General features: G+C 67.0%; 55 protein-coding genes and 1 pseudogene (2 of these 56 cut by a window edge). 36 read left to right on the top strand and 20 right to left on the bottom strand.

Annotation, left to right across the window (positions count from 1 at the left end):
- Positions 1–493, top strand: the 3' portion of a protein-coding gene (gene rfbA, locus ACGFK1_RS20755) for a glucose-1-phosphate thymidylyltransferase RfbA (RefSeq protein WP_393433377.1). Its footprint begins 371 nt before the window's first position; 493 of the gene's 864 nt are visible here — the last part of the coding sequence; its start codon lies beyond the left edge, outside the window; its stop codon occupies positions 491–493.
- Here rfbA and ACGFK1_RS20760 read toward each other — a convergent pair.
- The 6 genes from ACGFK1_RS20760 to ACGFK1_RS20785 all read right to left on the bottom strand — a co-directional run bounded on the left by ACGFK1_RS20760 (position 447) and on the right by ACGFK1_RS20785 (position 12,281).
- On the bottom strand, positions 447–1,706 hold the full coding sequence (locus ACGFK1_RS20760; RefSeq protein ID WP_393433380.1) for a YibE/F family protein: 1,260 nt from the start codon (positions 1,704–1,706) through the stop codon (positions 447–449). The genes rfbA and ACGFK1_RS20760 overlap by 47 nt on opposite strands.
- A gap of 115 nt (positions 1,707–1,821) precedes the next feature.
- Positions 1,822–3,096, bottom strand: a complete 1,275-nt coding sequence (locus tag ACGFK1_RS20765; RefSeq protein WP_393433383.1) for a pyridoxal phosphate-dependent aminotransferase — start codon at positions 3,094–3,096, stop codon at positions 1,822–1,824.
- Positions 3,097–3,134: 38 nt separating this feature from the next.
- Positions 3,135–5,969 (bottom strand): (Fe-S)-binding protein, encoded by a 2,835-nt coding sequence (locus ACGFK1_RS20770; RefSeq protein ID WP_393433386.1) that lies wholly within the window; start codon positions 5,967–5,969, stop codon positions 3,135–3,137.
- A 126-nt stretch (positions 5,970–6,095) separates the two neighbouring features.
- Entirely contained in the window at positions 6,096–7,883 is a 1,788-nt protein-coding gene (locus tag ACGFK1_RS20775; protein ID WP_393433389.1) for an Hsp70 family protein, read from the bottom strand.
- Positions 7,884–7,988: 105 nt separating this feature from the next.
- Complete coding sequence (gene iniR / locus ACGFK1_RS20780; protein ID WP_393433392.1) at positions 7,989–10,508, bottom strand: isoniazid response ATPase/transcriptional regulator IniR; 2,520 nt, start codon at positions 10,506–10,508, stop codon at positions 7,989–7,991.
- Between the two features lie 3 nt (positions 10,509–10,511).
- Entirely contained in the window at positions 10,512–12,281 is a 1,770-nt protein-coding gene (locus ACGFK1_RS20785; protein ID WP_393433395.1) for an Hsp70 family protein, read from the bottom strand.
- 199 nt (positions 12,282–12,480) lie between these two features.
- On the opposite strand from ACGFK1_RS20785, the gene ACGFK1_RS20790 reads away from it, so the two are divergent.
- The 4 genes from ACGFK1_RS20790 (at position 12,481) to ACGFK1_RS20805 (ending at position 17,852) form a co-directional block, all read left to right on the top strand.
- The gene (locus ACGFK1_RS20790) at positions 12,481–13,080 is read left to right on the top strand and encodes an Rv0340 family IniB-related protein (protein WP_393433398.1); all 600 of its coding nucleotides are present in this window, start codon (positions 12,481–12,483) and stop codon (positions 13,078–13,080) included.
- Positions 13,081–13,340: 260 nt separating this feature from the next.
- Positions 13,341–14,345, top strand: coding sequence for an IniB N-terminal domain-containing protein (locus ACGFK1_RS20795; protein ID WP_393433401.1), 1,005 nt, complete (start codon positions 13,341–13,343; stop codon positions 14,343–14,345).
- A 92-nt stretch (positions 14,346–14,437) separates the two neighbouring features.
- A complete protein-coding gene (locus ACGFK1_RS20800; protein ID WP_393433404.1) occupies positions 14,438–16,297 on the top strand; it encodes a dynamin family protein in 1,860 nt (619 codons plus the stop codon).
- A 70-nt stretch (positions 16,298–16,367) separates the two neighbouring features.
- The gene (locus ACGFK1_RS20805; RefSeq protein ID WP_393433407.1) at positions 16,368–17,852 is read left to right on the top strand and encodes a dynamin family protein; all 1,485 of its coding nucleotides are present in this window, start codon (positions 16,368–16,370) and stop codon (positions 17,850–17,852) included.
- Here the strand turns inward: ACGFK1_RS20805 and ACGFK1_RS20810 are convergent.
- The 3 genes from ACGFK1_RS20810 to ACGFK1_RS20820 are packed head-to-tail and all read right to left on the bottom strand — an operon-like array spanning position 17,849 to position 19,772.
- Entirely contained in the window at positions 17,849–18,319 is a 471-nt protein-coding gene (locus ACGFK1_RS20810) for a hypothetical protein (RefSeq protein WP_393433410.1), read from the bottom strand. The genes ACGFK1_RS20805 and ACGFK1_RS20810 overlap by 4 nt on opposite strands.
- Positions 18,320–18,336: 17 nt before the next feature.
- Positions 18,337–18,795 (bottom strand): hypothetical protein, encoded by a 459-nt coding sequence (locus ACGFK1_RS20815; protein WP_393433413.1) that lies wholly within the window; start codon positions 18,793–18,795, stop codon positions 18,337–18,339.
- Positions 18,796–18,830: 35 nt separating this feature from the next.
- Positions 18,831–19,772, bottom strand: a complete 942-nt coding sequence (locus ACGFK1_RS20820; RefSeq protein ID WP_393434086.1) for an LLM class F420-dependent oxidoreductase — start codon at positions 19,770–19,772, stop codon at positions 18,831–18,833.
- Between the two features lie 54 nt (positions 19,773–19,826).
- On the opposite strand from ACGFK1_RS20820, the gene ACGFK1_RS20825 reads away from it, so the two are divergent.
- Genes ACGFK1_RS20825 through ACGFK1_RS20840 form a run of 4 tightly spaced genes read left to right on the top strand, consistent with a single transcriptional unit; the run spans position 19,827 to position 21,708 of the window.
- On the top strand, positions 19,827–20,126 hold the full coding sequence (locus ACGFK1_RS20825; protein ID WP_393433416.1) for a hypothetical protein: 300 nt from the start codon (positions 19,827–19,829) through the stop codon (positions 20,124–20,126).
- A gap of 43 nt (positions 20,127–20,169) precedes the next feature.
- Complete coding sequence (gene tpx / locus ACGFK1_RS20830) at positions 20,170–20,673, top strand: thiol peroxidase (RefSeq protein ID WP_393433418.1); 504 nt, start codon at positions 20,170–20,172, stop codon at positions 20,671–20,673.
- 4 nt (positions 20,674–20,677) lie between these two features.
- On the top strand, positions 20,678–21,424 hold the full coding sequence (locus ACGFK1_RS20835; protein WP_393433421.1) for a dienelactone hydrolase family protein: 747 nt from the start codon (positions 20,678–20,680) through the stop codon (positions 21,422–21,424).
- A gap of 5 nt (positions 21,425–21,429) precedes the next feature.
- A complete protein-coding gene (locus ACGFK1_RS20840) occupies positions 21,430–21,708 on the top strand; it encodes a DUF6295 family protein (RefSeq protein ID WP_393433424.1) in 279 nt (92 codons plus the stop codon).
- A 1-nt stretch (position 21,709) separates the two neighbouring features.
- On the opposite strand, the gene ACGFK1_RS20845 is transcribed toward ACGFK1_RS20840, so the two are convergent.
- Genes ACGFK1_RS20845 through ACGFK1_RS20855 form a run of 3 tightly spaced genes read right to left on the bottom strand, consistent with a single transcriptional unit; the run spans position 21,710 to position 23,580 of the window.
- Positions 21,710–22,330, bottom strand: coding sequence for a TIGR03085 family metal-binding protein (locus ACGFK1_RS20845; protein ID WP_393433427.1), 621 nt, complete (start codon positions 22,328–22,330; stop codon positions 21,710–21,712).
- Between the two features lie 9 nt (positions 22,331–22,339).
- The gene (locus ACGFK1_RS20850; protein ID WP_393433430.1) at positions 22,340–22,867 is read right to left on the bottom strand and encodes a hypothetical protein; all 528 of its coding nucleotides are present in this window, start codon (positions 22,865–22,867) and stop codon (positions 22,340–22,342) included.
- Positions 22,864–23,580, bottom strand: coding sequence for an MBL fold metallo-hydrolase (locus tag ACGFK1_RS20855; RefSeq protein ID WP_393433433.1), 717 nt, complete (start codon positions 23,578–23,580; stop codon positions 22,864–22,866). Before ACGFK1_RS20855 ends, ACGFK1_RS20850 begins: the two co-directional genes overlap by 4 nt.
- 73 nt (positions 23,581–23,653) lie before the next feature.
- Between ACGFK1_RS20855 and ACGFK1_RS20860 the strand changes: the two genes are divergently transcribed.
- The 6 genes from ACGFK1_RS20860 (at position 23,654) to ACGFK1_RS20885 (ending at position 27,839) form a co-directional block, all read left to right on the top strand.
- Positions 23,654–23,959, top strand: coding sequence for an adenylate/guanylate cyclase domain-containing protein (locus ACGFK1_RS20860; protein ID WP_393433436.1), 306 nt, complete (start codon positions 23,654–23,656; stop codon positions 23,957–23,959).
- The gene (locus tag ACGFK1_RS20865; protein WP_393433439.1) at positions 23,956–24,300 is read left to right on the top strand and encodes a hypothetical protein; all 345 of its coding nucleotides are present in this window, start codon (positions 23,956–23,958) and stop codon (positions 24,298–24,300) included. Before ACGFK1_RS20860 ends, ACGFK1_RS20865 begins: the two co-directional genes overlap by 4 nt.
- Positions 24,300–24,701: a hypothetical protein gene (locus ACGFK1_RS20870; RefSeq protein WP_393433441.1), complete on the top strand. Its 402-nt coding sequence runs from the start codon at positions 24,300–24,302 to the stop codon at positions 24,699–24,701. Before ACGFK1_RS20865 ends, ACGFK1_RS20870 begins: the two co-directional genes overlap by 1 nt.
- On the top strand, positions 24,702–25,937 hold the full coding sequence (locus ACGFK1_RS20875) for a glycosyltransferase (RefSeq protein WP_393433444.1): 1,236 nt from the start codon (positions 24,702–24,704) through the stop codon (positions 25,935–25,937).
- Positions 25,938–26,077: 140 nt separating this feature from the next.
- Positions 26,078–26,329 (top strand): hypothetical protein, encoded by a 252-nt coding sequence (locus ACGFK1_RS20880; protein WP_393433447.1) that lies wholly within the window; start codon positions 26,078–26,080, stop codon positions 26,327–26,329.
- A gap of 19 nt (positions 26,330–26,348) precedes the next feature.
- Positions 26,349–27,839 carry an amino acid permease gene (locus ACGFK1_RS20885; RefSeq protein WP_393433450.1) on the top strand — a complete coding sequence of 497 codons (1,491 nt, stop codon included), beginning with the start codon at positions 26,349–26,351 and terminating at the stop codon, positions 27,837–27,839.
- 21 nt (positions 27,840–27,860) lie between these two features.
- Here the strand turns inward: ACGFK1_RS20885 and ACGFK1_RS20890 are convergent, their stop codons facing one another.
- Positions 27,861–28,508, bottom strand: coding sequence for a hypothetical protein (locus tag ACGFK1_RS20890; protein WP_393433453.1), 648 nt, complete (start codon positions 28,506–28,508; stop codon positions 27,861–27,863).
- Positions 28,509–28,862: 354 nt separating this feature from the next.
- Between ACGFK1_RS20890 and dnaK the strand changes: the two genes are divergently transcribed.
- From dnaK to ACGFK1_RS20910, 4 genes are read left to right on the top strand one after another with little or no spacing between them, the layout of a single operon-like run.
- Positions 28,863–30,725: a molecular chaperone DnaK gene (dnaK, locus tag ACGFK1_RS20895; protein WP_393433456.1), complete on the top strand. Its 1,863-nt coding sequence runs from the start codon at positions 28,863–28,865 to the stop codon at positions 30,723–30,725.
- Positions 30,722–31,339: a nucleotide exchange factor GrpE gene (grpE, locus tag ACGFK1_RS20900; RefSeq protein WP_393433459.1), complete on the top strand. Its 618-nt coding sequence runs from the start codon at positions 30,722–30,724 to the stop codon at positions 31,337–31,339. Before dnaK ends, grpE begins: the two co-directional genes overlap by 4 nt.
- 23 nt (positions 31,340–31,362) lie before the next feature.
- Positions 31,363–32,532: a molecular chaperone DnaJ gene (gene dnaJ / locus ACGFK1_RS20905; protein ID WP_393433462.1), complete on the top strand. Its 1,170-nt coding sequence runs from the start codon at positions 31,363–31,365 to the stop codon at positions 32,530–32,532.
- Positions 32,532–32,909 (top strand): heat shock protein transcriptional repressor HspR, encoded by a 378-nt coding sequence (locus ACGFK1_RS20910; RefSeq protein WP_393433465.1) that lies wholly within the window; start codon positions 32,532–32,534, stop codon positions 32,907–32,909. Before dnaJ ends, ACGFK1_RS20910 begins: the two co-directional genes overlap by 1 nt.
- Here ACGFK1_RS20910 and ACGFK1_RS20915 read toward each other — a convergent pair.
- From ACGFK1_RS20915 to ACGFK1_RS20925, 3 genes and pseudogenes are all read right to left on the bottom strand, one after another.
- Entirely contained in the window at positions 32,906–33,808 is a 903-nt protein-coding gene (locus ACGFK1_RS20915; protein WP_393433468.1) for an aldose 1-epimerase, read from the bottom strand. The two genes, ACGFK1_RS20910 and ACGFK1_RS20915, sit on opposite strands and share 4 nt — an antisense overlap.
- A gap of 20 nt (positions 33,809–33,828) precedes the next feature.
- Complete coding sequence (locus ACGFK1_RS20920) at positions 33,829–34,995, bottom strand: FAD-binding oxidoreductase (protein WP_393433471.1); 1,167 nt, start codon at positions 34,993–34,995, stop codon at positions 33,829–33,831.
- An 11-nt stretch (positions 34,996–35,006) separates the two neighbouring features.
- Positions 35,007–36,025 (bottom strand): annotated as a pseudogene (locus ACGFK1_RS20925) (ABC transporter permease).
- A 98-nt stretch (positions 36,026–36,123) separates the two neighbouring features.
- On the opposite strand from ACGFK1_RS20925, the gene ACGFK1_RS20930 reads away from it, so the two are divergent.
- Positions 36,124–36,762 carry a TetR family transcriptional regulator gene (locus ACGFK1_RS20930; RefSeq protein WP_393433474.1) on the top strand — a complete coding sequence of 213 codons (639 nt, stop codon included), beginning with the start codon at positions 36,124–36,126 and terminating at the stop codon, positions 36,760–36,762.
- Here ACGFK1_RS20930 and ACGFK1_RS20935 read toward each other — a convergent pair.
- The gene (locus ACGFK1_RS20935; RefSeq protein WP_393433477.1) at positions 36,757–37,404 is read right to left on the bottom strand and encodes a GAP family protein; all 648 of its coding nucleotides are present in this window, start codon (positions 37,402–37,404) and stop codon (positions 36,757–36,759) included. The two genes, ACGFK1_RS20930 and ACGFK1_RS20935, sit on opposite strands and share 6 nt — an antisense overlap.
- An 18-nt stretch (positions 37,405–37,422) precedes the next feature.
- Positions 37,423–37,818 (bottom strand): transcriptional regulator, encoded by a 396-nt coding sequence (locus ACGFK1_RS20940; protein WP_393433480.1) that lies wholly within the window; start codon positions 37,816–37,818, stop codon positions 37,423–37,425.
- A 141-nt stretch (positions 37,819–37,959) separates the two neighbouring features.
- Between ACGFK1_RS20940 and clpB the strand changes: the two genes are divergently transcribed.
- From clpB to nhaA, 8 genes are all read left to right on the top strand, one after another.
- Positions 37,960–40,506, top strand: coding sequence for an ATP-dependent chaperone ClpB (gene clpB / locus ACGFK1_RS20945; protein ID WP_393433484.1), 2,547 nt, complete (start codon positions 37,960–37,962; stop codon positions 40,504–40,506).
- Positions 40,507–40,574: 68 nt separating this feature from the next.
- Positions 40,575–41,921 (top strand): alpha/beta hydrolase domain-containing protein, encoded by a 1,347-nt coding sequence (locus ACGFK1_RS20950; protein WP_393433487.1) that lies wholly within the window; start codon positions 40,575–40,577, stop codon positions 41,919–41,921.
- Between the two features lie 88 nt (positions 41,922–42,009).
- Positions 42,010–42,846, top strand: coding sequence for a trehalose monomycolate transport factor TtfA (gene ttfA / locus ACGFK1_RS20955; protein ID WP_393433490.1), 837 nt, complete (start codon positions 42,010–42,012; stop codon positions 42,844–42,846).
- Positions 42,847–42,860: 14 nt separating this feature from the next.
- Positions 42,861–43,637, top strand: coding sequence for an SDR family NAD(P)-dependent oxidoreductase (locus ACGFK1_RS20960; RefSeq protein WP_393433493.1), 777 nt, complete (start codon positions 42,861–42,863; stop codon positions 43,635–43,637).
- An 11-nt stretch (positions 43,638–43,648) separates the two neighbouring features.
- The gene (locus tag ACGFK1_RS20965) at positions 43,649–44,548 is read left to right on the top strand and encodes a hypothetical protein (protein WP_393433496.1); all 900 of its coding nucleotides are present in this window, start codon (positions 43,649–43,651) and stop codon (positions 44,546–44,548) included.
- Positions 44,545–45,186, top strand: a complete 642-nt coding sequence (locus ACGFK1_RS20970) for a TrmH family RNA methyltransferase (protein ID WP_393433498.1) — start codon at positions 44,545–44,547, stop codon at positions 45,184–45,186. The genes ACGFK1_RS20965 and ACGFK1_RS20970 overlap by 4 nt, the downstream gene beginning before the upstream one ends.
- Positions 45,187–45,201: 15 nt before the next feature.
- Positions 45,202–46,329 (top strand): glycoside hydrolase family 76 protein, encoded by a 1,128-nt coding sequence (locus ACGFK1_RS20975; protein ID WP_393433501.1) that lies wholly within the window; start codon positions 45,202–45,204, stop codon positions 46,327–46,329.
- Positions 46,326–48,164 carry a Na+/H+ antiporter NhaA gene (gene nhaA, locus ACGFK1_RS20980; protein ID WP_393433504.1) on the top strand — a complete coding sequence of 613 codons (1,839 nt, stop codon included), beginning with the start codon at positions 46,326–46,328 and terminating at the stop codon, positions 48,162–48,164. Before ACGFK1_RS20975 ends, nhaA begins: the two co-directional genes overlap by 4 nt.
- On the opposite strand, the gene ACGFK1_RS20985 is transcribed toward nhaA, so the two are convergent.
- Positions 48,161–49,129 (bottom strand): LysR family transcriptional regulator, encoded by a 969-nt coding sequence (locus ACGFK1_RS20985; RefSeq protein WP_393433507.1) that lies wholly within the window; start codon positions 49,127–49,129, stop codon positions 48,161–48,163. The genes nhaA and ACGFK1_RS20985 overlap by 4 nt on opposite strands.
- A 75-nt stretch (positions 49,130–49,204) precedes the next feature.
- On the opposite strand from ACGFK1_RS20985, the gene ACGFK1_RS20990 reads away from it, so the two are divergent.
- The 8 genes from ACGFK1_RS20990 to ACGFK1_RS21025 are packed head-to-tail and all read left to right on the top strand — an operon-like array spanning position 49,205 to position 57,142.
- The gene (locus ACGFK1_RS20990) at positions 49,205–50,185 is read left to right on the top strand and encodes an FAD binding domain-containing protein (RefSeq protein ID WP_393433510.1); all 981 of its coding nucleotides are present in this window, start codon (positions 49,205–49,207) and stop codon (positions 50,183–50,185) included.
- A 2-nt stretch (positions 50,186–50,187) separates the two neighbouring features.
- Complete coding sequence (locus ACGFK1_RS20995) at positions 50,188–50,664, top strand: (2Fe-2S)-binding protein (RefSeq protein ID WP_393433513.1); 477 nt, start codon at positions 50,188–50,190, stop codon at positions 50,662–50,664.
- Entirely contained in the window at positions 50,661–53,051 is a 2,391-nt protein-coding gene (locus ACGFK1_RS21000; protein WP_393433516.1) for an aerobic carbon-monoxide dehydrogenase large subunit, read from the top strand. Before ACGFK1_RS20995 ends, ACGFK1_RS21000 begins: the two co-directional genes overlap by 4 nt.
- 10 nt (positions 53,052–53,061) lie before the next feature.
- A complete protein-coding gene (locus ACGFK1_RS21005) occupies positions 53,062–53,835 on the top strand; it encodes an XdhC family protein (RefSeq protein WP_393433519.1) in 774 nt (257 codons plus the stop codon).
- The gene (locus tag ACGFK1_RS21010) at positions 53,817–54,410 is read left to right on the top strand and encodes an NTP transferase domain-containing protein (RefSeq protein WP_393433521.1); all 594 of its coding nucleotides are present in this window, start codon (positions 53,817–53,819) and stop codon (positions 54,408–54,410) included. The genes ACGFK1_RS21005 and ACGFK1_RS21010 overlap by 19 nt, the downstream gene beginning before the upstream one ends.
- Entirely contained in the window at positions 54,407–55,297 is an 891-nt protein-coding gene (locus tag ACGFK1_RS21015) for an AAA family ATPase (RefSeq protein WP_393433524.1), read from the top strand. Before ACGFK1_RS21010 ends, ACGFK1_RS21015 begins: the two co-directional genes overlap by 4 nt.
- Before the next feature lie 13 nt (positions 55,298–55,310).
- Positions 55,311–55,955, top strand: coding sequence for an SRPBCC family protein (locus ACGFK1_RS21020; RefSeq protein ID WP_393433527.1), 645 nt, complete (start codon positions 55,311–55,313; stop codon positions 55,953–55,955).
- Positions 55,952–57,142, top strand: coding sequence for a VWA domain-containing protein (locus ACGFK1_RS21025; protein ID WP_393433530.1), 1,191 nt, complete (start codon positions 55,952–55,954; stop codon positions 57,140–57,142). Before ACGFK1_RS21020 ends, ACGFK1_RS21025 begins: the two co-directional genes overlap by 4 nt.
- 4 nt (positions 57,143–57,146) lie before the next feature.
- On the opposite strand, the gene ACGFK1_RS21030 is transcribed toward ACGFK1_RS21025, so the two are convergent.
- Positions 57,147–57,205, bottom strand: the 3' portion of a protein-coding gene (locus tag ACGFK1_RS21030; RefSeq protein WP_393433533.1) for a VTT domain-containing protein. The gene runs 652 nt beyond the window's last position; only the last 59 of its 711 coding nucleotides appear in the window; its start codon lies off the right edge, out of view — the gene reads right to left on this strand; the stop codon is at positions 57,147–57,149.

A 57,205-nucleotide genomic window follows, 5' to 3' on the forward strand; every position in this document is an offset into this window, starting at 1 on the left:
AACAATCAGCGGCGGAGCGATTTTCGCGTACTGGGTGGCCGATCCCTCCGCGTACGGTGTTGTCGAGTTCTCAGCGGACGGCACCGCGCTGTCGATCGAAGAGAAGCCCGCCACCCCGAAGTCGAACTACGCGGTGCCTGGGCTGTACTTCTACGACAACGACGTCGTCGAGATAGCGCGCTCGCTGAAGCCGTCCGCGCGCGGCGAATACGAGATCACCGAGGTCAACCAGACATACCTCAACCAGGGCAGGTTGAAGGTCGAGGTGCTGGCCCGTGGCACCGCGTGGCTGGACACCGGTACGTTCGACTCGCTGCTCGACGCGGGCGACTACGTCCGCACCATCGAACGCAGGCAGGGCCTGAAGATCAGCGTGCCCGAAGAGGTGGCCTGGCGGGTCGGCTTCATCGACGACGATCAACTCGCGGCCCGCGCGCGCACCCTGCTCAAGTCCGGATACGGCGCCTACCTGCTCGAGTTGCTGGAGCGGTAGCCGGACTGGCGAGCAGCGCGGCGATCGCCGTCGTCAACGGCACCGACAGCGCCAGCGCGATGCCGCCGACCGCCGACCTGGCGATTTCGATCGCCACACTCTCACTGGTCAACACGTCGCCGAGGGACCGGTTGGCCACGCTGAACAACAGCAGCAGCGGCAGCGCGCTGCCGGCATAGGCGAGCACCAGCGTGTAGACGGTGCTGGCGATGTGGTCGCGGCCGACCCGCATGGCGCCGAGGAAGATCGCCTTCCGGCCGACACCGGTCTCGGCCAACTCGAACACGGTCGACGCCTGTGTGACGGTGACGTCGTTGAGCACGCCGAGTGAGCCGATGATGAACCCGGCCAACAGCAGCCCGGTGATCGACACATTGCCGAGGTAAGCGGCCACCTCGTTGTTCTGATCCTCGGACAGCCCGGTCAGGTGCGCCAAATCGATTGCGGCCCAGGACAACAGCGCGGCGAGCAGCAACGCGGTCAACGTGCCGAGCAGCGCCGCACTGGTGCGCAGGCTCACTCCGTGCGCCAGATAGATCACCGCGTACAGGATCGCCGCCGACGCGACCAGCGCGACCGGAATCGCCGACGCGCCGTCCCGCAGGGCAGGCAGCAGAAACATCACCAGCACCACGAACGCGATCACGATGCCGAGCATCGCCCGCAGCCCCCGCCAACCGGCCACCGCGACGATCACGACGGCGAACAACGCCGCGAACGCGATCAGCGGCCAGGTCCGCTCGTAGTCGTAGAACGCGTAGCTGGTGGCGCCGCCCGCGTCGACCTGTCGGCTGATCCGGATGTGGTCGCCTGCGGCGAGGTGGGGCTGGCCGGGCCCCTGACTGAACTCCAGCATCGTGTTGGCGCCCTTGTTGGGGCCCGAATCGATGCCGATCAGCGCCTGCACGCATTGCCCGCCGCCCGGTGGGGCCGGTTCCGGACCGGCGGTCAGCACGGCGCCGTTGGATGGGCTCCCACACGACGCGGCCTTGCTCGACAGCACGTGGCCGCCCTCGGTGGTGACCGACCCGCCGGCCGCGTTCTGGAACGGCAACGGGATGTCGACCTTCTCCTGGCTGGGCCACAGCCACACCGCGCCCGCCACCACCGCGACACCGATTGCGATCAGCGCCCCGATCACGACTCTGGCGGCGGCGGGCCCCAGAGGCGCACGGCCGCTCAATGAGTGCGAATGGGCGTGCGAGTGCGTCACGCGCAACAGGGTAGACGTGCGGACTGGGCACTCCTTACCAGCGCTCGAAACTGCAGTTGCTGCGAAGAAGTTCGACCAATCCCCGCAATATGTGCACTTTCGCGGGAGCTGACGGCTATTGCCGGTAGGACGACAGGAAGTTGCCCAGCCGCTCGATCGCGTTGGCGAGGTCGCGTGACCACGGCAGCGTCACGATGCGCAGGTGGTCGGGCGTCGGCCAGTTGAAGCCGGTGCCCTGGGTGACCAGAATCTTCTCCTGCAGCAGCAGATCGAGCACGAGCTGCTCGTCGTCGGAGATGTCGTACACCTCGGGGTCCAGCCGCGGGAACGTGTAGAGCGCGCCCTCCGGCTTCACGCACGACACTCCGGGGATCTCGTTCAGCTTGGCCCATGCGACGTCACGCTGCTCGCGCAGCCTGCCGCCCGGCAGCACAAGGTCGTCGATGCTTTGGTAACCACCGAGCGCGACCTGAATGGCATGTTGGGCAGGAACATTCGGGCACAACCGCATGTTGGCCAGCAGGCTGATGCCCTCGATGAAGCTTGCCGCATGCTCCTTCGGGCCGGTGATGACGAGCCACCCGGACCGGTATCCGGCGACCCGATATGCCTTCGAAAGGCCATTGAACGTCAGCGTCAGTACATCGGGCGCCACTGATGCCATGGCGATGTGCTTGGCGTCGTCGTAGAGGATCTTGTCGTAGATCTCGTCGGCCAGCAGTAGCAGCTGGTGTTTGCGCGCGAGATCTGCGATCTGCGTGAGGGTTTCGCGCGTGTAGACCGCGCCCGTCGGATTGTTGGGGTTGATGACCACAATCGCCTTGGTGCGCTCGGTGATCTTCGACTCCAGATCGGCGATGTCGGGCATCCAGCCCTGCGTCTCGTCGCACATATAGTGCACGGGGGTGCCGCCCGCCAGCGAGGTGCACGCGGTCCACAGCGGGTAGTCCGGTGCGGGAATCAGCACCTGGTCACCGTTGTCCAGCAGGGCCTGCAACGTCATCTGGATGAGCTCGGACGCGCCATTGCCGAGATAGACGTCGTCGACGTCGAACTTCGGGAAGCCGTCCACGAGTTCGTAGCGGGTGAACACGGCGCGGCGGGCAGGCATGATGCCCTTGGAGTCCGAGTAGCCCTGCGCGTAGGGCAGCGCCGCGATGATGTCGCGCATGATCACATCGGGCGCCTCGAAGCCGAACGGCGCGGGGTTGCCGATGTTCAGCTTGAGGATGCGGTGGCCTTCGGCCTCCAGTCGTGCCGCGTGGTCGTGCACCGGACCGCGGATCTCGTACAGCACGTCCTGCAGCTTCGACGACTGCGTGAACGTCCGCTGCCGCGGATGATGCCCCGTGGTCTGCCACGGCACATGGTGGGTGGTCACGTCGTCCATGATCGCACCGCAGTCCAGCTAATTTGTAAAACCGCTGGTTATCGCTTGCCAGGCGGACGTGCACCCTTGGCGATGCCCAGCCCCTTCACGGGTGGTTGCGGCGTCTCACCATTGCCATCAGCGGAAGGCTCAGGCGCAGCGCTGGATTCGTCATCGGAAGTCGACTCCGGTTGCGGCGCAGCCGGTTTCGGTGCCGCCGCGGCCTTCTTGGCGCCCGGTCGCCGGGCGCCGGGTGCGATGCCAAGACCCTTGACTTCGGGTTCTGGTTGGGCGGGCGCCTCAGCAGCAGGCTTCTCGGCAGCCGGGGCGGCCGTCTTCTTGGCGCCCGGGCGCTTGGCGCCTGCGGCGATACCAAGGCCCTTGACCTCGGGTTCTGTCTTCGCGGGTGCCTCTGTAGCGGATGCCTCAGCAGCGGCGGCGGCGGGCGCGGCCTTCTTCACGCCGGGACGCTTGGCGCCGCCTGCGATGCCAAGGCCGGTGACGGGCTTCGTTTCAGCGGGCTCAGCCTTGGCTTCCGGCTTGGCTTCCGGTTCCGCGACGGCTGTGGACGCCTCCACCTTCGGCGCGGCTTCGGGCTCGCGGGCCGCACGCTCCTCGGCTTCCTTTGCCGCCGTGCCCTTTTCGGGCAGCGCGACGCCGCTCTTGTCCAGCGAACCCAGCAGCAGCTGAGCGACGTCGAGCACCTCGACCTTCTCGATGTCCCTGGCGGCGGCGACGTCGTCGACACCGTCGGTCATCATCACGCGGCAGAACGGGCAGCCGGTGGCGATGGCCGAGGCGCCGGTGTCGATGGCCTCCTCGGTGCGCTCGACGTTGACGCGCTTGCCGATGTGCTCTTCCATCCACATCCGAGCGCCGCCGGCACCGCAGCACAGGCCGCGGTCGGCGTGCCGGGGCATCTCGGTCAGATTGGCGCCCGAGGCCCCGATCAGCTCACGCGGCGCCTCGTAGACCTTGTTGTGGCGGCCCAGGTAGCACGGGTCGTGGTAGGTGATGTCTCGCCCATGAGGACTGCCGCCATCGGGGGCGGTCACAGGCACCAGCTTCTTGTCGCGGATCAGCCGGTTCAGCAGCTGGGTGTGGTGCAGCACGGTGTAGTTGCCGCCGACCTGGGGATACTCGCGGCCCAGCGTGTTGAAGCAGTGCGGGCAGGTGACGACGACCTTGCGGTCCACCCGCTCGACGCCTTCGAACATCTCGTTGAGGGTCTCGACGTTCTGCGCGGCCAACTGCTGGAACAGGAACTCGTTGCCGGAGCGGCGGGCCGAGTCGCCGTTGCAGGTTTCACCCTCACCCAGCACCAGGTACTTGACGCCCGCGATCGCGAGCAGTTCGGCGACGGCCTTGGTGGTCTTCTTCGCGCGGTCCTCGAAAGCGCCCGCACAGCCGACCCAGAACAGGTACTCGTAGCCTGCGAAGGACTCGACGTCCTTGCCGTACACCGGCACGTCGAAATCGACCTCGTCGATCCAGTTCGTGCGGTCCTTCGCGTTCTGACCCCACGGATTGCCTTTGGTCTCAAGGTTTTTGAACAGCACACCGAGCTCGGAGGGGAACTCGGACTCCATCATCACCTGGTAGCGGCGCATGTCGACGATGTGGTCGATGTGCTCGATGTCGACCGGGCACTGCTCGACGCAGGCACCGCACGTGGTGCACGACCACAGCACATCGGGGTCGATGACGCCGAGTTGTTCGGCGGTGCCCACCAGCGGGCGGGTGGCCTGCGCGGGTCCCGAGCCCATCACGCGTTCGAAGCCGGACTCCGGGACGTGGTGTTCCTCATCGTGCTTCTCGCCGCCGAGTTCCTCGCCGAGGCCGCCCTCCGGGGTGTTCTCCAGCGGCGTCTCCTTGTCGCCGAGAATGTAGGGCGCCTTGGCGAACAGATGGTCGCGCAGGTTCATGATCACGAGCTTGGGCGACAACGGCTTGCCGGTGTTCCACGCCGGGCACTGCGACTGGCATCGGCCGCATTCCGTACAGGTGGTGAAGTCGAGGTAGCCCTTCCAGGTGAAGTCCTCGATCTTGCCGCGGCCCAGCACGGCGTCCTCCGCGGGATCCTCGAAGTCGACCGGAACACCGTTGGACTCGACCGGCAGCAGCGGCCCGAGGCCGTTGGGCATCCGCTTGAAGGTGACGTTGATCGGCGCCAGACCTATGTGCAGGTGCTTGGAGTGCAGCACGATCAACAGGAACACCAGCATGACGCCGATGTGCAGCAGCAGCGCGATGGTTTCGATCCACTCGTTGGCGGTGTGGCCGAGCGGATGCAACACCCAGCCCATCAGCTGAGAGAAGAACGCCCCGTTGCCGTAAGGCAGGGTCTCGTTGTTCACCGCAGCCCCTCGGACCAGGGCATAGGTCCAGATGACGTTGAAGATCATGAAGAGGATCAGCCACGCGCCGCCGGTGTGTGAGCCGTAGAACCGCGAGTCGCGGCCGTGCTGCTTGGGCTCCTGCCTCACCCGGATGATCGCGAACGTGATGATGCCGAGCAGTACCGCGACGGCGAAGAAGTCCTGCAGGAAGCCCAGCGCGTCCCATCGACCGATGAAGGGGATGTGGAAGTTGTCCACGAACAGAAGGCCGTAGGCCTCCAAATACACCGACGCGAGGATGAAGAAGCCCCACATCGTGAAGAAGTGCGCGATACCGGGGATCGACCAGCGCAACAGGCGGGTTTGCCCAAAGACCTCTTCGATCTGCGTGGTGATCCGCTTACCGAGGTTGTCCTTGCGGTTGTTCTCCGGGCCGGTCGGGGCGCCGGAGCGAATCAGATTCGTCAGCCACAGCACGCGTTTGGCGGCGAACACCAGCACGAGCGCCGTCAATCCGAGACCGACGACGAGCCTGATCAGCATCTGGGTTTCCACCGCATGCCTCCCGTTTTGTAAGTTACCCAAGGGTAACTTATCCCTAGTTACTGGCCAGTAACTTTCGCTAGATGCCTGCTCATAGTTGCATCTTGCGGGGAAACGTCGCTACGAAGGCTGCCCTAACTATGCCTTGGGGGTGGTCGACGTGCCGCCGTTGCCGGTCTCGGTGCCACCGGTCTCCGTGCTGGTCCCCGACCCGGTTCCGGTTGTCTCCGTGCCGGTTCCGGTACCGCCAGTACCGGTGCCCGTGCCGCCGGTGGTCCCGGTTCCGGTACCGCCGGTACCTGTGCCGGTGCCGCCGTTGCCGGGGCCCGGGTCGATGGGCGGCGGTTTGGGCGACGTGGGAGGCGTCTCGGACGTCGGCGGCGGGGTGGGGTCGGTCGACGGAGGCGTCTGCGACGTCGGAGGTGGGGTGGGCTCGGTGGTCGGCGGCATCTCCGATGGCGGAGGCGGCGGGGCCGCCTGCGGCTGCTGCGGCACGGGCGCTTGAACCTGCACGTGGCGCGGCGCCTGATACCGGGTGGCCGGCTGCTGCGCCACAACCACCGTGACTTGGGGGGCCTGCGGCGCCGGGGTAGCTGGGAGAGTGGCCGGCGCCGCAGGCGGTGGGGAGGTGGTCGTGGTGGTGGAACTGGCCGCTTCGACCGGCGTCGTCGCGGTGTCGTTGAGGAGTGTGAAGCCGAACACCGCCGCGGCGATGGCCGCGGCAACCGCAGAGAGCCCGAACAACACCAGCGGGCTGCGCCGCGGAGGCGCGTCGTCGCGCCACTGCTCGTGGCGGAAATGCACCTCGGGGCGGGACTCCAGTGCGTCGCTATAGGGCAGCACGTCCTCGCTGGTGTCGTCCTGCGACCACGCCAACGCGCGGTCGTGGCTCACCAGCGCCACCGTTGCTTCGGTCACCGCCGGCGCGGTCGGCGTCAGCACCGTGACCTCCTCGACGACACGGCTGCGGTGGGCGATCAACGCAGCGCCCTCGGCAGCGGTCAGCGCAGAGGTGAGCGTGGTGACGACGGGTGCGCGCAGATGTTCGGACAGCCGCTGGGTGAACAGCGGGATGCGCGCCCCACCGCCGATGGTGGCCACCGCAGATACGCTCGCGGTTGGCACACCGAAGCGCTCCAGCGTGTCATCAAGTGCGACAAGGAATTCCGTGAGTGGAGCCCGCATCAGGTCCTCGAGTTCGACGCGGGTGACTCGGATGTCTTCGCGACGGCCGGGCAGGTCGGCGACCATCGCAGTGGCGGTTTCCGCGGACAGTCGCTCCTTGGCGCGCCTGCATTCGTCGCGCAACCGCACCAGCGATCCGACCATCGCGGTGCCTGACGGGTCCACATCGGCCAGGCCGGTGACGACGTGCGTCAGCAGCGCCTGGTCGATCTGATCGCCGGACAGGTCGGAGAAGCGGACCGTCTCGCCGAACAAGGAGAAATCGCGCCCGGCATTCGCCAGCGTGATGCTGGTGCCGCTGCCACCGAAGTCGCACAGCACGATCACGCCTCTGGTGGGCAGGCCGGGGTTGGCGCGCAATGCGGTCAGCGCCGCGGTCGCATCGGACACCACCGGCAGCTTGCCGCCCAGCTTTCTGCGCAGGATGTCGGCGATCGACGGGCGCCAGTGCGCAGGCACCGTCACCGCGGCATCCGGTACCGGTGACCCGTCGGCGACCGCGTCGGCCATCGCGCCCAGCGCGTCAGCGAGCAGGTCCTCCGACCGGTGCTTCGATCCGTCGGGCGCGATCAGCGGCACGGGGTCGCCGACGCGGTCGACGAATCCGGTCAGTCGCTGACCGTGCACCCTGAGCTCCGCGGGTCGGAGGACGGCGGCGCGCCCGTCGCGGGTGCCTGCGAGGTTCGTCGCACCGACCGAAAGGCCGACCGACTGGCCGTGGTTGCCTGGCGAATTCAGCATGCGATGACCTTATGGTGATCGCTGTTTCCGCAAATCCGGTGCCGCACCCATGGCTGCGCAGGCCGGATAGGGGATCGCGGTTAGGGGATTTCGACGCGTTGGGGGCTAGACCTGAGGCGTCAACATGGCGCGCAGCATCGACAACATCTCCGACCGTGACTCGGCGCCGAGCCTGCGGCGGATCCGCGCCACGTGGTGTTCGACGGTCTTGGCGGAGATGAACAGCTGGCTGCCGATGTCGCGGTATGGCATGCCGAGCAGCAGGAGTTCGGCGACTTCTCGTTCGCGGTCAGACAGCCGCGACGACGCCGCCCTCGGCTTGCCGGTGCTCTCTGCGGCAGGCGTCACCGATTCAGGGCCGGGCACCTCGTCGACCGCCGCGGTCTGTTTGAGGTCGCGGGCCAGTTGCAGCATCGCGCCGGAGACGCGGCCGTCGGGCGTCTGCAGCGCCGCCTGACTGGCCAGCCTGGTGCCGTCCCACGTCATGCCGAACTGTGACAAGCCGCGCGCGGCGGCGGTCACCTCGTCCACGTCGACGTGGTTGGCCAACACGCGCAGCCAGGTGCGGCCCGCCCTCGCGAGCGCCTTGGCGAACGAGTTGTGCGGCGCCGCGGCCGTCAACGCCTGGCCATGTGGCGCGACCGCTTCCGGTGAATTGGCGAGGATGCCCGCGTGGACGCCCGCCCAGTGCAGCGGCACCGACCACAGCACGGGATTGCCGAGCGACTCCAGCAGCCCGAATGCCTCGGTCAACGTGTGTTGCAGGCGATCGACAAGGCGCATCCGTGCGGCGGCCACCCACAGCTCGCTCAATGGCAGCAGACAGAAGAGATCAACCGAGTATTCGGCCAGCACCTCCATCGCGGCATACCAATGCTTCTGGACGCCGCCGGTGTCGCCGCTGCGCCTGGCGATCGCCGTCTGCAGCGCGGCCGCCCACAACGCGTCGCGGCGGTGCAGTCCGGCGTCGGCCGTGGACGCGACATCGGCCGCGGCCGCGGAAAGCTGCCCGTCCTGCATCCGCACCCACCCGTGCAGTAGCCGATGCCGGTGGATGCTGAATGGTTCATCGGCCGCGGTGCGCACCGCACGGCTGGCCACGCTGCGGGCACGCACCGGATCGCCGCCGTGCAGCGCGGCCAGCGTCACGAGTGCCGCGGGGGTGTCCGGCGCGACCCCGGTAGGCAGTTGTTCGGCGGTGATCGATTGGCTGAGCCGCGCGATGGCAACCGGGAACGGTTGGTCCAGCGACAGCAACAGACCTTCTGCGAGGCTGCGGGCGGCGCGGGCAGTAGACGTTGGCGGCCCGGCGCTCTCGGCGCCCAGCGCCGCCCTCGCCGCCTCGACGTCACCCGCGCCGACCGTGACGACGGCACCCGCCGCGCTGATGAACGTGTCGGGAAACGGTCCGAGCCAACGAAATAGATCGGCGGCTTGCGCGGCGCCGCCGTCGTGCATCGCGATGCTGGCGGCGATGCGGACCGCGGCCGCTCGCTCGGCCATGTCCTGGCTGCCGAGCAGTTCGTCGGCCAGTTGGCCTGCCGCGGTGCAGTCCCCGGTCTGCGCCAACGCGTCGGCGAGGCGCGCGGACAGCGCCGTCGCCCCGGCATCGGCGGCGGCCCGGTACAGCCGTGCGGCGCGCGCAGGCTGACCGCGGGTTTGCGCGGCGAGGTCGGCCAGCGCCTCGGCCAGGCGATCGTCGCGCAGGCCGTGTTCGGCCATCCGCAGTGCGAGATCGCTTGTCAGCGTTGATGATTCGAGTTGCGACACCAGTAGCGATAGCTCGGTGTCGTGATGGCGTGCGGCGCCGATGATGCCCGCGATACAACCGTGCACCGACCGGATGAACGTCTGGCTGTGCGACGGTTCGATCAGGCCGCTGGCACGTGCGCGGTCGACGAGGTCCTGGGCGTGTTCGGCGTCGACCCGCAGCGCCGCCGCGACGTCGTCGGGACCCAGTTCCAGGCTCAGCGACGACACCAACAACGTGTCGAGCAACGGTTCGTCGAGCCTGCGCAGCCGCTCGATCAACGCGAACTTGGCGGCCTGCATGACCACCGTTGCGGGCGCTTCGCCTTCGGGTGCGGGCGCCGCCGCGAGCGCCGGCCGAAGCAGGAACGGCAGCCCGGCCGTCGCGACCATCAGTGACCGAACGAGCTCGGAACTCGTTGCCGCACCGAGAGTTTCGCCGGCGAGCCGATGGACTTCGGCCGGGCTGAGCGCACCGAGTGCGACGACCGGATTCTCGCGTTCGACAGCGATGCGCAGCGTCCGCAGCGCAGGCCGGTGAGCGAGCGGTTCAGCGCCGACGACGACCGTCGATGTCGGATCGGCGACCAACTCCGCGAGCAGGCCGAGTTCGGCATCGTCGAGCAGGTGTGCGTCGTCGATCACCACGGCCGAACCCGCTTCGTCGCCGTTCTTCGGCGGCCGCGTCAACACCGCTACCTCTGCCGCGCGCAACGCCGATCGGATGGCCGCGAGTACCGAACTCTTGCCGGTGCCGATGCCGCCCGAGACCAACACCTTCGCCGGAGCAGTCGGCGCGCTGATCAGCGCCGAGACCGTGTCGCGTGCGGCCGGCGGAATGTCGGTCAGCGGATCTGGCGCCGGGCTGGCTGTCATGGCTCACGGTGCCGTCGTCACGGGTGACAACGCGGCGGCGGTGGTCGTGGTCTGCTGCTGCGTGGTCGTCGGCGGCTGGGTCGTGGTGGTGGGCGGCTTGGTGGTCGTGGTGGTCGGCGGCGTGGATGTGGTCGTGGTGGTGGTGGTGGTCGTTGTCGTTGTCGTGGTCGTTGTGGTGGTGGTCGGGCTGGTGGTCTCGGTGGTCGTCGGGGTCGGCGACGGCACCACCGTCGTGGTGGGCTCGCCGTTGGGCCCGGTGACGGTGACCGTCACCGGAGCGCCCTCGGTGACGGGTTCGGTGGGCTTGGGTCCGGTCTCTACGTGCGTGGCCGTCTCGGTCACCGGGTTGGAACTGCCGCTGCCGCTGGTGAGCGTGATCGCCAGCCCGCCGATCGCCAACAGCACCGCCGCTGCCGCCGCACCGAACAGCACGGGCGGGCGTTTGTACCAGGGCAGCGGCCCGGCCTCGGGTCCGTAGCCCTCTTCTTCGTGCGCGAAGGCCATCTGCGGACGCGCACCGGTGCCCGCTTGGTCGAATGTGTAGTCCTCACCGGAGTACGGCACCGGTTCGCCGCCGGGCGCATCGTCCTGCGACCACGCCAGCGCGCGGAAGGTGGCCGAGTCGGCGCCATCGGCCGCCACGCCCGCCGCGCCCGCCGCCCAGCCCGCTGCGGCCATGCCCGTCGGCGCGTCCGCGGCTGGCGCGAGCCCGGTCGGTGCCATTCCGGTCGGTGCGTCAGCCTCCAGGCCGCGTTCGGCCGCCAACGCCGCTCCCGTCGCGATGTTGAGCGCCGACTGCGGGGTGGTGACGACGGCCGCGCGCAGTCGCTCCGACAGTTGCTGCGTCACCCGCGGAATGGCGGCTCCGCCGCCGACGGTGGCGACCGCCGACACGTTCGCCAATGCAATATTGTTGCGCTGCAACGTATCTTCGATGGTGGTCAGCAGACCCGCGAGCGGTTCGGCGATGAGGCTTTCCAGCTCGTTCCTCGTCACTCTGACGTCGGAGTTGAATCCGGGCAATTCGACGGGGACCACCGTCGCCGTCTCGGCGGACAGCCGCTCCTTGGCGAGTCTGGCGTCTTCGCGCAACCGGGCCAGCGAGCCGAGGCCAAGCGTGCCGGTCGGGTCGGCGTTGCCGGCGTCGGCGACTCCCGCCAACACGTGGTTGAGCAGTGCCTGGTCGATCTGATCGCCGGAGAAGTCGGGATACCGCACGGTCTGGCCGATAGGGCCGAAGTTCGAGCCCGCGTCCGCCAGCGTGATGCTGGTGCCGCTGCCACCAAGGTCCACAAGGGCGACGACACCGCTGGGCGGCAGGCCCGGCGCTGCTTGCAGCGCCGCCAGCGCGGCAAGCGAATCCGGGATGAGGGCGGCGGGCACACCGTTCGGCGCCAGGGCGGGCTTGGCGCGCAGCGCGCCCCGCAGCGCACCGACGGTCCCCGGACCCCAGTGCGCGGGTACGGCGATGGCGACGGGGGAGCCGCCGCCGACGGTCTGCGCCATCGCATCGAGCGCCTCCACCAGCACCCGCTCGCCGCGGTGCGGGGAACCGTCGGCGGCGACCAGCGGCACCGGGTCGCCGACCCGCTCGACGAAGCCCGTCAGCACCAGGCCGGGCTGGTTGAGATTCGGATTCTCGCTCGGCACCCCGACCTCGGGGGCCCGATCGTTGAACAATATGAGCACTGAACGGCGCATGACCGGCGGGCGGCCGATCCTGGCGGCCACCATGTTGGTCATCCCGATGGACAACCCAAGTGAGTCGTTCATGGTCTCCTCGTGTTCGGCCGTTCCACACGATAGCCGCTGATTCCCCTAATGGGCGGTAAACCCCTAACGCCGAGTCCCCTAACGGCGACGCGGCGGAGCTGGGTTTCGCACCGATCAGCGGCGGCTTCTCCATCGATAGCATCGGATCAGACCTTCCGGCTGTCGCCGGATATCTCTGCAATGGAAAGGAGGGTGTTCCATGGCAAATTCGCTACTCGACTTCGTGATGTCGCTGGTGCGTGACCCCGACGCCGCCGCAGCCTACGCTGCTGATCCGGCGCAGGCCATCGCCGACGCCAATTTGACCGATGTGACCAGCATGGATGTCAGCAATCTCATTCCGGTCGTTTCCGAGTCGCTCTCGATGGCAGTACCGTCGGCAGATGCCGACTCGGTGCCCGACGATCACGCCAGCAATGTGTGGGCAAGCGGCGCCGCAACCGCTGCATTCGATGCCTTCGACGACCACGTGCCGACCGTCGCGGACGACTCGGTGGACAACACGGTGGACAGCCCGATGGACAGCCCGATGGACAGCCCGATGGACAATGTGCACACGATCGCGACCAACGTCGTCGACGATCCCGGGTCCGCGGTGCAGGCCGGGGTCGACATGCTCGGCGATGCCGGTGTGCCGGACGTGGCAGGCCTCGACGACACGTCGCTGCAGTTCGACGGCCCCGTCATCGATGATGCGCCGGCCGTTCACGCGCCGACCGAGGACATCTGGAGCCACTCGGCCCCCGAGGATCACCACCTCGATTCCGACGGCTCCGGTTTCGACATCTTCGATTCGTAAACGCCGACACCTCCACGACATGCGCGGTCCGACGGGCCGCGCATTTCGTGTGTTTGACCTGCAGAAATGCGATCAGCACGGATTCCCCTAACCACCCCCTAATCCCCTAACGGCGCCCCGTCCGCCATCCCGGGAGGTATGCGTGTAGGGATGGGATTCGACCCCGTTTCTGAGATGTCGTCAGCTCCATAACGTTGTCAGCAGTTCGCCGGAGCGCCCGGCGACCAGGACCCGAAACACACAAGAAAAGGACCACAGAAATGACCAACGTGATCGACTGGATTCTCGACCTCTTCCGCGACCCGGTTCAGGCCCAGGCCTTCGTCAACGACCCCGACCGCGCGATGACCAACGCCGGCGTGCAGGGTGTGACGGCCGCTCAGGTGAACGCGGTGGCCGCCACCGTGGCGCCCGCCGCGGTTCTGCACGGCGGCGGCGATCCGGTGCACGGCCTGCGGCAGGCGGTGGCCGAGACCCACGGCTTCGCTTACGAGCCCACGTTCGCTCCGGAGACGCTGAGCAACAACGACACACTGAGCCACAACGACACCCGACTCCTGAGCCCCGAGACCAACGTGGTCAACCACGCCGGTGAGGACCAGCAGCAGGGCGTCGGCAACGTCGACCTGGACTTCGGCGACATCACCTTCGGCGACAAGACCACGAACACCGCCGACCACGGCAGCGTCATCAACACCGGCACCGCAGGCGACATCGACAACACCAACGTTGAGGGCGACGGCAATGTGGTCGGCGACGGCAATGTCGGCGCCAACACCGGCGACATCCTCGCCGGTGAGGGCTCGACCGTCCAGGCCGGCGGCGTCGGCAACACCAGTGACAGCTCCGGCAGCATCCACAACAGCGGTGACGGCGACGTCATCTCGGGCAACGAGGGCCCGGTCGTCAAGACCGGCGACATCGACACCAGCGGTGGCGGTGCGTCCGGTGGCGACGGTGGGCACGGCGGCGGCATCCTCACCGGTGGCGGCGGCGACGGCGGCGCGGCTACCGGTGGCGCAGGCGGCGGGGTGGTCATCGCCCCGACGCAGACCACGACCACGACGGCTGGTGGCGACGTGACCACCGTCGACACTCACGGCGGGGACATCTCCGGCAACGTGGACGCCAGCCACGACGACAACTCGTCGAACAGCCACAACACCGACAACTCCACGCACGACAGCCACGACGACATCGACAACTCGACGCACGACAGCCACAACACCGATATCCACCAGGGTGTCGACGTCGATCTGTTCTGACCAGGCGACAACCGAATAGCGCAGCTGGCGGGGACCACGTACCGGTCCCCGCCAGTTGGCACGCCTACCGTCGTAGGTAGGGAAGGGACACCATGACGCAACAGAATGACCCCCGCAAGGTCAAGGTCATCGTCGAATTGATCGACCACACCAGCAAGATCGCCGACGCTCAGGGCCGCAGCGACCTCGCCGAGCGGATGGCCAAGGCCAAGGACCGGATCACCGACCCGCAGATCCGCGTGGTGATCGCCGGGCAGTTGAAGCAGGGCAAGAGTCAGCTGCTGAATTCCCTGCTGAACGTGCCGGTCTCGCGTGTCGGCGACGACGAGACGACGGTGCTGGCAACCATGGTGTCGTTCGGCGAACAGGCCACCGCGAAGTTGATGGTCGCGGGCGCTGACGAGGGTGAGCCCGACGCCGTCGAGATTCCCCTCGCCGACATCAAGCAGGACCTGCGTCGTCACCCGGCGGCGGGCGGCAGGCAGGTGCTCCGTGTGGTGGTGACCGCGAACAGCCCGCTGCTCAAGGGCGGCCTGGTGTTCGTCGACACCCCCGGGGTCGGCGGCCATGGCCAGCCGCACCTTTCGGCCACGCTGGGCCTGTTACCCGACGCCGACGCGATGCTGATGGTCAGCGACACCAGCCAGGAGTTCACCGAACCTGAGATGACGTTCATCCGTCAAGCGTTCGAAATCTGCCCTGTCGCAACGATTGTCGCTACCAAGACCGACCTGTACCCGCATTGGCGGCAGATCGTCGAGGTCAACGAGGCCCATCTGGCGCGGGCAAACCTTTCCATACCGATGATTCCGGTGTCGTCGCTGCTGCGCAGCCATGCAATCCAACTGAACGACAAGGAACTCAACGAGGAATCCAATTTCCCGGCGATCGTCAAGTTCCTCAGCGACAGGGTGCTGTCCCGCGAGAACGACCGGGTACGCGATCAGGTGCTCGCCGAGATCCGGTCAGCCTCCGAGCATTTGACGCTGGCCGCCGACTCCGAGCTGTCCGCGCTCAACGATCCCGACGCCCGCGACCGGTTGAAGGCCGACCTGGAGCAGCGCAAGCAGGAGGCGCAGGACGCGTTACAGCAGACCGCGCTGTGGCAGCAAGTGCTCAACGACGGAATCGCCGACCTGACAGCCGATGTCGATCACGATCTACGAGCACGGTTCCGCGCGATCAGCCAGCACACCGAGCACGTCATCGACACCACCGACCCCACCCACCACTGGGCCGAGATCGGTGCCGAACTGGAGAACGCAATCGCGACCGCCGTCGGCGACAATTTCGTGTGGGCTTATCAGCGGGCGGAGGTGCTTGCCAAGGAGGTGGCGCGGACATTCGTCGAGGCCGGCCTCGAGGCGATCAAGATGCCGCAACTCGACGCCCGTGAAATGGGCGCCGCCTTCGGCGAATTGAAGTCGCTGGCCAAACTGGAGGCCAAGCCGATCAAGACCGCCCACAAGGTCGTCACCGGCATGCGCGGCTCGTACGGCGGCGTGCTGATGTTCGGCATGCTGACCTCGTTCGCCGGCCTCGGCATGTTCAACCCGCTGTCACTGGGCGCCGGTCTTCTGTTGGGCCGCAAGGCCTATCGCGAGGACATGGAGAACCGGATGCTGCGGGTCCGCAACGAGGCGAAGATGAACATGCGGCGGTTCGTCGATGACGTGTCGTTTGTCGTGAGCAAGGAATCCCGCGATCGGCTCAAGGGAATCCAGCGTCAACTGCGCGACCATTACCGCGGCATCGCCAACCAAACCACCCGCTCTCTCAACGAGTCACTGCAGGCGACCATCGCGTCCGCGGCGCTCGAAGAAAATGAGCGCAACACTCGAATTCGGGAACTCGAACGCCAGCTCAACATCCTCAAACAGGTGACCGAGCACGCAACCAACCTGGCCCCCGGCGCCACCGAGGCAGCCCGACAACCCGTCGGAACCGCATGACGCTTTAAGCTGGACGCCCGGCCATTACCGAAGTGGCGGACAGCCAAAGGTTGACAGTGGGTAGCGCCAGATGAGCACGAGCGATCAGGTGCGGGCGATCCTGGGCGGCACGATCCAGGCGTATCGCAACGATCCGGGCTATCGGAATCGGCCCGATGTGCACAACGAACTGGAGCGTATCGGGTATCGGCTCAACCAGCCCATCCGCATCGCGCTCGCGGGCACGCTGAAGGCCGGCAAGTCCACACTCGTGAATGCGCTTGTGGGCGAGGACATCGCGCCGACCGACGCCACCGAGGCCACCCGCATCGTCACCTGGTTTCGCCACGGCCCGATCCCGAAAGTGACGGCCAACCATCGGGGCGGCAGGCGCTCGAATGTGCCGATCGCCCGCGATGGCGGCCTGACCTTCGATTTCGCCAGCCTCGACCCGCAGGACGTCGTGGACCTCGACGTCGAATGGCCGGCGGCCGAGTTGATCGATTCCACCATCATCGACACCCCGGGCACGTCCTCGCTGAGCCGTGACGTCTCCGAACGCACGCTTCGACTGCTGGTCCCTGACGACGGCGTCCCGCGCGTGGACGCGGTGGTGTTCCTGCTGCGCACGCTGAACGCGGCGGACATCGCCCTGCTCAAGCAGATCGGCGAATTGGTCGGCGGATCGACGGGAGCGCTCGGCGTGATCGGGGTCGCGTCGCGGGCCGACGAGATCGGTGCGGGCCGCATCGACGCGATGCTTTCGGCCAAGGACGTCGCCAAGCGGTTCACCAACGAAATGGACAAGACCGGCATCTGTCAGGCCGTCGTCCCGGTATCGGGGCTTCTGGCGCTGACGGCTCGGACCTTGCGGCAGAGCGAGTTCGTCGCGCTCGAGAAGTTGGCGGGAGTGGATGCCGCCGAACTGACCAAGGCGATGCTGTCAGTGGACCGCTTCGTCCGTGAGGACAGTTCGCTGCCTGTTGATGCCGCCACCCGCGCCGCGCTGCTGGACCGCTTCGGCATGTTCGGCATCAGGATTTCGATCGCGGTGTTGCGCGCGGGTGTCAGCGATTCGGTGGCGCTTGCCGACGAACTGCTGGAACGCAGCGGCTTGGTGTCGCTTCGTGATGTGATCGACCAGCAGTTCGCGCAGCGCTCCGATCTACTCAAGGCGCACACCGCGCTGCTGTCGCTGCGGCAGTTCGTGCAGGCCAACCCGATCTATGCGACGCGTTACATTCTGGCCGACATCGACCCGCTGCTGGCCGACACGCACGCGTTCGAGGAGCTTCGGTTGTTGAGCGCTTTGCGTTCGCGCCCAACCACTTTGAATGAGGACGAGATGGCGTCGCTGCGACGCATCATCGGCGGCTCCGGCACCGACGCCGCCAGCAGGCTGGGGTTGCAGCCCGACGCACCCTACGACGGACCGCGGGCGGCGTTCGCGGCCGCGCAACGCTGGCGCCGACGCGCCGACCATCCCCTCAACGACCCGTTCACCACGCGGGCCTGTCGCGCCGCGGTGCGAAGCGCCGAGGCGCTTGTCGCGCAATATGCGGCCAGGGGCCGCTAGGGCGACGGTGACACCGTGACGGTCTGAGTGACCGTGCTGGTACTCGTGCTGACGCTGGTACTGATGCTCGGTTCGGTGGTCGTGGTGGTGGTCGTCGTGGTGGTTGTGGTGGGCTCGGTGGTTGTGGTGGTCGTGGTCTCGTCGGTGGTGGTCGGCTCGGTGGTCGTGGCGGCCGTGGTCGTCGTCGGCGTGGTCACCGTGGTAGTGGTGCGGGTGATCGGGGTGAGTGTCGTCGCGGGCTCCGGCGAGTCGTCTCCGGTGAGCAGACTGACCAGACCGAAGATGATCAGCGCGACCACCACCGCGCCGACGGCGCCGAACGAAACCAGCGCGGCCGGCTTGCGGTACCAGGGCACCGGCTCGGTCGCTGGCGGGCCGTAATCGCCGTAGTTATCGCCGTAGTTGATGTATGCGGTCGGCTGGTTGTCGGGATTGTTCGGGTCGTCGGGAGATCCGTAGCGCGCCACGGGGTGATAGTAGGCGGTCAGGGCTGCGGATAAAGCGTGCGCGTCACATTGGTGCGTGGGCCCCGCCGCGTCGTTGACGGCTCCGATCCCTCGCCGCCGGGCGGGGTGTACGGCTGGGTCCACGCGGTGTGCGTGGTGCTCGTCGTCTCGGTGCTCGAGGTGTCCGATGACGGCGTGGTGGTGGTGGACGACGGAGCGTTGATGTCCGTGGTGACGGGCGGGCTGGTGCTGGTGATCGTCGCGGTGGTGGTCGGCGTCGACGACTGGCCTGCGGTCGCCGAGAAGGTGGGGTCGACGTAGTTCAGCGGCGCCTGGTGTGGCTCGCTGTACTGGCGCGCGACGAATGTCACCGCGGCTATCAGGATGCCGATCACGGCCAGGCCGGCCACGCTCGCCCCGATGACGTTGGGCGTGCGGTTGTACCAGGGCGTCTCGGACGGCGACTGGTCGTCGTCGTCGCGATCCTCGCCTGCCATGGCCAGTGATAGTAGCCCTGGCCTGCGGCGCCGGGTCAGCGGAACTGCGGCGCGATTTGACTGGCGAAGAACTCCAGGTGGTCCAGGTCCGACATGTCCAGAAGCTGCAGATAAGAGCGCTGCACGCCGGCCTCGGTGAACGCGGCCAGCTTGTCCGCGATCTCGCCGGGCGTCCCCACCAGCGGGGAGTTGCTGCGCAGTTCATCCACCTCACGGCCGATAGCCGCGGCGCGCCGCGCGATCTCCGCGTCGTCACGTCCGGCGCATACGACGAATGCCGCCGAATACGTCAGCGAGTCCGCGGGTCGCCCGGCATCGGCAACCGCGGCGGCCACCCGTTCGAACTGGGCCTTGGCCTCATCCAGCGGCGCGAACGGGATGTTGAACTCGGTGGCGAACTGCGCGGCGAGCGCCGGGGTCCGCTTCGGGCCGCTGCCCCCGATCACGATCGGCGGATGCGGTGACTGCGCGGGCTTGGGCAGCGCGGGGGATTCCACCACCGTGTAGTGCGTGCCGCTGTAGTCGAACTTCTCGCCGACGGGTGTCGTCCATAGGCCGGTGATGATGTCCAACTGCTCTGCCAGCCGATCGAAGCGTTCCCCCACCGACGGGAAAGGGATCGCATACGCCTGATGCTCGGCCTCGAACCAGCCCGCGCCAAGTCCCAATTCCACACGCCCACCGCTCATTTCGTCGACCTGCGCGACGGAGATCGCCAGCGGGCCTGGGAACCGGAACGTGGCCGAGGTGACCATGGTGCCGAGCCGGATCGTCGACGTCTCCCTGGCGATGCCCGCCAGAGTCACCCACGAATCGGTCGGGCCTGGCAGTCCGTCGCCGCTCATCGCGAGGTAGTGGTCGGACCGGAAGAACGCCGAATAGCCCAACTCCTCGGCGGTTCTGGCGACCGCAAGTTGATCGGCGTAGGTGGCACCCTGCTGAGGTTCGACGAAGACGCGGAAATCCACGAGCGCCAGCGTAGAGGCGGGGTCGGCGGGCGTCGACCGTAACCTCCGCCACTACTTCCGGTCATGACCAAGAGGCATCGCCTGGCAGCACTTCTCGGGATACTCACAGCCGCCACACTGGGATCGACGCCGGGCGCCGCCGCCGCGTCAACCGGGTTCGGCAATGCGCAAGACACGGTCGACGCGTTGCAGAGCCAAGGCTTCAACGTGGTGTTGAACGGCGCGGCGGTGTACCCCCTGTCGGGCTGCAAGGTCACCGGCATCGAGGGACTCAACAGTTCCAACGTCGACTCTGCCGGGCGGCGGATCGACCCGACGAAGTTCGACACCGTCTACGTCGACATCTCCTGTCGGGGCGGGTGACCCCTGACATGAGCCGCACAGCCGGCGCTGGCACACTGTACGAATGGCTCAGATAACGCTTCGTGGAAACCCGATCAACACCGTCGGCGAGCTTCCTGCCGTCGGATCACCCGCCCCCGAATTCACCCTGATCGGCACCGATCTCGGCGAGGTGACCAGCGCGCAGTTCCGCGGTAAGCCGTTGTTGCTCAACATCTTTCCTTCAGTCGACACGCCTGTCTGCGCGATGAGTGTTCGCAAGTTCAACGAGCGTGCGCAGGCCAGCGGGCTCACGGTGCTGTGTGTCTCGAATGATCTGCCGTTCGCTCAGAAGCGGTTCTGCGGAGCAGAGGGCATCGAGAACGTGATCACGGCGTCGGCCTTCCGGGACAATTTCGGCAAGGACTACGGCGTTGCGCTCGCGGACGGTCCGATGGCCGGGCTGCTTGCCCGCGCGGTCGTGGTGATCGACGCCGACGGCAAGGTCGCCTACACCGAACTGGTGCCCGAGATCGGCACTGAACCGAGTTACGACGAGGGATGGTCGGCACTCGGCAGCTCGGTGTAATCCCGTGGCCGCAGACGCAATTCGCGCCGAGACCGTCACCATCACGGGCCACGGCGGCGACGAGATCGAGGCATACAGCGCAGTGCCGCTCGCGGCGGGCTCGCGCGGCGGTGTGGTGTGGATTCACCACATGCCCGGCTACGACCGGGAGACCAAGGAGTTCGTTCGCCGGTTGGCGGTGGCCGGCTATCACGCGGTCTGCCCCAACCTCTACTCGCGGGAGGCACCGGGCGCCGACCCCGACGACGCCGCGGCCACCGTGCGCGCGGCGGGCGGTGTGCCGGACGACCGGCTCGTCGGCGACGTCGCGGGCGCGGCTGAGTACCTGCGGAGTCTGGACGGCGCCAACGGCAGAATCGGCGTGATCGGCCACTGCTCAGGCGGCAGGCAGGCGTTCTTGGCGGCCTGCTCGATTCCGCTGGACGCCGCCGTGGACTGCTACGGCGCGTTCGTCGTCGAAGACCCGCCGGAAGGCATGCCCGCCACCATGAAACCGATCCTCGGGCTGGCGCCCGGTCTGAGCTGTCCGCTGCTGGGGTTGTTCGGCAACGACGACCGCTATCCGGCGCCCGAGGCGGTGGCCACGCTGGACGCCGAGCTGAGCCGGCTTGGGAAGGAGCATGACTTCCACTCCTACGGCGGCGCGGGCCACTCGTTCTTCTCGGTTGATCGCCCGGCCTACCGCGTGGAAGCGGCGCTGGATGGCTGGCGTCGGATCGACGAGTTCTTCGCCAAGCAGTTGAAGGGCTGAAAAGGGTGTGCACTTATCTGACGGAGAAAATCGACGTCGACGGCAGCGGCAAGGGTGCGACGGGCTGGTTTTCCGCCAGCCAGGCAACCGTCTACGTCGATCATCCGGTGCACGCCTCCTACGGCCACACCGTCAACATCGACCTCTTGAGCCCCGAATTGGGGCCGTCAGCGCGGGTTGCGCTCGAGTTGACGGAGGAATCGGCGCTCGCCCTTGCCGATGCGATTCACCGGGCCATCGCCTCGGCGCCCGAGGGTCTGGCGTCGAAACACCAGACGGTCTAGCTCACAGGCCGCGGCGCGCCGCGCGGACCCCCTGGGCGGCCTGATCGTCGGAGAACGTCAGGCGCACCTCGTCGCGGCCGGACAGAAACAGCAGGAGTTCCTGCACCTCGCCGGTGACGACGAGGTCCGCCCCGTGGCCGACGGTGGCTACCGTCTTACCGTCCGGCGTCTTCAATGCGACGCGGGCTGGTGCGTTGCCAAGGCTCAGCCGGGCCAGCAGCGGCAGCCCACGGCCCAGCGCCTTGGCTAACGTGTCGTCGAGGTCCCTTGGCTGCCAACCTTTTTGAGCGCGGCGAACGTCTTCGTGGTGGATGAACATCTCGCCGAGGTTGGCAATCGGATCGAGGAGTTTGAACGGGGAATACAGCGGCGGCCCCGATGCGACTTTCTGCAGAAGCGCATTCCAGGTGTTGGTGTCGGTGATCTGACGCTGCACGTTGGCGGTGTAGCCGGCGAGGAACGGCACGACCACCCCGGCGGTGGCGTCGAGCCTGCGTTCGCGCACCACCAGGTGCGCCGCGAGGTCGCGGGTGGTCCAATCGCCACAGAGGGTGGGGGCGTCGGGGCCGACGGCGCGCATTGATTCGACGAGTGCGGCGCGTTCGCGCTGGGCTGCGGTCATTGCTCGACCTTAAAACGCCTGGACCCCGTCGATGGCAACATTCATGCCGTGGCCGGTGTCCTCATTGGTGAACCGGGTGCCGTCCTCGCGGGCGTCGATGGTCCAGCCCACCGCTGAGTATGTCTGGTAGTCGAGGGTCACCACCGGGATGGCACCCAAGTTTCCGACCACCCAGCTGATTTCGCCGTTCGCGGTGAGCCGCACACCGTTGGCCGGGGCGCCGCCGACCACCGGCGGATTGGTGAACTGGGCCTCGCAGTCAACTTCCTCCTCGTTGAGCTGACAGCGCGTCTTGCCGGACTTCGTCTCGATGAACACGTAGCCGTTCTCGGGTTCCAGCACCTGGCCGCCCGGCAACGGGGGGGTGGTCGGAGTCGGTGTGCTCGGTGGCGCGGCCGTCGGCCTCGCCGGCTTGCTGGTCGGAAAGCTGGGCTCGGTCGGCTCTTTCGGCTCGATCACGGGTGTGCCCGGGGTGCTGGTCTGGCAGCCGGTCAGCACGGCGCCGAGCGCGACAACGACGGCGAAGGCGTTCCTCATCCACGGCCCGCCATTGCGGCATAGCCCTCAGCCAAGGCCCGCAACTGTGCGCCGCCGTCACCGGAGTAGGAGGAGCCGTGCATGATCGCCAGGGTAGTCGGCTGCAGGTTGGCGAGTTGCTCGAGCGTCGGTTGCAGGTTCGTCGTCAGCCCGGTTGCGTGGAACAAGTGCTCGGCCGCTATCGCCGGTGCCACACAATCGGATTCAGTCAGCGGAGCCGGGTTGCCCGCCTGCGCCATCAAGTCGCCTGCGAGCAGTGTCGTCGTGGTCTCGTCGAACCAGAGCCCGGCTTCCCAGTTGTGCGGCACATGCGGGGTCGGCAAAAAACGAAGCCGATGGCCGCCGATGTCCAGCGGCTCGTCGGTGGCCTGCACCGGCGGCCTGTCGCACATGTCAATCAGCGACAGCGTGCACGCCAGAGGGCCGTGGATCACCTCGGCGTTCGGGGCGGCATCGAGGAACATGTTCATGGCGCCGCACTCGTCGGCCTCGAGATGGCCGAACGAGAGCCAGCGCAGCTTCTCGACCGCGATGACGCGATTGATGGCTTCCGAAACCAGCGGGAAGAGTTGGCGCTGCCCGCAATGGAACAGAAACGGCTCATCCCCGGTCAGCAGGAACTGATTCATCGTGAATCCGTGCTCGCCGATGTCGGGAATCCACGTGGACAGCCGGTAGATGTCTGTTTCGATTTCAACCACGGTCGTTTCCATTACTCAATCGTCCCCCTGCTTGTCACCGGCGTGCGCGATCATTGGACAATCGCGGCGGGAAGAGATCAGGGGGATGGTCAGTCCGGTCGAAGAGGCCACCGGTCGGTGCCGGTCGTGTGGCAACGACCTGCGTTCGATCGCGCGCTTCTGCGATGTCAGTGGATCCCCGGTCGCGTCGGAGGCGGTCACCGAGTACAAACAGGTGACGGTTCTGTTCGTCGATGTGGTCGGGTCGATGAAACTGGCGGAGGCGCTGCATCCGGAGCGCCTGCGCGAGATCATGAACGAGTTGTTCAATCGTGCCGCCGCGGTGGTGCAGCGTTATTTCGCGGGCCTGATGGCACTGTTCGGTGCGGTAGCTTCACTTTTCGCGGAGTGATCGACACGTGCCGCGGCAACTACGATGCAGGCCGCCGTCGACTGCGCGAAGCAATCGACTACAGCAAGACCCTGGCGCCGGTCAGTTACGCAATCATTTTGTCGTTCCTGAGTCGCATGGTCGTTCTGGGGATGTATGAACCCGCGGAACTGGTCGACGAGATGCGGGAGACGTTACGACGCGCTGAGTCCTTCGGCGACATCTGCGGAATCATCACCGCTCAGTTCGCCTATGGCACAGCGCTATTGCGTGCCGATGCGTCGTCCCGTGCAGAGGCGATCGAGGTGCTCGAACGGGCCCGCGCCAGCATCGTCAAGCACAATGTGATGGCAACGACTTGATGCCGGCAATCTGCGCTGATCTGGCCGTCGCGGACGACGGGCGGCGTGATGCCGCGATCGACGAGCTCCGCGAGCCGTTCACACTTCACCTGGAACGCGGTGTCCGACTCGAGATCGGCTGTACCGGCGAAGCACTCGTCACGTTGCTCCTCGATCGCGCGGCCGTCGACGACTTCGCCGAAGCACACCGGCTGATCGATGAGTGGCCGGCGCGACGCCCTGACGTCCCAGCCGCGGACCTGTGGTGGTTGAAGTCGCGCGCAATGTTGGCGGCGGCCGAACGTCTCCCGGATGCATATGCCGAATCGGCGAGAGAATACCTGTGGCTCTGCGAAACCCTCGACGCCCGTGGGAGTCTGGCCGAGGCGCGGCGGATGGTCGACACGGGGAGGTTGATGTAGGTGGCGACGATTTTGGCTTACACGTCGCCCGCGCTCGGCCATGTACTGCCGATCAGCGCCTTCCTGGCGGAGCTGGTGCGCCGCGGTCATACGGTCCACCTGCACACCCTGTCGGCTGCCGTGGGCGTGGGACGACGGCTCGAATTCGACACCCAGCCGATAGATTCGCGGATTGAAGCGATTGAGCATGATGACTGGCAGGCCCCCAAGCCCGGTGCGGGGTTGAAGCGCGCCTTCGCCGTGTTCGGGCGGCGTGCGCCGCTCGAAGTCACGGACCTGGCAGACGCGATCGCGCGGGTGAATCCCGACGCGTTGCTTGTCGACGTGTTGTGCTGGGGCGCGTTGTTGGCAGCCGACGCCGGAAGCATACCGTGGGCGTGCTTTTCGCCGTTCACCCCGCTTTTGCGGGCGGAGTCGATACCGCCTTTCGGCCCTGGATTGAAACCGCTGCCCAATATGGTCGGACGGGTCCGCGACACCCTGATCCGAGCCATGACGAACAGCACCGTCAACAGCGCGGTACCGGCCCTGAACACGGTGCGCGAAGACTTGGGTCTGCGGCCGGTCAGATCGATGGAAGAATTCTGGCGCCGCTCCCCGCTGATGTTGGTGGCCAGCGGTAAACCATTCGACTACCCGCACGCCGATTACGGCGATGCAGTACAGATGATTGGCCCGTGTGCGCTCGACTCGTGCCCCGACGTCGCGCCCGACTGGCTGGCCTCGATCGAGCGGCCCATCGTGCTCGTCACGACATCTTCGGAAAAGCAGGGCGACGCACACCTTGTCGACACTGCGATGGCCGCACTCGCGGATGAACCCGTACACGTGGTGGCGACCCTGCCCGCGGGGACACCCGAAGAAGTGTCGGTGACGCCGAATGCGACGGTATGCCGCGTCGTCCCGCACGGCCTAGTGCTTGACCGTGCTGTCTGCGCGGTGACACATGGCGGGATGGGCGCCACGCAGAAGGCGTTGGCGCGTGGAGTTCCCGTGTGTGTCGTGCCCTTTGGCCGCGACCAGTTCGAGGTGGCCCGACGTGTCGAGGTGGCCCGGTGCGGCACCCGTCTGGCCGCGAAGAAGATGTCGGCGAACAGCCTGCGCGCGAAGGTACGCGAGGCGATGGGCATGGCCGACGGAGCCAGAAGGGTGGCCGACGGGTTCGCCGCCACCGGCGGCGTAGCGCACGGTGCGGACCTCTTCGAGAAGCGCGTGCTCAGCCGCGACGGTGCCTGAGCACTGAGCAGATGCTCGCGAGCGGGACATACCGGCGGCATACCCGGGACATCCCAGAACATAGTGGCATTCAGCCTGCGTCACAGCGCGAGAAGGTGTTCACTGTTATGACCGTCATTCGGTCTATCGAGGTGAGTCTCATGGCACGCGTTGACTTGTTTGCAAAGATTCCTTTGATCGGCATGTCCCTGGTGTTCCTGGCGATGTTCATCGTCGCGGTCACCGCCTATCTGCACGCCGGGTGGTACTCCATAATCGGTTACGCAATCGCGGCCGCCGTCGCCGTGTGCGGTTTCGTGATGACGTTCCGTGACGTCAGCGATACGCCGGGTCCTCCGGAGGAATGGGATGCCAGAGGGACCCCCATCGATCCCGCGTCGCCCGGTAACTGACGAGAGCGAAGGGGTTCCAATGACCACCGCACCCAAGCAGTCGGTGTATGACAACTCCGCCTTGACGGCGGAAGACGAGGGCTACCACAAGGGGCTCAAACCCCGCCAGCTGCAGATGATCGCGATCGGCGGCGCGATAGGCACCGGGCTGTTCCTCGGTGCAGGCGGCCGACTGCACAACGCCGGACCCGGCCTGTTCCTGAGCTACGCGTTCTGCGGTGTGTTCGTCTTCCTGATCCTGCGGGCGCTCGGCGAACTCGTGCTGCACCGGCCGTCATCGGGGTCCTTCGTGTCGTATGCGCGCGAGTTCCTCGGCGAGAAGGCGGCGTTCGTCGCCGGCTGGATGTACTGGTTGAACTGGGCGTTCACCTCCATCGTCGATTCGACGGCGATCGCAACGTATGTGCACTACTGGAAAGCGATGGAAGCCGTTCCGCAGTGGCTGATCGCGCTGATCGCGCTGGCGGCCGTGGTGAGTCTGAACCTGATCTCGGTGACTTTGTTCGGGGAGCTCGAGTTCTGGGCCGCATTGATCAAAGTCGTTGCCCTGCTGACATTCCTGGTGGCCGGCACCATCTTCCTGGCCGGGCGCTACCACATTCAAGGGCAGTCAACGGGTTTCAGCGTGATCGCCAACAACGGCGGGATCTTCCCGACCGGTCTGTTTCCGTTGGTGATCGTCATGTCGGGCGTCGTGTTTGCCTATGCCGCAGTCGAACTGGTCGGAACGGCGGCTGGCGAGACCGCTCACCCGCACAAGATCATGCCGCGTGCCATCAACTCGGTGATCGCCCGTATCGCGGTGTTCTACGTCGGCTCGCTGTTCCTGCTGGCGCTGCTTCTCCCGTACAGCACCTACAAGGCCGACGAGAGCCCGTTCGTCACGTTCTTCTCCAAGATCGGCGTCGAGGGTGCGGGCACGGTGATGAACATCGTGGTGCTGACCGCGGCATTCTCCAGCCTCAACGCAGGGCTGTACTCCACCGGGCGGATCCTGCGGTCGATGGCAATGAACGGCAGCGCACCGAAGTTCACGTCGGTGATGTCGAGTCGCGGTGTGCCGTACGGCGGAATCTTCCTCACCGCCGTCGTCGGATTGTTCGGCGTCATCCTCAACCTGCTGGTGCCCGGCGAGGCGTTCGAGATCGTGCTCAACATCGCGGCTCTCGGCATCATCGCGTCCTGGGGCACCATCGTCATCTGCCAGATCCAGCTCTACCGGTGGTCGAAACGCGGCATCCTCGAGCGGCCGTCGTTCCGGTTGTGGGGTTCGCCCTACACCGGCTACGCCACATTGGCATTCCTGTTCGGCGTCGTCGTGCTGATGGCACTCGACCCACCGATCGGCACGTGGACGGTCGCCACGCTGGTGATCATCATTCCCGCACTCGTCATCGGCTGGTATGTGGTCCGTGGGCGGGTGCTGGAGATTGCGCGGGAACGCGAGGGGTTCACCGGTCAGTTCCCTGTCGTCGCGAACCGTCCCGTGCCCCCGGATAAAGACAAGTGAGTCAGGCGGCCCCGCTGCCGCCTACCCCGTTGTGACTGTTGGCCGGGCTGCTGCCCGTTCCGGTGCCACCGAGGCCACCCTGTCCGTCGCCGGCCCCGATGCCGCCGTGCCCGGCATCACCGCCGTTGCCACGGTTGCCGGTGCCCGCCGGCGCTGAGGCGTTGCCACCCGTGCCGCCCGCGCCACCCGCCTGACCGAGGGCGTGGCTGTCGCCGCCGTTGCCGCCGTTGCCGCCGGTCGCCGTGGCAGTGCCACCGACGCGTCCGCCACCGGCGTCGCCGCCATCGCCGCCGCGGCCGGCATGATGCCGCCGTCACCGTGACCGCGCGGCGTCACCGACATCACTGTGGGCCGGAACAGGTGGGCCGTGTCCGAGTCCGCGACCCGAACATGAAAGCCGTTGCGCAACAACGGGTGTGGAATATCCGGGGTGAGGCTGCCCAGCGCTGCCGATGCGGTGAAGAGCTGAGCGTGCAGGGCCACCGGCACATCGTGATTGTTTGGCGCCGCAGCTGTGCCGACGGCGGCCCCCGCCGACGCCAGTGCGACCAGTGCGAGCGGGCGGCCCTGCGGCGCGGATTCTCCAGCCGGTGAGTCGGTCGGCGCGCTCGTGGCGGCCGCGGCGAGAAGGCCGGTCGCGATCGCAGCGGACATCCTGGTCAGCGTCATCATTGACTTCCTTCCCGCGTGAACTCCCTCGGGTCACGGCGACGCGATCAGCGCGGTTCACAGCGGTATCAAAGGTGATCCACATCACATTCGGACGATCGATGACGGATTTCGTCGCGAACAGGCGTTAGAGCTGCGGATTGCGTGTTCTGCCGTCTCCCCAGCGGTTGGCGGTCGGCATCGGGAACAAACGCTGCAGCGCTCCCGTTGACCACGACGACAGTTGAGCGCAACTGACTCAAGTCTGGGTTGACACGAAGGGGTCGACAGGTGAAGGCTTGAGTGCGGTGCACTCAGTCTGAATGAGTGCAGCGCACTCGCGACCCCTAGCAGGACTATTCAGGAGGCAACACCATGGCTCGTGCGGTCGGAATCGACCTCGGGACCACCAACTCCGTCGTCGCCGTACTCGAAGGCGGCGACCCGGTTGTGATCGCCAACTCGGAGGGCTCTCGGACCACACCGTCGGTTGTGGCGTTCGCGCGCAACGGCGAGGTGCTGGTGGGACAGCCCGCCAAGAACCAGGCGGTGACCAACGTCGACCGCACCATCCGGTCGGTCAAGCGTGAAATGGGCACCGACTGGTCGATCGAGATCGACGGCAAGAAGTACACCGCGCAGGAGATCAGCGCCCGCGTCTTGATGAAGCTCAAGCGCGACGCCGAAAGCTACCTGGGCGAGGACATCACCGACGCCGTGATCACCGTGCCCGCATACTTCAACGACGCCCAGCGCCAGGCCACCAAGGAGGCCGGCCAGATCGCCGGGCTCAACGTGCTGCGCATCGTCAACGAGCCGACCGCGGCCGCGCTGGCCTACGGGCTTGACAAGGGCGAGAAGGAACAGACCATCCTGGTCTTCGACCTCGGTGGCGGCACGTTCGACGTCTCGCTGCTGGAGATCGGCGAGGGTGTGGTAGAGGTCCGCGCCACCTCCGGTGACAACCACCTTGGCGGCGACGACTGGGACCAACGCATCGTCGACTGGCTCGTGGAGAAGTTCAAGGGCACCAGCGGCATTGACCTGACCAAGGACAAGATGGCCATGCAGCGGCTACGTGAGGCCGCTGAGAAGGCCAAGATCGAGCTGTCCAGCTCGCAGAGCACCTCGATCAACCTGCCCTACATCACCGTCGACGCGGACAAGAACCCGCTGTTCCTCGACGAACAGTTGACCCGCGCAGAATTCCAGCGCATCACACAGGATCTGCTGGACCGCACCCGCAAGCCGTTCCAGTCGGTGATCGCCGACACCGGCATCTCGGTGTCCGACATCGACCATGTCGTGCTGGTCGGTGGGTCGACCCGCATGCCCGCGGTGACCGATCTGGTCAAGGAGCTGACCGGCGGCAAGGAGCCCAACAAGGGCGTCAACCCTGACGAGGTTGTCGCGGTGGGCGCCGCGCTGCAGGCCGGTGTGCTCAAGGGTGAGGTGAAAGACGTTCTGCTGCTTGACGTCACGCCGCTGTCGCTCGGCATCGAGACCAAGGGCGGCGTGATGACGAAGCTGATCGAGCGCAACACCACGATCCCGACCAAGCGGAGCGAGACCTTCACCACGGCCGACGACAACCAGCCGTCGGTGCAGATCCAGGTCTATCAGGGTGAGCGGGAGATCGCCGCGCACAACAAGCTGCTCGGCAGCTTCGAGCTGACCGGTATCCCGCCGGCGCCGCGCGGTGTGCCGCAGATCGAGGTCACCTTCGACATCGACGCCAACGGCATCGTGCATGTCACCGCCAAGGACAAGGGCACCGGCAAGGAGAACACGATCCGCATCCAGGAGGGCTCCGGCCTTTCCAAAGAGGAGATCGACCGGATGATCAAGGATGCCGAGGCGCACGCCGAGGAGGACCGCAAGCGTCGCGAGGAGGCCGACGTCCGCAACCAGGCCGAGTCGCTGGTCTACCAGACGGAGAAGTTCGTCGCCGACCAGCGCGGAGCCGAGGGTGGATCCAAGGTCCCCGAGGACACGCTGACCAAGGTCGATGCGGCCATCGCCGAAGCGAAGACGGCACTCGAAGGCACCGACATCGGGGCGATCAAGTCCGCGATGGAGAAGCTGGGCGTCGAGTCGCAGGCGCTGGGCCAGGCCATCTACGAGGCCACCCAGGCCGGGCAGGCGGCAGGCGGCGCAGCCGACGGCGGCGCGGCAGGTTCTTCGCAGGACGATGTCGTGGACGCCGAGGTTGTCGACGATGACCGGGAGAACAAGTGAGCCAAAACGATTCGCACGAGCCGGTGACCGTCACCGACAAACGGCGTATCGATCCCGAGACTGGCGAAGTTCGTGAACCCACGACCGGGCCGGCCCCCACTGGGCCGGCACCGGAGGGATCGGCGTCGGAGGAAGTCACCGAGCTGAAGTCCACACTGCAGCGTGTGAAGGCGGAGTACGACAACTACCGCAAGCGCTCTCTGCGCGACCAGCAGCTGGCCGCCGAGCGGACCAAGGCCGCGGTTGTCACCCAACTGCTTCCGGTGCTCGACGACCTCGACCGCGCCCGCAGTCACGGTGACCTGGAGGCAGGCCCACTGAAGTCGGTCGCCGACAAGTTGGCGACCGCGCTTGAGGGGCTTGGCCTTTCGGGCTTCGGCGATGAAGGGGACCCGTTCGACCCTGCGCTGCACGAAGCCGTGCAGCACGAGGGGGAGGGCACGCATCCCATCGTCGGAACCGTGATGCGACGCGGCTACAAGGTCGGCGAACAAGTGGTGCGCCACGCCCTCGTCGGCGTGGTCGACACCGTGCCGGAAGCCCAGGACGCTGCGGACACGCCCGATAACGGCGACGAGTCGGCCGGTGAAGCCGCACAATCAGACAACACCTAGAAAAGGTAAGGAGGTGACGCGCTATGGCTCAACGCGAATGGGTCGAGAAAGACTTCTACAAGGAGCTCGGCGTCTCCTCTGACGCCAACGCCGACGAGATCAAGCGGGCCTACCGAAAGTTGGCCCGCGATCTACACCCCGACACCAACTCCGACCCGAGCGCCGCCGAGAGATTCAAGGCGGTGTCCGAGGCGCACAGCGTGCTGTCGGACCCGGCTAAGCGCAAGGAATACGACGAAACTCGACGGCTGTTCGCAGGTGGCGGATTCGGCCGGGGCCGCTTCAGTGGTGGCGGCAACTTCGGCGGGTTCGGTGGCGATGGCGTCGAGTTCAACCTGAACGACTTGTTCGATGCCGCTGGGCAGACCGGCGGCGCAAATATCGGCGACCTGTTCGGTGGACTGTTCGGCCGTGGCGCGCAGCCACGGCCGAGCAGGCCGCGCCGGGGCAACGACCTCGAGACCGAGACCGAGCTGTCGTTCATGGAGGCCACCAAGGGCGTGGCGATGCCGCTTCGGCTCACCAGTCCGGCGCCGTGCACGAATTGCCATGGCAGCGGGGCGCGTCCGGGCACCAGTCCGAAGGTGTGCCCGAACTGCAACGGGTCCGGGGTCGTGAGCCGCAACCAGGGTGCGTTCGGGTTCTCCGAACCGTGTACCGAATGCCGCGGCAGTGGGTCGATCATCGAGCATCCGTGTGACGAATGTAAGGGCACCGGTGTGACCACCAGGACCCGGACCATCAACGTGCGGATCCCGCCGGGCGTCGAGGACGGGCAGCGGATCCGGTTGGCCGGACAGGGCGAGGCGGGTCTGCGCGGTGCGCCGTCAGGCGATCTGTACGTGACCGTACACGTCAGACCGGACAAGGTGTTCGGCCGCGACGGCGATGACCTCACCGTCACCGTACCGGTCGCTTTCCACGAATTGGCATTGGGGACAACGCTTTCCGTGCCGACGCTGGAAGGCAAGGTGGGTGTGCGGGTGCCCAAGGGCACGTCAGACGGCCGCATCCTTCGGGTACGCGGACGCGGAGTCCCGAAGCGCTCCGGCGGCCACGGTGACCTCCTGGTGACCGTCAAGGTCGCGGTGCCCCCGAACCTGGAGGGGGAAGCGGCCGAAGCGCTGGAGACCTACGCGAAAGCGGAGCGGGCCAGTGGTTTTGACCCGCGAGCCGGATGGGCGGGTGCGTGATGGCCAACAAGGAGGACGCACGCACCTTCCTCATCTCGGTGGCCGCCGAGCTGGCAGGCATGCACGCCCAGACGCTGCGCACCTACGACCGGCTCGGTCTGGTCAGTCCGCAGCGCAGCTCTGGCGGCGGTCGCCGCTATTCGCAGCGTGATGTCGATCTACTGCGTGAGGTTCAGCGGCTGTCGCAGGACGAGGGCGTCAACCTGGCAGGCATCAAACGCATCATCGAGCTCACCAATCAGGTGGAGGCACTTCAAGCCCGCGTACGTGAAATGGCACACGAGTTGGAAGAATTGCGCGGGCGGCAACGACGTGAGGTCGCCGTCGTGCCAAAGAGCACGGCCGTGGTCGTCTGGCAGCCGCGCAACAAGCGCTAGGTCACGGTGATCGAGAACCGGGCGGTCTCGGGCTTACCGGGGACCGCATAACGGTACGTACCGCGGCGCAGTGAATCCGTGGGTGCGGCCATCGGCTCGATCGCCACGATGTCGTCGTTCTTCGGCGCGAACAGCTGAGCTGCCGGGTAGCCCGTCTCGAATTTCACCTCGACGCGGCGGTCGCCGCCGGACAGTATGAACACCGCACCCTCGGGCACGTTGTCGAAGCCGTCGTCATATGTCACGGATTTCAGCGGCTCGGTGGCGCCGTTCCAGTCGTCGTGCCCTCCGGTGGGGATGCCCCAGTTGTCCACCGGCAGATGGCGCATCGACGGCGTGGTCAGCCGCCACTCTTCACGCGGCACGCCGGGAATCGTGAAATACGGGTGATACCCGAAGCACAACGGCACCGACGCCGACGTGGTCGGCATCACGGTGGTCTCGATGGTGAGCGTGCGATCGTCAAGCGTCACATGCTGCGTGAGCAGGTGGGGGAAGGGAAAAGACGCGAGCAACCTCGGCTTGCCGCCGAAGTCCAGGACTGCCGTCAGCGTGTTGTCCGTGCGGGCGGTGACCAGCCAGCCGGGGTAGGCCGCGAGCACGCCGTGGATCGGCACGCCGTGCTCGTCGGTGCGTACCCCTCCAGTCCCCGGCGTCAGGGTGACCACGGCGCCGTTAATCTCATATCTGTTGGCGCTCAACCGGTTTGCCCATGGGTACAGGATCGGTATCCCCATCGTCTTGCCCGCGGTCACGTAGGCGTCGAGGCCGCGACGCTGGCCGAGGAATTCATCGCCGCCGTCGGCGAGCGAGGTGCCCACCATGCCTGCGACGGGGACGAAGGTGGCGGTCACTGAAGAAGACGGGTCCTTCAGCGTGACGGTCTCGAACTCCGACATGTCTGACGATCCTGCCACGCTCAGCCGGCAAGCGGATCGTGTTGTATCCGCTCCGCGGGTGCCCCCTTGGCGATCAGCGCCGCCTTGGTGGCCTCGACCATGTTCGGCCCGCCGCAGATCAGGATTTGACGATCACCCCAACCGCCGTAGCGCGTCACGACGTCGGGAAGCAGGCCGGTCTGCCGCACGTGCAGCCCGCGCGGCGGTTCGACGTCGGGATAGTCGGCGGCCCACGGCGGATCGGTGCTGAACTCCGACACCGGCGTCACCGACAGCCACGGGTTGGTCGACGCGATCTGCCACAGCGTGCGAAGGTCGTAGAGCTCACTGGGGTAGCGGGCGCCGAAGAACAAGTGCACGCGCGGGTTCTCGCCGTACCGGGTGAGGTCCATGATCAGCGTGCGCAGCGGCGCGAGACCCGTACTGCCCGCGACCATCAGCACATCGCCGGCGCTGCGGTCGACGTGCATGCCGCCGTGCGGATTCGACAGCCGCCAGCGGTCACCGGGTTTCGTCTCGCCGATGATCGCGGGGCTGACCATGCCGCCGATGACCGAGCGGATGTGGAACTCGATGGCTCCGCCGCGGTCGGCGGGTATCGCGGGACTCAGAAACCGCCACCGACGCGGCCACTGCGGCACCTGCACCGTCACGTACTGGCCCGGGTGGTAGTACAGCGGCTGATCCAACTGCAACCGGACCACCGAGACGTCGCGGGTGACTCTCAGGTGCTCGATCACCGTGCCGTCGCGAAACGGCGGCCCCTTCTCGGCGTCGGCGGCACCGCGCATCACCCCGACGATCAACGCGACGGCGTCGTGGGTGGCCGCGGCCAGCCGGTCGTCCCAGCTCTCGATGAGATGACTCCGCAGCGTCGTCAGCAGTGCATCGTGCATGGTGTCGTAATGTCGTTGCAACACACCGTATTTGCGATGATCGCGGCCCAGCTGGGCCAGAAACGCGATCGGTTCCTCGGCGCGCCGGGCGATCATCTCGGAGAACAACCAGGTGATCACTTCGGCGAACGCGGTCCGCTGCGCCGCCATGTCCGGTGGGAACAGATCTCGCGCGGAAGTGTCGATGGCGAACCACCGGGTGTAGAACCGCCGGATCAGCGCGTCCGACCCCAACGCGGGATCGACCGCGTCGCGCAGCGTGCGCAGTGCATCACGGTCGTCCAGGCCCACGTCGCCCGAGTTTAGGCGGGCACTGCTCGGCGCCGGCGAACCGCGGCGAACACGATGAGCGCGACACCGGCAACGGTCCAGCAGATCAACACCGCGATCGCGGTCGTCGCGCCTGCACCGTCGAAGAAGGCCGTCGACCGCAGCAACGTTGCGGTGGCACCCTGCGGCATCCACTGGCCAAGGGCACCCCACCCGGCAGGTAGCAGTTCGGGCGCGCTGGCCAATCCGGACAGCGGATTGCCCAGCAGCATGGCCAGAGTCCGCCGATCGCCAGACCCACCCGGCCGAAAAGCGAGCCCAACCCCAGCATCGCCAAACCGGCGGCCAGCAGGCCCAACGTCAGTCCGGCCGCCACCGGCCAGATGTTGCCCTCAATGGAGCCAAGCAGGTACCGCAGCAACGCCGCGATGCCGACGCCCGCGCCCGCGGCGAACACCACAGCGGTGACCAGGCGGGTCCAGATCTCGCGCCGTATCACCAGCACCAGTGCGATGGCAGGCAGCAGTCCGGCCAACGTGATCGGCAGCGCCGAGGCGGCAAAGCCCGCGCCGCGAGGATCTCGAGCGGTCGGCGGGGCGAGGTCTTCGATGCGCAACGGCATGTGCGATTGCTGTGCGATGCCGGTGCCGATCTGGGTGAGCATCTGCGCGACCATGGGACTGCCACCGGTGGCGATCAGCAGACTGCGGTCGCCAGGCCCAAATGACATGCCGCCGTAGACATCTCGGTTGCGGATCGCATTGCGCAGCGCCGCCTCGCCGGGATAGTACGTGATGACGAACGCACCAGGTGCGTGCTGCTCGAGCATGTCGGCGACTTGCCCGCTGGCGGCAGTGGGCCCCGCAGCCCCGATGGGGATGCCGTGCGGTTTGGACCGCGCGGCGGGCAGCGCGAACGCGATCGCGAGGACCGCCAATGCGAGAAAGAGCGCGATGACGACCCCGGCGGCGCGGATGGCCGCGGGTGGTTCATGGACGGGTGACGCGTGTAGGGCGTGCCGTACGGGCGTGCCCAGCGAAGTCCCGGTCATGGCGAGTCCTTTTCATCCGACGTTGAATTAACCGTTGGGGCCAGCGTAACGCCGCAGCATCAACATTTCAACAGGCATTGAAATGTTAGTGTCGAAACGTGCCGCCAGCTGCCAAGACGACGAAGCGCCGGGGCCGCCGCCAGGGTGGGCCGGTGTCGCGCGATGCGGTACTGGCGGCGGCCAAGCAGCGGTTCGCGGCCGAGGGGTATGAGAAGACAACGCTGCGCGCGATCGCGTCAGACGCGCATGTCGACCCCTCGATGGTGCTCTATCTGTTCGGTTCGAAAGAGGAGTTGTTCCGCGAATCGCTGCGGCTGATCCTTGATCCCGACGTCTTGGTGGCCGCGCTCACCGGCGGACCGGGTGACGACCCGGACATCGGCACCAGGATGGTGCGCACGTACCTGCGCATCTGGGAGGCGCCCGACACCGCAGCGAGTATGCGGGCGATGCTTCAGTCGGCGACGTCGAACACCGACGCGCACGACGCGTTCCGCGGCTTCATGCAGAACTACGTGCTGACCGCGGTGTCGGATGTGTTGGGCGGCGGCGAACAAGCGCGGTTGCGGGCGACGCTGGCCGCGAGCCAACTCGTCGGAACGGCCGTGCTGCGGTACATCATCGAGGTGCCGCCGCTGGCGACGTTGCCCCCCGATGACGTGGTTGCGTTGATCGCGCCGACCGTGACCAGATACCTGACGGCTGACACGGCGGAGCTACGCCTGCCCGAGCTATAAACCGTGAATCCCCTTGTACAGCACCAGAACACCAACCACCACCAGGATCGCGGCGACCAGGGTGGCGTGCTGTTGTTCCATCCACTCGTTGACGCTTCGCAGGGTTTCGTCCATGCGGTCGCCCGTCACCGCGTAGGCGAGGATCGGCAGCGCGACCGTGGACGCCGCGATCGCGACGAACCACACCACGCCGATCCACACCCTGGTGCTGCCCAACCCTTCCGTGCCGATCGCCAAACCCGCCGCCGCGCACATGAACAACACCTTCGGATTCGCCGCGGTCAGCACCGCGGCGGTGAGCCCGGCCCTGGCTGGTGTCATCTGTCCCAGCCGCTGTAGCCAGGCCGGCGTGTGGGCTTCGCGGTTGCGGGTGAGCCAGCGGTAGACACCGAACACGATCAGCGCGGCACCCACCACGATGCGCACCCACGACGCCCACGCGGGCGGCTTGCCGAGGTCGACCACCAGATTGGAGATCTCCAGGAAGACGACTGTCAGTGCGGTGAGGCCGATCAACCAGCCGGTCAGAAACGCCAGGCCGGTCCGCCGTGGCTGCGGAGTGCTGAGCGCGAGCACCGCCGGAATGACGGACAGCGGTGACAGCGCGATGACCAAGGCCAGCGGGACGAGTTCAGTGAGCACGTGTCGACCTATCCAGACCTATGTGGAGCGCCCGGCGTCGTAACGGCAGGCTTTCCACTCTGTGCCGTCATGCAGGAGCTCGACGTCGAGCGTCTTGGCGTGGGGCTGGTTGGCGGCCTGGAATCGGACGTTGGCCACGGCATTCTGGCCGTTCACCTCGACCGAATTGACGACGATTTGGGTCGGCCCGTCGGATTTGCGGCTCGCGTACCAACCGGGTTGGAAATCGGCGGGTTTCAGCATGTTTGGGCAGAGGTGGGCGGCGAAACCGGCGAAATCGGAGCGGTTGTAGGAGTTGTTCATCCCGTTCAGGATCGCCCGAACCTGGTCCTCGTCGGTGGCCGCCGCGGCCGGGCCTGCGGCCGCCACGCCCACCACCGTGAGGATCGTCACGCCGGCGACCAGTGCATGCATTGCTCAAGAGTGGCCGACGGGCCTGGCGAACCCCTGCACGACGCGCCGAGTGGGAAAAAGCTGGACTTGAGCGGAACAGACTCAACCTTGACGACGTTGAACATCGCGACAAGCATTTCTTTCTAGACGATCGGAGGTGTCGTGGACTCGTTCAACCCGACGACCAAGACTCAGGCGGCGCTGACCGCGTCGTTGCAGGCGGCAACCGCTGCAGGCAACCCGCAGATCACGCCCGCCCACCTGTTGATGGCACTGCTCACCCAGAACGATGGCATTGCCGCCCCGCTGTTGGAGGCCGTCGGCGTCGAACCTGCGACGATCCGTGCGGAGACGCAACGACTCCTCGACCGGCTGCCAAGCGCCAGCGGCGCGGCGTCGCAGCCGCAGTTGAGCCCGCCGTCGCTGGCCGCCATCACGGCCGCGCAGAATCTCGCCACCGAGATGGACGACGAGTACGTCTCGACCGAACACTTGATGGTCGGCCTGGCCACTGGCGACAGCGACGTGGCCAAGCTCCTGACAGGGCACGGCGCCTCGCCGCAGGCGTTGCGTGAGGCCTTCGTCAAGGTGCGTGGCAGCGCGCGGGTCACCAGCCCCGACCCCGAGGGCAGCTATCAGGCGCTGGAGAAGTACTCCACCGATCTGACGGCACGTGCCCGCGACGGCAAGCTTGACCCAGTCATCGGTCGCGACAACGAGATTCGCCGCGTCGTGCAGGTGCTGTCCCGGCGCACCAAGAACAACCCGGTGCTGATCGGTGAGCCCGGCGTCGGCAAGACCGCGATCGTCGAGGGCCTGGCCCAGCGCATCGTTGCAGGCGACGTTCCGGAGAGCCTGCGGGACAAGTCCGTCGTCTCACTCGACCTCGGGTCGATGGTGGCGGGCGCCAAGTACCGCGGCGAGTTCGAGGAACGGCTCAAGGCCGTGCTCGACGACATCAAGAACTCCGCCGGACAGATCATCACCTTCATCGACGAGCTGCACACCATCGTGGGTGCGGGCGCGACGGGCGAGGGCGCGATGGACGCGGGCAACATGATCAAGCCGATGCTCGCCCGAGGTGAGCTGCGCCTGGTCGGTGCCACCACGCTCGACGAGTACCGCAAGTACATCGAGAAGGACGCGGCGCTGGAGCGGCGCTTCCAGCAGGTGTTCGTGGGTGAGCCGTCGGTGGAGGACACCGTCGGCATCCTGCGCGGCCTCAAGGACCGCTACGAGGTGCACCACGGCGTGCGTATCACCGACTCGGCGCTGGTCGCGGCGGCCACGCTGTCCGACCGTTACATCACCGCCCGGTTCCTGCCGGACAAGGCCATCGACCTGGTCGACGAGGCCGCCAGCCGGCTGCGGATGGAGATCGACTCCCGGCCCGTCGAGATCGACGAGGTCGAGCGGCTGGTGCGCCGCCTCGAGATCGAAGAGATGGCGCTGGAGAAGGAGGAGGACGACGCCTCCAAGGAACGGCTGGAGAAGCTGCGCTCCGAACTGGCCGACCAGAAGGAGAAGCTGGCCGAGCTGACCACCCGCTGGCAGAACGAGAAGAACGTCATCGATGTGGTGCGCGAGCTCAAGGAGCAGTTGGAGACCCTGCGCGGCGAGGCCGACAGGGCCGAGCGCGACGGTGATCTGGCCAAGGCCTCAGAGCTGCGCTACGGCCGCATCCCGGAGGTCGAGAAGAAGCTCGACGCCGCGATCCCGCAGGCGGAGGCCCGCGAGGACGTCATGCTCAAGGAGGAGGTCGGGCCCGACGACATCGCCGATGTGGTGTCGGCGTGGACCGGCATCCCTGCCGGTCGCATGCTCGAGGGTGAGACCGCGAAGCTGCTGCGGATGGAAGACGAGCTCGGCAAGCGCGTCGTCGGGCAGCGCAAGGCCGTGCAGGCCGTGTCCGACGCGGTGCGCCGCAGCCGGGCGGGCGTCGCCGACCCGAACCGGCCGACCGGCTCGTTCATGTTCCTCGGCCCGACCGGTGTCGGCAAGACGGAACTCGCAAAAGCGTTGGCGGAGTTCCTCTTCGACGACGAGCGCGCGATGGTCCGGATCGACATGAGCGAGTACGGCGAGAAGCACTCCGTCGCGCGTCTCGTCGGTGCGCCTCCCGGCTACATCGGCTACGACCAGGGCGGTCAGCTGACCGAGGCGGTGCGACGGCGGCCGTACACGGTGATCCTGTTCGACGAGATCGAAAAGGCCCACCCTGACGTGTTCGACGTGCTGCTGCAGGTGCTCGACGAGGGCAGGCTGACCGACGGGCAGGGCCGCACCGTCGACTTCCGCAACACGATCCTGATCCTGACGTCCAACCTGGGCGCGGGCGGGACGGAGGAGCAGGTGATGGCCGCGGTGCGCTCTGCGTTCAAGCCCGAGTTCATCAACCGGCTCGACGACGTGATCATCTTCGACGGGCTCGAGCCCGGTGAACTGGTCGCCATCGTCGACATCCAGCTCCAGCAGCTCGCCAAGCGGCTGGCGCAGCGCAGGCTCACCCTGGAGGTGTCGCTGCCCGCCAAGCAGTGGCTGGCCCAGCGCGGATTCGACCCGCTCTACGGCGCGCGTCCGCTGCGCCGGCTGATTCAGCAGGCCATCGGCGACCAGCTGGCCAAGATGCTGCTGGCAGGCGAGGTGCACGACGGCGACGTCGTGCCGGTCAACCTCAGCCCCGACGGCGACTCGCTGGTCCTGGGCTGAGCCTTCGCCGAAACTGCATTCCAGCAGGGAAAGTTCGAGAGAACTCCTGCTGGAATACAGTTTCGCGGGTGACGTCTGTCGAGTCCGTACCCGGTGAGCCGAATCTGCTCCTCGGCGCCTACGACCTGGCCACGCTGGGTTACGGCGTCGAGGAGTTCTTCGTTTCGGGGACGGCGCGTTCCCACGACGGCGAGACGGCGGACTACACCACCCGCATCGTCGTTGCGAGGCCGACGGGTCCCGCCGCGTTCACCGGCACCGTGATCGTCGAATGGCTCAACGTCAGCGGCGGCATCGACGCGCCGGCGGTCTGGTTCATGGCGCACCGCGAGATCGCGCGCGCCGGCCTCGGCTTTGTCGCGGTGTCGGCGCAGCGGGTCGGCGTCGAGGGTGGAGACAGCCTGGTCGGTGTCGACATGTCGTTGAAAACGCAGAACCCCCAACGCTATTTGCGCCTGCACCACCCCGGTGACGCGTTCGCCTACGACATCTTCTCCCAAGCCGGCCGCCTCATCCGCGACCGTGCCATCGACGGACTGGAACCCGAAGCCATTCTGGCGGTTGGCGAGTCGCAATCCGCCGCGTTTCTGACCACCTATGTCAACGTGGTGGATCCGGTCGCCGCCGTCTACGACGGCTTCCTGGTGCATTCCCGGTTCGGCCCTGCCGCGCCGCTGGACGACAAGAGCGCCTTGGAAGAAACCGCGTCGCAGCCCGTTCCGTTCCGTCCCGATCTGCGCGTCCCGCTCATCACGGTCATCACCGAAACCGACCTGATCGGCGGCTGGCGGGCCGGCTATTACCTGGCAAGGCAGCTGGATAACGAGCGATTCCGCGCCTGGGAGATCCCCGGTACCGCACATGCTGACAATTACACGGTCCGGGTCGGCTTCATCGACAACGCCTCGGCGTCGCTGGAGCAGCTGCAAGCGGCGTACGCGCCGACCGACGAATTGATGGGCACGCAGCTGTCCTACTTCGTCAACTTCGCCCCGCAGCACCACTACGTGCTGCAGGCCGCCATCGCCGCCTTGAACGCCTGGGTGCGCGACGGCGAGCCGGCACCGGCGGCCGGACCGATCGCCCTCACCGACGGCGAGACACCCGCATTGCTGCTCGACGCCAACGGGCTCGCCAAGGGGGGCGTGCGAACTCCGTGGGTCGATGTGCCGACGGCGCGGACATCGGGCCTGGCGCCGGACGAGAGCCCGATGTCATTTCTGTTCGGCTCCGGCGAACCGTTCGACGCCCAGACCCTGGACGCTTTGTATCCCGGCGGTGCGGCCGACTACCTCGACCGGTTCACCGCCGCGCTCGACCGCGCGATCGCCGCCAGGTTCATTTTGGCGGCCGACCGTGACGAGATTCTGGCCCTCGCCGGGGCGATCTTCGCGACTCAGGCGGCCGACAATTGACGCCGACGTCGCCGGATCGAGGGTGAGATGTGACCGTGATCTCCTTGAGTTCGGGATAAAGGGCCACCGCCAAGTAGGCTAGGCGGCGATGGTCCCGCTTTGGTTCACGCTGTCCGCGCTCTGTTTCGTGGGTGCGGCGGTGCTGCTGTACGTCGACATCGACCGTCGACGTGGCCTGGGCCGCCGGCGGAAGTCCTGGGCGAAGTCGCACGGCTTCGACTACGAGCACGAATCGGCCGACCTGATAAAGCGCTGGAAGCGTGGGGTGATGTCGACCGTCGGTGACATCACCGCCAAGAATGTCGTGCTCGGCCAGATCCGCGGCGAGGCCGTGTTCATCTTTGACCTCGAAGACGTCGCGACGGTCATCGCGCTGCACCGCAAGGTCGGCACGAACGTCGTCGTCGATTTGCGGCTCAAGGGCATCAAGGAGCCGCGAGAGAACGACATCTGGCTGCTCGGCGCGATCGGCCCGCGGATGGTGTACTCCACCAACCTCGACGCCGCCAGGCGCGCCTGCGACCGGCGGATGGTGACGTTCGCCCACACCGCACCCGACTGCGCCGAGATCATGTGGAACGAGCAGAACTGGACGCTGGTGTCGATGCCGGTGACCAGCACCCGCGCCCAGTGGGACGAGGGCCTGCGCACCGTCCGGCAGTTCAACGACCTGCTGCGGGTGCTGCCGCCCGTCCCGCAGGCCATCACCGGCCAGCCCGTCGCGCGGCGCAGCGGCTCGCCGAGCCGCCCGCTGGCCCCCTCGCCCGCCCGCTCGGAACCGCCGCAGGCCCGCGCCGACCAGCCGCCCGCGCGCCCTGAAGCCGGCCGCTACGCCGCCCGGCCGGAGCCCGGCCGCGCCGAAGGGGTGCGCCGTCCGCCGCCACCGTCGCGCAACGGCAGGCAGTCGCCGCACTATCAGCGGTAAGTACTCTCATACGCATGGCTCGCCCCGTCGCACTGATCACTGGACCGACGTCCGGGCTCGGCGCGGGATTCGCCCGCCGCTACGCCATCGACGGCTACGACCTCGCCCTGGTCGCCCGTGACGCCGACCGGTTGGAGTGCCTGGCCGCCGAACTGCACGACGAGGCGGGCGCAGGCGTCGAAGTGCTCGTCGCCGACCTCGGCCAGGAGGCCGACCGCGCGAAGGTAGCCGATCGGCTGGCCGCAGGCGTGCGGGTGCTGGTCAACAACGCCGGCATCGGCACGTCCGGCGAATTCTGGACCGCCGACTACGCGCCGCTCCAACACCAACTCGACGTCAACGTGACCGCCGTGATGCAGTTGACGCACGCCGCCCTTCCGGCGATGCTGGCCGCCGACGCGGGCACCGTGATCAACGTCGCCAGTGTCGCGGGCCTCCTGCCGGGCCGTGGGTCGACGTACTCGGCGTCCAAGGCGTGGGTGATTGCGTTCACAGAGGGGCTCGCCAACGGCCTCACCGACACCGGGGTCGGGATACACGCGCTGTGTCCCGGCTTCGTGCACACCGAGTTCCACGCGCGCGCGGGCATCGAGATGAGCGGAACGCCATCGTTTCTGTGGCTCGAAGTCGACGACGTCGTGCGCGACTGCATGGTCGACGTCGGCAAGAACAAGGTGGTGATCGTGCCGGGCCTGCAGTACAAGGCGCTCACCACCGGAGGCCGCGTGGTGCCGCGAAACGTGTTGCGCGCCATGACGAAAGTTGTAGGTCGCGGCCGGAACAGAACCTGAGCCTGACCTAGATGTCGGTGCGGGTACTCATCGCCGTCATGGCGGCGGTCGTCATGGTCGTATCCGCATGCTCGGGCGATGACGCGCGTCCCCACCCGTACTCCACGCAAGCCGCGACCATCGGCCAGGCGCAGTCGATTCTCGGCTGGAACATCACGGTGACCAATCTGCGGTTCGACGCCGACTACGTGCTGATCGATGTGGACGGGTCGGTGGCGCAAAAAGACGGGCCGCACGCCAAGCCGGAGGACATCCGCTTCGGACTGTACGGTGCGCTGACGCACCCGATCGAAGCCAACGCCGTCGGCGGCTGCAAGGACGTGACGAACCTTGCGCTGCAACCACTCTCGTCGCCCAGCCCGGACCGCATCGCGGGCACGGTGTGCCTCGGGCCGCAGCGCGATCAGTCGCAGGTGCGCGGTGTCTATGTGTACTCACCGCGCGAACGACTTTCCGGCACGGTGGCGGCCTACCCCGCGGCGTTCCCCGTCGGAGTGCTTCCGACGAACGAGAATGACACCGGGTTGGTGCTCAAGACCACGAGCGTGGACGCATTTCGTGCCGACGGGGCACAACTGGACCCAACGGCGATCGGTGATCCCACCGCGTTCTCTGGGAACGGATACATGTTGCTCGGCCTCGAAATCGATGGATTGGCAAGGCGATACCGCGACGACTCCGCCAAGCGCGGCGGCCCCTTGATGGTGTTTGTCGCACCGACGCTGCCTGCGCCCGGGCTGAGCCACGCCTGCGACATCTATGGTGCCTCGGTGCTGATCCTGCCCGACTCGTCGCGCGACGCCGTCCAGGTCCGCGTGTCGTTGTGCACCCAGGGCGAAATCAACAGAGCGCTGCTTTACGCGACGGTGTCCGTCGCGGGAACCCACGCCGCGCTGTGGACATCGAAATGACCGAAGCCGGACCCACCGAATGGGGTGAGACACCCGGTGTCGGCCCGTGGCAGGGACCGCATCGCGACGACCCGCGATACGACCCCGAACTGCTGCGTGACGGTGACTCCCGCAACGTCGTTGACGCATACCGCTACTGGACGCGGGAAGCGATCATCGCCGACATCGACCGGCGCAGGCACCCCCTGCACATCGCAATCGAGAACTTTGGCAGCGACGCCAACATCGGCGCGGTGGTCAGGACGGCGAACGCGTTCGCCGTCGACACCGTGCACATCGTCGGCAGGCGCCGGTGGAACCGTCGCGGCGCCATGGTCACCGACCGTTATCAGCGGCTGCGCCATCATGCCACCACCGCCGAACTGCTGGCCTTCGCCGCCGACGCGGGGCTGACCGTCGTCGCCGTCGACAACGTCCCGGGGGCGGTCCGCATCGAGCACACCGCGCTGCCGCGGGATTGTCTTTTGATCTTCGGACAGGAAGGTCCCGGCATCACCGACGACGCGAAGGCCGGTGCCGTCTTGACCGTCTCGATCGCGCAATTCGGCTCGACCCGCAGCATCAATGCGGGGGTTGCTGCGGGCATCGCGATGCATACCTGGATCACTCAACATGCGGACACTTCCAACGCCTGGTAGGGCAGGATCGATCTCATGGATCAGGTATGGGCCAATCGCGCGGCGAGCGCGGAGGCGGCGATTGCCAAGCGACACCTGAAAAAACTGTGGGGACTGCCGGGCACCCAACTCGGTGTCGTCGCGTGGCCAGCGGTGCGCGAATACCGGACGTTCGACACCTGGCATTACTGGTGGCAGGCGCACCTGCTGGACAACCTCGTCGACGCACAGGTGCGCGATCCGCAACCGGAACGCAAGGCGAAGATCGAAAGCCAGATCCGGGCGCATCGGCTGCGCAACACCGGATGGACCAACGACTACTACGACGACATGGCGTGGCTGGCGCTCGCACTCGAGCGGGCAGGCCGGCTGGCCGGCGTCGAGAAGCCCGGTGCGCTGAAGAAGCTTTCCGAGCAGTTCCTCAACGCGTGGGTGCCTGAGGACGGCGGCGGTATCCCGTGGCGCAAACAAGACCAGTTCTTCAACGCCCCTGCCAACGGCCCCGCGGGGATCTTCCTGTCCCGATACGACGACCGGCTGCGGCGCGCACAGCAGATGTCGGACTGGATCGACGAAACGCTGATCGACCCCGAGACCCATCTGGTGTTCGACGGCATCAAGGCCGGGTCGCTGGTGCGCGCGCAGTACACCTACTGCCAGGGTGTGGTGATCGGGCTGGACACCGAACTCGCCGCGAGGACGAAAGACCCTCAGCACGCCCAGCGGGTGCACAGGCTCGTCAAGGCGGTGCGCGACCACATGGCGCCCGACGGCATCATCAAGGGCACGGGCGGCGGTGACGGCGGTTTGTTCGGCGGCATCCTGGCCCGCTACCTTGCGCTGGTGGTCACCACCCTGCCGCAGAACGGGCCCGCCGACGCAGAAGCCCGCGACATCGCCCGCTCGCTGGTGCTCAAGTCGGCCGAATCGGCCTGGGAGAACCGGCAGACCGTGGACAGCCTGCCGCTGTTCGCGGCCTTCTGGGACCGTACCGCCGAAATACCCAGTGCGGCAGGGCAGGAGGCGCAGTTCGTCGAGGGCGCGGTCAACGCATCCGAGGTGCCTGAGCGCGATCTGTCGGTGCAGCTGTCGGGCTGGATGTTGATGGAGGCGGCGCACGCCGCTACCACCGCGAGCGGCGATGAGGACACCACAGCCGAGTGACCGCCGAACCGTTGCCACGGATCGTTCGCCTGCTGCCTGGACGATTCGGCCGCGATCCCAAAGCGCCGGGCACCAAGGAGAACACCGCTGCGGCGCTGCTGCTCGCGTTCACCCTCGCGGCCATCCTGTGGGCCAATTCGCCATGGGCCGAGACCTATTGGACGCTGCTGGACACCCACGTGGGCTTCACGTTCGGCGCGCACACCTTCGAGATGACCGTCAAGCATCTGATCAACGACGGCCTGATGACGTTTTTCTTCTTCATCGTCGGCCTCGAGGTCACCAGTGAGTTCTCGATCGGTGAACTCACCGATCGAGCCCGCGCCGCGGTACCCGTCGTCGCTGCGATCGCGGGGCTCACCGTGCCCGCCGTCATCTTCCTGCTGTTCAACCCGTCGGGGGAGAACACGCACGCGTGGGGGGTGGTGATCTCCACCGATACCGCGTTCCTGATCGGCGCGCTGGCCATCATCAAACCCAAATACCCATCCCGACTGCGGATTTTCCTGCTCACCCTCGCCGTCGTCGACGATATCGGCGCGCTCTGCGTGATCGCGCTGTTCTACTCCGACCACATCGCGGTGGTTCCGCTCGTGGTGTCGGTGGTGCTGCTCGCCGCGCTGGCCCTGGTCCGGTTCCTCCCGGCTGGGCGCGGCCCCGCATATGCGGTACTCGGGTTCGCGCTGTGGGTCGCGCTGTCCGCGGCAGGCATCCATCCCACCCTCGCCGGCGTCGCGGTCGCGGTGCTGATCCCCGTCTTCACCCCCGACCGTCAGCAGGTGGAGTCGACGGTCGAGATGATCCGCGCCTTCCGTCAATCGCCGAACTCGCAGTACGCCAGGGCCGCCACTCGCGGTCTGCGAGAGTCGATCTCGATCAACGAACGACTGCAGACGGACGTCGGACCGTATGTGTCGTTCGTGGTGCTGCCGGTGTTCGCGCTCGCCAACGCCGGGGTCCGGTTGAACATGGACAGCGTGGCGGCCGCCATGGTGTCACCCCTGACCTGGGGCATCGTCGCGGGTCTGGTGGTCGGCAAGTTCATCGGCATCACGGGTGCGACGTGGTTCATGCAGCGCACCGGACTCGGCCAGCTGGCCCCGGGCGGCACGCTGCGCCGCGTAGCGGGCGGCGCCGCACTGTCCGGCATCGGTTTCACCATCTCGCTGTTCATCGTCGACATCGCGATCTCCGAGCCGGCGCGCCAAGATCAGGCACGTGTCGGCGTGTTGCTGGCCTCTGTGATCGCGTTCGCGCTCGGGTGGGCGATCTTCGGCATCACCGACAAGGTCAGCCCACCGGAACCCGTGGGGCTCAATCTGATTCGGCCTGTCGACCCGGACCGCGACCACATCCGCGGTAACCCGCAGGCCGAGCTGACGCTGGTCGAGTACGGCGACTACGAGTGCCCGTTCTGCAGTCGGGCCACCGGGGCCATCGACGAAGTGGCCGAGCACTTCGACGGGCGGCTGCGGTATGTCTGGCGTCATCTCCCGCTGGAGCGGGTGCACCCGCGCGCGTTCGACGCCGCGCGCGCCGCGGAGGCCGCCGGTTTGCAGGGCAAATACTTCGAGATGGGCGCGATATTGTTCGCGCACCAGGACGACCTGGAGTGGTCGGACATCTACCGCTACGCCAACGCGATAGGACTCGACCTCGAGCGGTTCGACCAGGACGTGCGGGTGCACCCGACCAAGGTGCTGCATCGCGTGCAAGACGATGCGCAGGACGCCGAGTTGATGGACCTCAAGTCGACGCCGACGTTCTTCGTCAACGGCAAGCGGCACAAAGGGCCATGGGATGCTGCCAGCCTGATCCGCGCGCTGGACAGCTAGCTCCAGAGCGTGACGTGAATCTTGGGCCGGAAGCGGGTGACCCCCACTCCGGTGCCGCGCAGCATGGCCTGGGTGCACCGGGGGGTGGTGATGAACCGCACCAACTCGGCCGCCGCGGGCTGACGTGCGGCGGGCGGCAGAGTCGTCACGCACCATTCGCCAGCCATTTGCAGATCGGCACCCTTGACGTGCGTCAACCGCCCGGCCGCAACGTCTTTGCCGACCGTGAAGCCGATGGCCAGGCTGACGCCGCCGACACGCTGGACTTCCTCGAGCGCGGCTGCATCGCTCTGGAAGATTCGTTGCGCAGCTTCCGGGATCGCCAACTTCCGCAGGGCTGTAGCGATCTCGCCGTCGGCGCTGCCTGCCGACGGCCCCAACATCCATTGCTGCTCGCGCAGCAACGCCGGAGTCGGCGGCCGGGTTGCCAGCGGGCTGCGAGGCGCGGTAACGGTGAGAATCTGGTAGTTCAAGAAGGGCCGGACCACCACCGTGGCGTCGCGAGCGGCATTATCAGGCGGGTAGACCGGGCCGAGTGCGACATCAACGGCCCTCGATGTGACCAGTTCGCGAAATGTGCTGGTGGGTTGGACGCTCAGTTCGACCGAAAGGTCCTTGGCACGCGACGAGAACAACTCGATCAGCCCGGGCGCCGCGTGTTCGGCGAATGCGCTCGACGCCGCGACACGCAGCAGCCGGCGACCGTGTGCTGCCTCCGTCACCTCGATCGCGGTCTGCTGCTGCAGGCCGAGGATCTCCACCGCCCGACTGGCCAGCCGCAGCCCGCCCGGGGTGAAGGCCAGGCCCGCCGATGTGCGCGAGAAGAGCGGATCGTCGAGTTCCTTGCGCAACTGCGCGACGTGCATGGAGACGCCGGCATCGGACATACCAAGTTCCGCGGCCGCCGCGTGGACTGAACCGAGGCGCACCACGGCTGAAAACGCCCGAAGCTGAGCCGGTGTCACGACACCAGCCTAGTGACTTAAGCGATCACTTAACCTGTTATTGACGGTGGCTACTGCCCGGCGAACACTCGCCGCATGCAGGTTCCCGGACCCTTCGAATACGAACGCGCCACCAGCGTCGATCACGCCATCGGGTTGCTCGACCGACTCGGCGACGGCGCCATGCTCGTCGCCGGCGGCCACAGCCTGTTGCCGATGATGAAGCTACGCATCGCCAACCCCGAGTATCTGGTCGACATCAACGACCTCATTCCGGAACTCGGCTACATTTTGGTCGGAGCCGGAAGGCCGGCGACATCAAGCGTCGGAGCCGGAAGGCCGGCGACATCAAGCGTCGGAGCCGGAAGGCCGGCGACATCGGGCATCGATCCGACGATGGTGCGCATCGGTGCGATGACCCGCCATCGGGAGGCCCTTGAGTCTGATGAGCTTGCGGCGGTGTGTCCTATTTTCCGCGACGCCGAACGCACGATCGCCGACCCTGTCGTGCGCAACCGCGGCACGGTCGGAGGTTCGCTGTGCCAGGCCGACCCTGCCGAGGACCTCACCACGGTGTGCACCGTGCTCAACGCGGTCTGTCTGGCCCGCGGCCCCTCCGGTGAGCGTGAGATCCCGATAGACGATTTCCTTGCCGGGCCCTACGAGACGTCGCTGGCGCACAACGAGATCCTGATCGAGATACGGATTCCGCTGCGCCCCAACACCTCCAGTGCCTACGCCAAGGTCGAACGGCGAGTCGGCGACTGGGCCGTGGCGGCAGCGGGTGCCGCGGTGACGCTAAACGGCGACACCATCGCGGCGGCGCGGTTGGGCCTGACCGCGGTCAACACCGACGAAGCCGCGCTGGCCGCCGTCGGGGAGGGACTGGCCGGTCGGCCTGCCACCGAGGAAGTGTTCGCCCAAGCCGGCCGCGATGCGGCGCAGGCGTGCAGTCCGGTCACCGACATGCGGGGCAGCGCCGAATACAAGCGCCACCTCGCCTCGGAATTGACGCTCCGAACGCTGCGTCGCGCTGTCGAGCGGATACGCAAAGCCCCGGCTGTGGAAGGGAACTAGCCATGCAGGTCACCATGACGGTCAACGGCGAGTCGGTCACCGCCGAGGTCGAGCCTCGAACGCTGCTCGTCCACTTCCTGCGAGACCAGTTGCGGCTGACCGGCACTCACTGGGGCTGTGACACCAGCAACTGCGGTACCTGCGTCGTGGACATGGACGGCGAACCGGTCAAGTCGTGCACGGTGCTCGCGGTGATGGCAGGCGGCCACAGCATCCGCACCGTGGAGGGTCTGGAGGTGGACGGTCGACTGGATCCTGTTCAGGAAGGCTTCATGCGCTGTCACGGGTTGCAGTGCGGGTTCTGCACGCCGGGAATGATGATCACCGCGCGCGCCCTGCTCGACCGGGTGCCCGCCCCCGATGAGGAGACCATCCGCGAGGCCATCTCCGGTCAGATCTGTCGCTGCACCGGCTACACGACGATCGTGCGGTCCATCCAATGGGCTGCCGAGCACGCGGATGTGGAGGCGAAAGCATGACCACCACCGAAATCCGACCAGAAGATACCGCCGACAACGATCAGAAGCCGTGCGGGCACGGCCGGATGTTGCGCAAGGAGGATCCGCGGTTCATCAGGGGCCGTGGCAACTACGTCGACGACGTGGTGCTGCCGGGCATGCTGCACCTGGCGATCCTGCGGTCGCCGTACGCGCACGCTCGCATCGTCGGCATCGATACCACTGCGGCGCAAGCACATCCGAAGGTCAAGGCGGTGGTCACGGGTGCTGACCTCGCCGAGAAGGGGCTCGCCTGGATGCCGACGCTGTCGAACGACGTTCAGGCGGTCCTGGCCACCGACAAGGTGCGTTTCCAAGGGCAGGAGGTCGCGTTCGTCGTCGCGACCGACCGCTACGCCGCCAGGGATGCGCTGGAACTCATCGACGTCGAATACGACCCGCTCGACCCCATGATCGACGCACGCACGGCGCTGCACCCTGACGCACCGGTGATCCGCACGGATCTGGACGGCAAGACCGACAACCACTGCTTCGACTGGGAGACCGGCGACGCCGCGGCCACCGAGGCGGCCTTCGCCAAGGCCGACGTCGTCGTCAAGCAGGAGATCGTCTATCCCCGCGTACATCCCGCGCCGATGGAAACCTGCGGTGCGGTCGCCGACCTGGACCCGGTCACCGGCAAGCTGACGCTGTGGTCGACCAGCCAGGCGCCGCACGCACACCGGACCCTGTACGCGTTGGTCGCAGGGCTGCCCGAGCACAAGATCAGGGTCATCTCACCCGACATCGGCGGCGGTTTCGGCAACAAGGTGCCGATTTACCCGGGCTACGTCTGCGCCATCGTCGGCTCGCTACTGCTAGGCAAGCCGGTGAAGTGGATGGAAGACCGCAGCGAGAACCTGACCAGCACGGGCTTCGCGCGCGACTACATCATGGTCGGCGAGATCGCCGCCACCAAGGACGGCAAGATTCTCGCGATCCGGTCCAATGTGCTCGCCGACCACGGCGCGTTCAACGGCACCGCCGCACCGGTGAAATACCCGGCTGGCTTCTTCGGCGTGTTCACCGGCAGCTACGACATCGAAGCGGCCTACTGCCACATGACCGCTGTGTACACCAACAAGGCGCCCGGTGGGGTGGCCTACGCCTGCTCGTTCCGCATCACGGAAGCGGTGTACTTCGTCGAGCGGCTGGTGGACTGTCTGGCCCATGAACTGAAGATGGATCCGGCGCAGTTGCGGTTGGCGAATCTGCTGAAACCGGAACAGTTTCCGTACAAATCGAAGACCGGCTGGGTGTACGACTCCGGTGACTACGAGAAGACCATGCGGCTGGCGATGGAGACGATCGGCTACGACCAGTTGCGCGCCGAGCAGAAACAACGGCGTGAGCGTGGTGAACTGATGGGCATCGGCATGGCGTTCTTCACCGAGGCGGTCGGCGCGGGGCCTCGCAAGGACATGGACATCCTGGGGCTCGGCATGGCCGACGGCTGCGAGTTGCGGGTGCATCCGACCGGCAAAGCCGTCGTGCGGTTGTCGGTTCAGACCCAGGGCCAGGGGCACGAGACCACCTTCGCCCAGATCGTCGCCGAGGAACTCGGCATCCCGCCCGACGATATCGACGTCGTGCACGGCGACACCGACCAAACGCCGTTCGGGCTCGGGACCTATGGCAGCCGGTCGACGCCGGTTTCGGGTGCGGCCGCGGCCCTGGTGGCGCGCAAGGTCCGCGACAAGGCCAAGATCATAGCGGCAGGCATGCTCGAAGCCTCGGTCGCCGACCTGGAGTGGAACAAGGGCAGCTTCGCGGTCAAGGGTGACCCGTCCGCATCGGTGACCATCCAGGACATCGCGATGCGGGCGCACGGCGCCGGCGATCTTCCAGAAGGGATCGAGGGCGGTCTGGACGCCCAAATCTGTTACAACCCTGAGAATCTCACCTATCCCTACGGTGCCTACTTCTGCGTGGTGGACGTCGACCCGGGTACCGCCGTGGTGAAGGTGCGTCGGTTCCTCGCCGTCGACGACTGCGGCACCCGGATCAATCCGATGATCATCGAGGGACAGGTGCACGGCGGCATCGTCGACGGGATCGGCATGGCGCTGATGGAGATGATCGCGTTCGACGAAGAGGGCAACTGCCTCGGCGGCTCGCTGATGGATTACCTGATTCCGACCGCGGTTGAGGTGCCGAACCTCGAGACCGGGTTCACCACCACTCCGTCGCCTCACCATCCGATCGGCGCCAAGGGCATCGGCGAGTCGGCCACTGTCGGATCGCCACCTGCGGTGGTCAATGCCGTCGTGGATGCGTTGGCGCCGTTCGGAGTTCGGCACGCCGACATGCCACTGACCCCGTCACGGGTATGGGAAGCCATGCAGGGCAGGGCCACCCCGCCGATCTAGAGGAGCCAGCATGACGATGAGTGAACGGGCCCAGCAGCTGCGGCGCTCGCGCACGCCGTTCGTCCACGCCACCGTGGTGCGGGCCCAGCAGCCGGCCTCGGCGCATGCCGGCGACCAAGCAATCCTGTTGTCCGACGGAACCATCGAGGGCTTCGTCGGCGGCCACTGTGCGCAGAACTCGGTGCGCAAAGCGGCACTCGGTGCGTTGCAAGCCGGTGAGAGCGTGCTGCTGCGGGTGTTGCCCGACGGCGATGTGCACTTTCCCGAGGCGCCCGGTGCCTGCGTGGTCGTCAACCCGTGCCTCTCCGGCGGTGCGCTGGAGATCTTCCTCGACCCGCAGGTACCCGCGCCGCTGCTGCGGATCTGCGGCGCCACACCGATCGCGGGCGCGCTCGCGGCAGCATTTGCGGCACTGGGTTACGACGTGCACCGCGACGGTGACGGCGAGTTGGCGCGGGCGACCGCGGTCGTGATCGCCACCCACGGCGGCCCGGAAGCCGAGATCATCCGGGCGGCACTCGACGCGGGTGTCGGCTACATCGGCCTGGTCGCCAGCGCGGTTCGCGGTCGTTCGATTTTGGCGGGCCTGCGACTGACCGACGCGGAACGGCAGCGGGTGCACACCCCTGTCGGCCTGCCGATCGGCGCCAAGACGCCCGCCGAAATCGCCGTGTCGATCCTCGCCGAGGTGATCACAGCGATCCGGGTGCACGGTGTGACCGCCCCCGGGCACAACACCGCGGCGGCCCCTGCGAGAGAAGAACCATGCCACGGTCACGGGTGACCGGAGTGGTGCTGGCGGCGGGCGGTTCGCGTCGGCTGGGTACACCCAAACAGCTGCTGCCGCTCGGCGATACGACGCTACTCGGCGCCACACTCGAGGTGGCCCGCAACTGCCCGTTCGACCAACTCATCGTCACTCTCGGCGCAGTGGCCGACGAGGTGCGGCACGTGGTGGCGTTGGATGGCCTGGACATCGTGCTCGCCGACGACCCGGGGTCGGGCTGTTCCTCGTCGCTGCAGACGGCGTTGGCGTGGGTCGATCAACGCGCCGACGGCGTGGTGCTGATGCTGGGCGATCAGCCGGGGGTGACGTGCTCGACGGTGACGAAGCTGATCGCGTCGGGGCGCGACGCCGCGATCGCGGTGTGCGAATACTTCGACGGCGTCGGCCATCCGTTCTGGTTGGGCCGCAGTGTCTTTGGCGATCTGGAGAAGCTGCACGGCGACAAGGGGGTGTGGCGGTTGATGGAATCCGGCCGCTACAGCGTGCGACGCGTCCCGATAGACGGCCCCGTTCCGCTCGACGTCGACACCTGGGAGGACTACCGACGGCTACGCGAAACGCTGGCGCGATGACGCGGCCTGTGCTGTTCAGTGGTGTCGACGACGTGATCAGCCGATTCGACGCACACGATTTCCTGCTCGACACTGGGACCGCCTCGGCGATCTACCTCGCGGTGGTCCTCGGTCGACCGCTGCTGCTGGAAGGGGAGCCGGGAGTCGGCAAGACGACCGCCGCGAAAACGATTGCCGCCGTGTTGGATACACTGCTCCTTCGACTGCAGTGCTACGAGGGTCTGACAGCCAGCGAAGCACTGTACGACTGGAACTATCAACGGCAACTGCTCAGTATCCGGCTCGCGGAGGCGCGGAAGGCCACCATCGAGGAAAGCGACCTCTACACCGAGACCTATCTGGTCGACCGACCGATCCTGCAGTGCGTGCGGTATCGGGGACCAGGTGTCCCGGTGTTGTTGATCGACGAGATCGACCGTGCCGACGACGAATTCGAGGCGTTGCTGCTGGAATTCCTCGGGGAGGCGGCGGTGACGGTCCCCGAGTTGGGTACCTATGTTGCCAAGCAGCCACCGATCGTCGTACTCACCTCCAACCGCAGCCGTGACCTGCACGATGCGCTGCGCCGGCGGTGCCTCTACCACTGGATCGAGTATCCGGAGCCGACGCGGGCCGCGGCGATCGTGCGCCGCACGGTGCCTGGCGCGACGGCTGCGCTGATCCAGCATGCCGCCCACTTCGTCGGCCAGACAAGGACTCTCGACCTGGACAAGCCGCCGGGGGTGGCCGAGACCATCGACTGGGTCGCCGCCCTGGTGGCACTCGGGGTGACCGATCTGGTCACCGCCGACATCGCGCTGGGCTCGACCACACTTGGCGCGCTTGCCAAGACCCCCGACGACCACGCGTTGATCAGCGAAGCGTTCGCATCCTACGGCTGTACATGAGAGGAAATGCTCGATGAAGATTGCCAACGAATTCAGAGTCAGCGTCCCGATCGAGGACGCGTGGGAGGTGCTGACCGATCTGGAACAGGTGATCCCGCTGATGCCGGGTGCCCAGATGACGGGCCGCGACGGCGACGACGTGCTCGGCAAGGTGAAGGTCAAGGTCGGCCCGGTGACCAGTGAGTTCAGCGGAAAGGTTCACTTCGTCGAGCAGAACCGCGAGGAACACCGTGCGGTCATCGAGGGTAAGGGCAAGGAGGCACGCGGCACCGGCAATGCGGCAGCGACCGTCACCGCCCAATTGCATGACGCAGGTGATCACACCCGCGTCACCGTCGACACCGACCTCAAAGTGGTCGGTAAGCTCGCGCAATTCGGCAGCGGTATGCTGCAACAGGTTTCAGAGAAGTTGCTCGCCCAGTTCGTCGAGTCGCTGGAGGCGAAACTCGCGACCGACACGGCACCTGCGGCGCCTGAGAACGACGGCATCGCACCGGCTGAGCAGCCGAAGCAGGTCGCGGCGGAGCCCATCGACTTGATCGAGCTGGCAGGTGGCGGCGCGCTGAAGAAATACGCTCCGCTGGTGTTGGCCGCGGTCACCCTTGCCGCTATCGTGTTCGCCTTCGGTCGGCTGCGCTTGGCCAAACGCGGTCGATGACCGCGCCGCTCCTGCTGCCTGGCGTCGACATCGCGGCGTTCGCCGTCGCCTTCGTGGAGCGGTTGCACAGCAGTGGAGCGGTGGTCGCACCAAGTGGCCCAACAGCATTCGTTGAGGTGCTGCGCCACGACTGGCCTCGCACCCGGACGCAGCTGTATTGGCACGCCCGGCTGACGCTGGTGAACCGCGTCGAGGACCTCGCCGTTTTCGATGAGGTGTTCGAGGCGGTGTTCGCCGGCGCGGTGCTCGGTGTCGATCCGCCGGGCCTCAAACGCAGCCTCGGCACGACAGCGGCCAGCGAGGCCGGGGTGCCTGGCCGGGAGAACGCGGTCGCCGAAGGCGGGTTGCCGTGGAGCTCGTTGCCTGCATCGGTGACGGCCTCCGACACCCACGACAGCGACGTGCGCATCTCGGACACGCTGCCAAGCCGCTTCGTCGCGCGGGTGGACGAACCGTTCGAGCGGTTCGATGTGGGTGACCTCCGCCAGCTCGGCGGCTGGCTGGAGCGGGCAGCGGGCACCTGGCCGCAGCGCCGCAGCCTTCGCCGCGAACCGCATCAACACGGCAAGCGGATCGATATGCGCGAGACGATGAAAGCGTCACGGGCCACAGGCTGGGAGCCGATGCGGCTGGCGCGGACCCGCACCCGGCGCTATCCCCGCCGAGTGGTGCTGGCGTGCGACGTGAGCCAGTCGATGCGACAGTACGCCACGGTCTATCTGCATCTGATGCGGGCAGCCGCGCTGCGGCAGAAGGGGATTCGGCCCGAGGTCTTCGCGTTCTCGACGTCGCTGACGCGGCTGACCGCCGTGCTGTCCAACCGCTCGGCGGAGGCGGCGTGGGCCAAGGCCAATGCCAAGGTCACCGACCGCTACGGCGGCACCCATCTGGGTCGTTGTGTCGGCGAACTGGTATCCGGCTCACACGGCAATGCACTGCGCGGCGCCGTGGTCGTCATCGCCTCCGATGGCTGGGACAGCGACCCGCCCGATGTGCTGGTGCGCGCACTGGCGCGGTTGCGTCGCCGCGCTCACATGTTGGTGTGGCTCAACCCGCGCGCGGCGCAACCGGACTTCCGGCCGCTGGCGGCATCGATGGCCGCGGCGCTGCCGTACTGCGATCTGTTGCTGCCCGCGCATTCCGTGACCGGCCTGCGCGAACTGTTCACCGCGTTGACCGAACGGTAGCGGCTCAGCCTTCCGCCGCAGGCTCGCCGGCCGCCCGCTTGGCGGCCTTGCGCCGCTTGTACC

Source organism: Mycobacterium sp. NPDC048908 (genome assembly GCF_043197955.1).
Classification (GTDB): domain Bacteria; phylum Actinomycetota; class Actinomycetes; order Mycobacteriales; family Mycobacteriaceae; genus Mycobacterium.

Coding starts and splice junctions, on each gene's coding strand:
- ACGFK1_RS20765 (WP_393433383.1), bottom strand. CDS start 3,096: ATGGACGACGTGACCACCCACCATGTGCCGTGGCAGACCACGGGGCAT.
- ACGFK1_RS20775 (WP_393433389.1), bottom strand. CDS start 7,883: ATGCTGAATTCGCCAGGCAACCACGGCCAGTCGGTCGGCCTTTCGGTC.
- iniR (WP_393433392.1), bottom strand. CDS start 10,508: ATGACAGCCAGCCCGGCGCCAGATCCGCTGACCGACATTCCGCCGGCC.
- ACGFK1_RS20785 (WP_393433395.1), bottom strand. CDS start 12,281: ATGAACGACTCACTTGGGTTGTCCATCGGGATGACCAACATGGTGGCC.
- ACGFK1_RS20790 (WP_393433398.1), top strand. CDS start 12,481: ATGGCAAATTCGCTACTCGACTTCGTGATGTCGCTGGTGCGTGACCCC.
- ACGFK1_RS20795 (WP_393433401.1), top strand. CDS start 13,341: ATGACCAACGTGATCGACTGGATTCTCGACCTCTTCCGCGACCCGGTT.
- ACGFK1_RS20800 (WP_393433404.1), top strand. CDS start 14,438: ATGACGCAACAGAATGACCCCCGCAAGGTCAAGGTCATCGTCGAATTG.
- ACGFK1_RS20805 (WP_393433407.1), top strand. CDS start 16,368: ATGAGCACGAGCGATCAGGTGCGGGCGATCCTGGGCGGCACGATCCAG.
- ACGFK1_RS20815 (WP_393433413.1), bottom strand. CDS start 18,795: ATGGCAGGCGAGGATCGCGACGACGACGACCAGTCGCCGTCCGAGACG.
- ACGFK1_RS20825 (WP_393433416.1), top strand. CDS start 19,827: ATGACCAAGAGGCATCGCCTGGCAGCACTTCTCGGGATACTCACAGCC.
- tpx (WP_393433418.1), top strand. CDS start 20,170: ATGGCTCAGATAACGCTTCGTGGAAACCCGATCAACACCGTCGGCGAG.
- ACGFK1_RS20845 (WP_393433427.1), bottom strand. CDS start 22,330: ATGACCGCAGCCCAGCGCGAACGCGCCGCACTCGTCGAATCAATGCGC.
- ACGFK1_RS20850 (WP_393433430.1), bottom strand. CDS start 22,867: ATGAGGAACGCCTTCGCCGTCGTTGTCGCGCTCGGCGCCGTGCTGACC.
- ACGFK1_RS20855 (WP_393433433.1), bottom strand. CDS start 23,580: ATGGAAACGACCGTGGTTGAAATCGAAACAGACATCTACCGGCTGTCC.
- ACGFK1_RS20860 (WP_393433436.1), top strand. CDS start 23,654: ATGGTCAGTCCGGTCGAAGAGGCCACCGGTCGGTGCCGGTCGTGTGGC.
- ACGFK1_RS20870 (WP_393433441.1), top strand. CDS start 24,300: ATGCCGGCAATCTGCGCTGATCTGGCCGTCGCGGACGACGGGCGGCGT.
- ACGFK1_RS20880 (WP_393433447.1), top strand. CDS start 26,078: ATGGCACGCGTTGACTTGTTTGCAAAGATTCCTTTGATCGGCATGTCC.
- ACGFK1_RS20885 (WP_393433450.1), top strand. CDS start 26,349: ATGACCACCGCACCCAAGCAGTCGGTGTATGACAACTCCGCCTTGACG.
- ACGFK1_RS20890 (WP_393433453.1), bottom strand. CDS start 28,508: ATGACGCTGACCAGGATGTCCGCTGCGATCGCGACCGGCCTTCTCGCC.
- dnaK (WP_393433456.1), top strand. CDS start 28,863: ATGGCTCGTGCGGTCGGAATCGACCTCGGGACCACCAACTCCGTCGTC.
- dnaJ (WP_393433462.1), top strand. CDS start 31,363: ATGGCTCAACGCGAATGGGTCGAGAAAGACTTCTACAAGGAGCTCGGC.
- ACGFK1_RS20910 (WP_393433465.1), top strand. CDS start 32,532: ATGGCCAACAAGGAGGACGCACGCACCTTCCTCATCTCGGTGGCCGCC.
- ACGFK1_RS20915 (WP_393433468.1), bottom strand. CDS start 33,808: ATGTCGGAGTTCGAGACCGTCACGCTGAAGGACCCGTCTTCTTCAGTG.
- ACGFK1_RS20940 (WP_393433480.1), bottom strand. CDS start 37,818: ATGCATGCACTGGTCGCCGGCGTGACGATCCTCACGGTGGTGGGCGTG.
- ttfA (WP_393433490.1), top strand. CDS start 42,010: ATGGTCCCGCTTTGGTTCACGCTGTCCGCGCTCTGTTTCGTGGGTGCG.
- ACGFK1_RS20960 (WP_393433493.1), top strand. CDS start 42,861: ATGGCTCGCCCCGTCGCACTGATCACTGGACCGACGTCCGGGCTCGGC.
- ACGFK1_RS20965 (WP_393433496.1), top strand. CDS start 43,649: ATGTCGGTGCGGGTACTCATCGCCGTCATGGCGGCGGTCGTCATGGTC.
- ACGFK1_RS20970 (WP_393433498.1), top strand. CDS start 44,545: ATGACCGAAGCCGGACCCACCGAATGGGGTGAGACACCCGGTGTCGGC.
- ACGFK1_RS20975 (WP_393433501.1), top strand. CDS start 45,202: ATGGATCAGGTATGGGCCAATCGCGCGGCGAGCGCGGAGGCGGCGATT.
- ACGFK1_RS20990 (WP_393433510.1), top strand. CDS start 49,205: ATGCAGGTTCCCGGACCCTTCGAATACGAACGCGCCACCAGCGTCGAT.
- ACGFK1_RS20995 (WP_393433513.1), top strand. CDS start 50,188: ATGCAGGTCACCATGACGGTCAACGGCGAGTCGGTCACCGCCGAGGTC.
- ACGFK1_RS21000 (WP_393433516.1), top strand. CDS start 50,661: ATGACCACCACCGAAATCCGACCAGAAGATACCGCCGACAACGATCAG.
- ACGFK1_RS21005 (WP_393433519.1), top strand. CDS start 53,062: ATGACGATGAGTGAACGGGCCCAGCAGCTGCGGCGCTCGCGCACGCCG.
- ACGFK1_RS21010 (WP_393433521.1), top strand. CDS start 53,817: ATGCCACGGTCACGGGTGACCGGAGTGGTGCTGGCGGCGGGCGGTTCG.
- ACGFK1_RS21015 (WP_393433524.1), top strand. CDS start 54,407: ATGACGCGGCCTGTGCTGTTCAGTGGTGTCGACGACGTGATCAGCCGA.
- ACGFK1_RS21020 (WP_393433527.1), top strand. CDS start 55,311: ATGAAGATTGCCAACGAATTCAGAGTCAGCGTCCCGATCGAGGACGCG.
- ACGFK1_RS21025 (WP_393433530.1), top strand. CDS start 55,952: ATGACCGCGCCGCTCCTGCTGCCTGGCGTCGACATCGCGGCGTTCGCC.